Here is a 42,743-nt window from a genome sequence, read left to right on the forward strand (position 1 = left end):
AAGGACCTCGACAATCCTCATTCTTGCTGGTCAGAGGCACTTTCTGCTTTCCTGACCACCTGCCGGACAGCCCGCTTCATGAAAGCGCGAGGTTAGCCCCACCAGCGAGAAGACCCCCAGCCGGATCCGGCTGGGGGTCTTCGTCATGGCTGGGGTGAGGCGAAGCGGCAGGTGGAACGGCGGATGAAAACGCCCGACCGCTGGCGACGGGGGATGCGCCAGCGGTCGGGCTGTGGCCAAGGCTAACAAGGCCGGGTGCGTGGCGGGGGACATTCACTGATCGCACGGGGGTTCGTACGAGAGGCGCGGCAGGTACTCGTGCCACTTCTCCTCGGTCAGTACGCCCCTCGTGGCCGAGCAGATGCGGTCGATGGCGTCGTCCACACCCAGGTCCCACAGCCTGACGGTGTCCGTGCCGCTGGACACCCCGAGCATGTGACTCACAGGGCTGAAGGACAGGAAGCTGCCGGTCTTGGCGTTGGGGCTCATCGACTCCCCGACGGCAGCCGCGTCGGCGGGCGTGTGGACGTCCCAGAGCCGGACCGTGTTGTCGTTGGCGCCGCTGGCCAGGGTGGCGCCGTCCTGGCGGTACGACAGTGACACCACCGAGTCGGTGTGGCCCGTGAGGGTGGCGACCGGCCGGGCCGTACCGTCGCCGACGTCCCAGAGCCGTACCGTGCCGTCGTCGCTGCCGCTGGCCAGCGTCTGGCCGTCCGGGCTGAAGGCGAGCGCGTTGACGGGTCCCAGGTGCCCTGTACGGGGCGTGCCGAGGGGGGAGGCGTGGTTGGGGTCGGTCACGTCCCAGAGCCGCACGGTGTCGTCCGCGCTGCCGCTGGCCAGCGTCTGGCCGTCCGGGCTGAAGGCGAGGGTGTTGACGTATCCCGTGTGGCCGGTGAGGGGCTCGCCGAGGGGGCGGGGGCGGGACGGGTCGGTGGTGTTCCACAGCTGGACGGTGCGGTCGTCGTAGGCCGTGGCAAGCGTGCGGCCGTCCGGGCCGAACGCCAGGGTGCCGGGGCCCGCGTAGCGGGTGCGCAGTGCCACGGGGGGCCCGTGGGCGGTGGGCAGGGCCGGGTCCGTGACGTTCCACAGCTGGACCGCGCGGCTTCCCGTCAGCACGGCGAGGGTGTCGCCGTCCGGGGAGAACACGAGCGACCGGACGTCGCCCTCCCCCGGTCTGAACGGTGCGCCCAGTGACACGGGCCGGCCGGGTTCGGTCACGTCCCACAGCCGGACCCTTCCGTCGCGCGCCGCCGTGGCCAGTACCTGCCCGTCCGGGCGGAACGCTCCGGTGCGGCCGTTCATGTCCGACGTCGGTATCGACCACAGGCGGACCTTGCTGTCTCCGCTGCCGGTGGCGAGGGTACGGCCGTCGGGGCTGAAACCCAGGGCGTACATCTCCCCGCTGCTTCCGGCGAGGGGCACACCGATCTCCGACGGGTGGGCGGGATCGTCGACGTTCCACAGGCTCGCCGTGCTGTCCGCGCTGGCCGCGGCGAGCATGTCTCCGTCGGGGCTGAAGGCCACCGACCAGATGGGGCCGGTGTGACCGGTCAGCGGTGAGCCGATCCGTGTCGCGCGGCCCGTGTCGGCCACGTTCCAGAGCCGGACGGTGTCGTCCGCGCTGCCACTGGCGAGCGTGCGTCCGTCGGGGCTGAAGGCCACGGAGTGCACCAGGCCGGTGTGACCGGTCAGCGGCGCGCCGGTCCGCTCCGGGCGACGCGGATCGGCCACGTCCCAGAGCCGGACCGTGTCGTCGTCGCCGCCGGCCGCCAGCGTGCGTCCGTCGGGGCTGAACGCCACCGAGCGCACCGCCGCGGTGGCGCCCGTCAGGGCGTCGAGCGCCTCCGGACGGCGCGGCTCGGTGACGTCCCACAGCCGTACGGCACGGTCGTCGTGGGCGGAGGCCAGGGTGCGGCCGTCCGGACTGAAGGCGAGCAGGTAGACGGTGCCGCCCCGGCCGGCCAGGGGAGCGCCGAGCGGGCGCGGGCGGCTGGGGTCGCCGATGTCCCAGAGCCGGATCGTGCCGTCGTCCGAGGCGCTGGCCAGGGTGCGGCCGTCCGGGCTGAACACCGCTGAGCTCACCCAGCTCGTGTGCCCGGTGAGGGTCTTGCCCAGCTGTGCCGGACGGGCGGGGTCCGACACGTCCCACAGCCGTACGGTCCGGTCGTAACTGGCCGTCGCCAGGATCCGTCCGTCGGGGCTGAAGGAGGTGAGGTACACGGCGCCCGTGTGGCCGAGCAGGGGCGTGGCCAGCGGCGCGTTCACGATCGAGAGCAGCCGGTTCCGCACGCCGTCGTCGTCCGGCCGCAGGCGGTGCGCCGCCAGGTCGAGCTGGGCCGACAGCGACGGGTCCGTGTACTGGACGCGGTCCGCCTCGGCGACCACCTGCTCGAACACCGCGTCGTTGCGCTGCTGCCACGCGATCACCGCGGAGCCGACCGCCAAGAGCGCCAGCACGACCAGCGCCGACACCGCGGCACGGCTGATCAGGACGGTGCGCCTGCGCAGCCTGACCGCGGCGGCCAGGAACTCCACCGCGCTCCGGGTCAGGAAGGTGCCGTCGTCCGACTCCGACCAGCCGCGGGCCTGCTCCAGGCGGGAGCCGCGGTAGAGCAGCGCGGCGTCCCGGTTCGACTCCTCCCAGGCCCGGCCGTCCTCCTCCAGCCGCTGGCGCAGCAGGTTGCCGGTGCGGTCCCGGTCGATCCACTCGCGCAGGCGGGGCCAGGCGTGGAGCAGCGCCTCGTGAGTGATCTCCACGGTGTCCGCGTCGAGTGTCACCAGCCGGGCGCGCACCAGTGCCTCCAGCGACTCCTCCGTCTTGCCGGGATCCCTCGACTCCTCCGCCAGCCGGCGCAGGGTGCCTCGCCGACGGGTGGCCTGGGTGTCCTCGCTCAGTCTGACGAGCCTGAGCAGGAGCAGCCGCGCGGCCGTGCGTGCCGCCGGGTCGAGTCCCGACCAGGCCCGCTCGGCGGTCGCCGCCACCGCTCCCTGGATCCCGCCGGCCGCGCGGTAGCCGGCCAGCGTCAGCCGGCCCGCCTTGCGGCGCTGCCAGGTGGCGAGCAGGGCGTGGGACAGGAGCGGCAGCACGCCCGCGTCGTGCGCTCCCCGCGGGCCGTCGGTGCTCACCTCCCGGATGATCAGCTCCGCCAGTCCCGGCTCGAGTTCCATGCCCACGGCCCTGGCCGGTCCGGTCAGCGCTTCGCGCAGCTCCGCGGTGGTCAGCGGCCCGAGCACCATGTGCCGGTGCTGCAGGGCGTCGGCCAGCTCGGGGTGGCGCAGGCACTGCTCGTAGAAGTCGGCGCGTATTCCGAGGGCGACGAGTACGGGCGCCGGTTCTCCCTGATCGCCGGGTACGCAGGCGGCCTGGAGGAGCCGGACGAAGGCGCGGCGGTCCGACTCGTCGGGACAGAGGGTGAAGATCTCCTCGAACTGGTCCACGATGACGACCGGACGGGCCGCCGGTGCCTGGTCTGTCGCCGGTACTCGGTCTGCCGCTGGTGCCTGGTCTGCCGTCGACACGTCGTTCGCTGCCGGCGTGTCGTTCGCTGCCGGCGTGTCGTCCGCTGCCGGCGTGTCGTCCGCCGTCGGCCGCTCGGTCGTCGACGCGTGTGCCCTGCCGAGGGCCCATGCCGTGAAGGCCTTCCTGGCCGCACGCGCGACTTCCGCAGCGCCCGGCTCCTCCTCCGTCGTCGCGTCCTTCGCCGCGGCGGAGGTGGATCCGGTGGATCCGGTGGCGCTGGTGGAGGCCGTGGACACGGTGGCGACGACGGGCGCGAGCTCGGGGATCCGGCGGGCCAGCTCGCCGAGCGGGTCGCCTCCCGGTACGAGCTGGAGTACTTTCCTCGGCCGGCCGGTCCCGTCGCCCTCGTTGTCTTTGTTGTCTTTGTTGCTCTCGTTGTCCCCGTCGTCCCCGTCGTCCAGCGCGCCGTGTCGCAGGGCAGGCACCAGACCGGCGTTCAGCAGAGACGATTTTCCAGCCCCCGAGGCGCCTACGAGCATGACCAGCCCGCCCGTGTCCCGCGCGGCGCGGAGCTGGTCGACGAGGGCGTCCGTGCTCCGCTTCCGCCCGAAGAACCAGCCGGCGTCCTGCTGGCGGTACGCGGCCAGCCCGCGGTAGGGGCAGACCCCGCCGGGCTCGGCCGGGGACTCGGCCGGGAGGCGTTCCTCGTCCGCGGCGGGCGGCACCGGGCGTTCGCCGGTCGGGTCGGCCACCGCGCGCTCCCACAGGCGCTGCCACTGGACCAGGTCGTACAGGCCCGCCGAGACCGGTACGGGGCGCGCGCGCCGGGCCTGGGGGACGAGGACGTGCAGCACCGCCGCGAGGGCGGGGAACTGGGCGGGTACGTTCCTGGCCCGCCGCCAGTCGCTGATCCGCTGTGCGGAGACCCGTACGGGCCGGCCTCGTTCGTCGACCCGCTGGAGCCGGGCGACCGCCTCGGACACGCGTTTGAGGGGAGGGTTGCCGGCCTCCCTGTACAGCAGTGCGAGACGTTCCGCGAAGGCCGTGCGTGCCCCTGAGTCGAAACCCAAGGTCTCCACTCCTTACTTCCCCCGCACCTGGACGTCCGGACCGGAAAACTCACTCTATATGCCTGACCTGCGGCTACGTCATGGTCGCGATGCCGGAACCTCCTCGGCGGCGACCGCAGATGGCAGGATCACGTCGCAGTCGCGAGTCGGCCGCCCGACACCCGGACAGGTCAGCGGCCCAGCGCCCGCGGGGCCACCCCGTGAGGCCGCACGTTCTCGGTCAGCTTTCGCCGGCACAGCCCTCACCGACCCGGTCCGGTACCGCGTACGACACGCCGCCGGCATGGTTCGGCAGCGGTCCCCACGAGGGGAGGGACCGGTGCCGGACCATGCCGGCGCGGACCGGTCCCCGAACCGTCGCCGGTCACCGGACCGCGAGACGCTGGACGATCTTCCGGCCGGCGGGCCGACAGGCGGGCCGACGGGACGGATTCAGCGCACCGGTCCGCGGGCAGGCAGGTCGTGATGGTTTCGAACCGACCGCCGCTGGAGTGCGTATGAGGATCTCCGTCGACCCCGAGCAGTGCTACGGCTCCGGTGACTGTGTCCACCGGGCCCCGTCCGTCTTCACCAAGGTGGACGGCCTCGGCGCCGTGATACCCGGACGTGAGAACGACGTCGACGTGCCACGGGTGCGCGAGGCGGCCGAGGGGTGCCCCTCCGCCGCGATCACCATCACGGGGGAGCACTGAGCATCCGAGGGGAATCGAGGACGTCAGCGCCTTCCGAACTGCTCGTCACGCTTGCCCGCGGATACGTGAGAAAGGCTCCGGGCTCGCTGCTCAAGGGTGCGGTCGCCGCGCGGTACCTGAGCCCGCGCCTGCGCGACCACCCCCGTCGACGGGTGGTCGACGCCAGGTTCGAGGTCGGGGCCGGGGCCGGGGGCGGGGCCGGGGCGGAGTTCGGAGCCAGGTTCGCCGTCGACACCCAGGACCTGATCCAGCGGTACATCTACATGTACGGCGTGTGGGAGCCGCACCTGATGCGATGGCTCGCGAGCCGGCTCCGGGCCGGCGACGTCCTCGTCGACGTCGGTGCGAACGTCGGCTTTCTGAGCGTCTACGGCTCCCGGCTGGTGGGGGCGACGGGCCGGGTGGTGGCGATCGAAGCGTCCCCCGCCTTCCACCGGCGGGTGCTCCAGCACGCCGGGATCAACGGGTGCGACAACATCCGTGCGGTCAACGCCGCGGTCTCGGACAGCCGCAGGACGCTCACCTTCGTCCTCGCGAGCTCACGGAACATGGGCGCGAACAGCATCGTGCCCTGGGACGGACCGGCGGAGTCCACCTTCGAGACGCAGGCGCGTCCGCTGCCCGAGATCCTCCAGCCGGACGAGATCGCGCGAGCGCGTGTGATCAAGATCGATGTGGAGGGCGCGGAAGGCGGTGTCGTGCGCGGGCTCGCCCCGATGCTCGACGAGCTCCGTCCCGACGCGGAGATCGCTGTGGAGGTGACGCCGGGGCGCATGGAGCGACTGGGCGATTCCGTCGACGAGCTGCTGGAGACGATGCGCGAGCACGGCTTCCACACCTACCGCCTGGCCAACGACTACGCGCCGCGCAGCTATCCCAGTGCCCTCCGCCGTCCCGAGCCCCCGGTGCGATGGCGCGGGCCGGTCACCACCGAGAGCGACCTGGTCTTCTCCCGGGTCGACGCCGAGACACTGATCTGACTCCGCCTGGCCGCCCGGCTCAGGGCCGGGGCCGGCGCCGCGAGCCTCACGCCCCGGCCGGGAAACGCCACCCGAGACAGGCCAGCGACCGTACCCTTGCCTCCACCACCGCCATCCGGGCGTCCCGTTCGGCGGGGTCCACATGGGCGGCCTGGCCGGTCACCTGACCGTCCCACTTGCGGTAGAGAAGGCCCACCGCTTCGGAGAACCAGCCCCGGCTCACGCAGTTGAGCGCCAGCAGCAGGCCGGTGTCCTCGGACGCGGGAAGGGCCATCCAGCCGCCGAGCGCGAGCAGCAGGTCGCGCCGGACCAGGAGGGTCGCCGGGTGGACCTGGGCGCGGAAGGAGTTCGCCCTCCAGAAGTCGAGCACCTGCCCGCGTTCGATCGGCCCGTGGTCCGGGTCGCCCGGAAAACCGGCCGTCGAACCGTCCGGCAGGAGGTCCAGTGCCCGGGACGTCGCCCATCCGAGCGTGGCGTCGGCCTCGAGGGCGGCCAGGTCGCGGGCCAGGGTGCCCGGCGGGAGCTGGTCGTCGGCGTCCAGGGTCTTCACGTACTCGCCGTCCGCGTGGGGCAGGGCCATCGTGCGGGTCACCCCGGGGCCGCCCCGCTGTCCCCGCCGTCCCTGCCGGAAGACGACGCGTGGGTCCTCGGGCACGTGCAGCAGCACGTCGTCCGTCCGCCCGTCCTCCTGGATCACCCAGCGCCACTCCCACCCGTCGGGCAGCTCCTGCGCGCACAACGAGGCGTGGGCCTCCGGCAGGAAGCGGGCCGAGGGGCCGTGGACGGCGGTGATGACGACGATGCGCCGGCTCACGGCAGCATTCCCACCTTTCCGGACGAGTGGTCCAGCGCGGCGGCCTCCGCCGGCTCACCGGTTCCGGGCCAGGCTACGGCTCTCGAAGAGGTCCGGAGGAGCGGGGTCGTCGCCGGCATGGCGGCGGCCCGGCTGCTCTGTCGAGCGGCCGGGCCGTTTCTCGCGTGTGGTGCTGTACGCAGATCGCCGTGACGTCGGGACCGGGCGCGGGCGGCGCGGCGGGTGCCGTGCGCGCGCCGGGCCGCTCAGCGCTGGAGAGGCGCCGTGTGCTGTGCGGCGGCGTGCTGGGCCGGGGACTCGGCGGGGTCGTCGCACAGGAGATCGGTGGCCGCGGGGGCGTCGGCGAGCGGGCGGTTGCGGCAGCTGGGGGCCTTGCCGTGGGCCTCGGCGCGGATGCGCTGTTTCATCGTGGGAGGCAGGGAGCCGGTACGTGACCAGGACCAGGGGACCGCCGTCGCGGGCGCCGCCTCGGATGAGGCGCTCTCGGCGTTGCTGTGCGTTCCGCTCTGCGGTACGGCCGCCGAGGCGGTCGTCGTGACGAGTCCGAGCGCCGTGCACAGCGCGAGGAAGGCGGTGACGATGGTGGTCCACAGCGTCAGGACCTTGTTCCGGGCCATGACCCCTCACTTTCGGGTTGGGCGATTTGCGTACTTTCCTCATGATGTGTATGAGCGCCGCGAAGTGGTGGACCAACGCTCGCGGCGCGTGGATGTTCAGATGAACACCACCCGGATGGGCGCAAGGAGTCGGAAAAGGTGCCCAGACGGGAGAGAGGCGGCCAAAGTGACCGTCCGTGGAGATGTGATCACCGTCCGATCAGAACGGCTTCGTCCGCTCTTATCGGGTTCTGGCGACGGTCAGTTGGCCGCCGACACAGGTAACCGATCGGTATCGGCCGGTGTGTATAGTCGGGCGCCAGAGGTCCCCTACGTCAAGGAAAGACGAGGTCGCGCGGTGAAGAAGCTTCTCCTGGTCGCACTGGCCGCCATCGGCGGGCTCCTCGTGTACCGCCAGATCCAGGCGGATCGCGCCGAGCAGGATCTGTGGACGGAGGCGACTGACTCCGTGCCCACGGGTTCGTGAGTACGACCGACATCCGGTCCTGAGCAGACCCCGGCCGTCATACGGTCGGGGTTTTGTGTTGCCCGGGTTCTGTTGCCGAGGTTGCGTCGCCGCGGTATCGCTGCCCGGATTCCACGCGGGGGCGCGGGAGTGCGGGGGCGCGCGGCAGGATGGGCCGCGGTCGGTCCGGGTGGCGGCGACAGCGCCGGTGAGCGCGAGGGGTGGCGGGTGATGGGTCGGTGGTGTACGGCTTGGGGGCGTGCCGGGTGGGGGCGTGCCGGGTGGGGGCGTGACCGGGCGTCGGTGTACGCGCGGATCGCATCCGCGCCCGCATCAGTGCCCGCGCCGCGCGCGCCCCTGCGTGGGACGCCCGTCCGGCTGCGTGGGACGCCCGCGCGGCTGGCCGTCGTGACAGCCGTGCTGGCCACGACCGCCGCTCTGCCCGGCGGCGGTGCGGCTCTCGCGGCCGATGAGTCCGTCGGCTACTCCTTCGCCGAGAACGCGCGGCGGATCGAGGGCGCGAGCGGCGCCTCGGACGCCGCACCGCTGCGACCCGGCGCCACGTACCGCAGCTCCCTGCCGAGAAACGGCACCCTCTACTACCGCCTCGAACTCGGCGCCGCCGCCCTGGACACCCACGTCTCCGTCACCGCCGTACCCGGCCCCGGCGGCGAGGTCACCGCGGTCGACGGCATCCGGGTCTCCTTACAGGACGCCGACGGCGGATCCTGCACCTCGGACAGCGCGACCTTCGGCGCCGCCCACAGCGCACGCCCGGTCACGGCCTGGGTCACGCGCGAGACCACCCCCGGCGGGACCCGGTGCCAGGACCCCGGCACCTACTACGTCACGGTCGAGCGCTCCCGGCCCCAGGACTCCCCGCCGAAGGCCTGGGACCTGGAACTCACCGCCGTCACCGAGCCCCATCCGAAGCAGCCCGGCGCCACCACCGCACCCGAGGCCTGGAACTCCGCGTCGCCCGAGCCTCCCACCGGCGAGCCGGAACGCCGCCCGGGCGGCGGCGGATTCGCCCACGCCACCACCGTCGGACAGGGTGCCTGGCGCGACGACATCCGGCCCGGACAGACCCTCTTCTACAAGGTGCCGGTCGACTGGGGCCGCCAGCTGTACGCGACCGCCGAACTCGGCGGCTCCGGCGACGCGTCCGGCTACGCCACCAGCGCCCTGCACCTGGCCCTCCACAACCCCGCGCGCGGCGAGGTCGACGACGCGGCCAAGGGCTACACCGGCCGCCAGACGACGGCCGGCCTGGCCCCCCTGCCGCCGGTCGCCTACGCCAACCGGTACGCCACCGACCGGCAGACCGGGGCGATGCGGTTCGCCGGCGACCACTACCTCGTGGTGCACCTCGCGGCCCAGGTGGCCGACGACTTCGGCGAGGGCCCTTTCGAGCTGACGCTGCGCGTACGGCTCGGGGGAACGGCGCAGGACGGCCCCGGGTACGCCGGGGAGTCCGAGCCGAAGGGCGTCTTCGAGGTCACGGCCCAGGAACGGGCGGCCGCGCCGGAAGAGGGCGGAGCCGCAGGTGACGACCTCGCGATGAAGGCGGTCGCCGTGGGCGGGATCGGTACCGGCAGCCTGCTGCTCGTGGGCCTGGGCGTGTGGACGGTGGCGGCACGACGCCGGCCCGGCAGGACGAGCTGACAAAGGCCCGGCCCGGTCGCCCCGGCGCAGCCGCGGATCAGATCCGGGTCAGGGCCCAGAAGCCCACGGCGTAGCAGGCCAGCGCGAGGAGCAGGAGCGGTACGGCCACCCTGGCCGGAGGCCCGGGACGGCGCCGTCGCCGTGCCGCGCGGTGCTGCCGGTACGCCTGGGCAGGAGGGGCCGTTCGCGGGCTCCGCGCGGTGTACGAGGCGGTGGGCACGTCGACGCGCTGCTGCGGGGGCGGCGACGTCAGGGCCTGAGCGGGAGGCGGGGGGTACGGGGGCTGGTACTGCGGGCCTCCTTGGAAGGCCGGGGCCTGTGCGTGCGGTTGCGCACCGGATACCGGCGGGGAGGCGACGTCCACCTGCGGGGGCGGCAGGTGGAAACTGCCGGTCTCCGACATGCCGGCCGGCCGAGCGGACCCGGGGAACGACGCCGCCGGCGCACCGTCCGGGGCGGGCGAGGCCCCGCCCGGCCTCGACGGAACCCCGGCCGGGCCGGGCGGCGTGCCCGCGGGGGCGTGCGGAGTCGGGTGCGGAACGGACGGTGTGGGCGCAGGGGCGGGCGGGGCCCCGTCCGCGCCGGCAGGGCTGGGCGGCGTACTGCCCGGGAACGACGGCGTGCCGTCCGGGAACGACGGCGTGCCGTCCGGAAGCGACGGCGTACCGTCCGATGACGACTGCGCGCCACGCGGGAACGAAAGCGCGCCGCCCGGGAGCGATGACGTACCGCCCGGGACCGCTGACGGCCGCCGCGAGGTCGGCGGCGTGCCGCCCGGGGGCGCTTCCGGACCGGACGAGCCGGACGGCGCGGTCGAACTGGATGAGCCGGACGGACCGGACCAGCCGGAAGAGGCGGACGGGCCGGAAGAGGCGAACGGGCCGGAAGAAGCAGAGGAGGCGGACGGGCCGGACCAGCCGGACGGCCGGCGTGGGTCTGTCGGGGCGTCGTCCACCCCCGACGCCCGCTTGAGGGGCCCGTCGGGTCCGAATCCCGAGGGCAACGGGCCGATCTGGTCGAAGATCTCGATCAGTTCGTCGTCGGGCCCGGGCTCCGGCAAAAGCTCCACCGCCGAGGCCAGCGCCTTGCGTGCCCCCGTCGCCGTGCGGAACCTCGCGGGCGGGTCCGGCTGAACCAACGTCGCCACGACCTGCCACAGCGGCTCGGGAACCCCCTGCGGAGCGGGCGGCGTCCCGTGCTCGGCGAAGTACCGCACCAGCGCCTTGGCGTCCGGCTTGGCCCCCTCCAGCAGGTACAGGGCGACCAGGCCCGTCGCGAAGAGGTCCGCGGGGAAGTCCGGTTCCGCGCCCATCATCTGCTCCGGCGCCAGGTAACCCGGCGTCCCCACCACGAGGTTGGTCTCCGTCAGCCGGGGCTCACCCAGCCGCATCGCGATGCCGAAGTCGGACAGCCGCAGCCGGGGCCGGCCCGTCCCGGTCGCCTCGAGCAGCAGGTTGGCGGGCTTGATGTCACGGTGTACGACCCCCTCGGCATGCACCGCGGCCAGGCCCGACAGCAGCTGGTCGAGGAGTGTGCAGACGAAGGCGGGCGGCAGGGGGCCGTAGTCCCCGACCAGGTGGACGAGCGAACCGCCCGCGACCAGGTCCATGGTGAACAGGACCTTGTCGTCGTCGGCGGCCCAGCTCGCGGGCGCGAGCACATGGGGGTGATCGATCCGCATCGCCTGCTCACGCACGAACCGCAGCAGCGAGTGCGCGTCCCGCTGCTGGAGCACCTTGGCGGCCACATACCGCCGGCGGCGGTGGTCCCAGGCACGCCAGACGGCACCGACTCCGCCGCGGCCGATCGGGTCGACCAGCTCGTACCTGCCCGCGAACACCTCACCCATGGCTGTGCGCCGCTCCTCCCCTGGAACCTGTCGCGCCACTTGCGAGGTCCGGCCGCCGCCCCTCCCGGCGACCGGACCCGGGATCAGTTCTGGTGGGACTGGTAGTGCGCCACCGCGTCCGAGGTGCGGCCCGCGCCGTACACCCGCAGGAACTCAGCCAGTTCCGGGTGGGAGGGCGACAGGGCGTCCGCCGCGTCGATGATGTCCCCGGCGGCGGCCACCGAGCGCAGCAGCGACTGGATCTCGCGGACCACCCGCTTGACCGTGGGCGCCCCCGAACTGCTCGTGGTCGTCGTGGTGTTGCTGAGTACCGAGCCCCCCTGCGACTTCTTGATCTCGTCCATGCGCTCCGTCGCCTCGGCCGCGCTCACGCTGCCGTCCGCGACCTGCCCCGCCAGGTCCTGCAGCAGCTGCACCCGCTGCACCACCGCGGGATTGCCGATCTTCGCCCGCTGGCCGCTCATCAGCTGCGACAGCATCGGCGCGGACAGCCCCAGCACCCCTGCGAGACGAGCCTGGTTGAGACCAAGATCGTCGATGAGCCTACGGAAGAGCGCCCCCAGCGGCTCCCCGTACCAGTTCCGCTGCAGTTCCCGCGCTCTTGCGGTGGCTTCCTGCTGTGCGGCGTCCATTGCGTCTCCCCATCGCTTCCCCAAAAACCGCAGTTCGCTCCAGCGAACCACGCCGAGCATCTTACGGAGCGTGGTGTTTCCCCGGGACCCCCAATCATTTGTGAGATACGGGGGGCGACCCGGTACTCTTGTCTGCGGCACCCGTCGGTACGCGGTATACCGGTCGGATGCCTCTCAAGGGGCCTTAGCTCAGTTGGTAGAGCGCTGTCTTTGCATGGCAGATGTCAGGGGTTCGACTCCCCTAGGCTCCACCGCAGGTCAGACGCCCTCCGGGACACTTCCCGGAGGGCGTCCGCGCGTTTCGGCGCAGCCCGGAACACGGCACCCGCCGCCACCCCGCGGCCCGGTCACCGGTCACAGACCGGGCCCGAGAAGTGACGGGTGACACCCGGCCGTCCGCCTCGGACGACACACGCCGGCATGATCGGCAACCGCCTCAGCAGGGAAGGAAGTTGATGCGACCGCGTCCCCGGACACCGTCTCCGGACCGCACGACCCGAGCAGCCGCGGCCCCACGGCGTGCACCGACCCCCCAGGGCCCCGTCGAGCACCCCGGGGGAGCTGTCTGCTCTTGATATCGTCACCCAACAGGGCACCAGCGCCACACCCCTGCGGGGCGGTGCCACGTGGCACATCGCCGTCGCAGCCGACCGGCCGCTGCCGACGAGGTGGAAGGGGTAGACCATGCGGGCGAAGGTACGGGCCGCTCTCGACGCGATCTATATGAAGCGCCTGGTCAGAGAGTTGGAGGGCCGCCAGCGCCCACAGCACATCGGCATCATGCTCGACGGCAACCGCCGGTGGGCCAAGATGTCGGGCATCGACGACCCCCGAGAGGGCTACCGGGCCGGCGGGGCGAAGGTGCAGGACTTCCTGCGCTGGTGCGACTCCGCGCGGATCGAGCACGTCACCCTGTTCATGCTCTCCGACGACAACCTCCGTCGCCCCGAGGAACAGCTGACCCCTCTCATCGACATCATCGCCGAGGTCGTCGAACAACTGGCCGCACCGGGCAACCCCTGGCCCGTCGAAGCCGTCGGCGCACTGGACCTGCTGCCCGCCGAGTCCGCGAGCCGCCTCAAGACCGCCACCGCCGCCACCCAGGGCCGCCAAGGCGGCACCAAGGTCGACGTCGCCGTCGGCTACGGAGGCCGCCGGGAGATCGTCGACGCCGTACGGTCCGCCCTGACCGAGCACAGCTCACAGGGCGGCGACATCGACGAGTTCATCGAGACCTTCACCATGGAGCACATCTCCAAGCACCTGTACTCCAAGACCCGGTCCGAGTCCGACCTCATCATCCGCACCTCCGGCGAACAGCGGCTCTCCGGATTCCTCCTCTGGCAGTCCGCCTACGCCGAGGTCCACTTCTGCGAGACCTACTGGCCGGACTTCCGCGAGATCGACTTCCTGCGCGCCCTGCGCTCCTACTCCCTGCGCGAACGCCGCTACGGCCGCTGAGCCAAGTTTCACGTGAAACATCGCCGCGGGGCGGAAGACCCTCAAGTCTTCCGCCCCGCGGCGATGTGAATTCCGGCCTGCGCCGACGAAGCTCAGCGGGGCTCCTCGCCCTCCGCCTCCTCCTGCGCCTGCTTGGCCTGCACCTCCGGGTCGAGAAGCGCCTCACCTGTGCCGTCCACCGACGTCAGCCGCCCCGACTCGGCAACCTCCGTCGCCTCCGGAGGCTCCACCAACCAGTCCGGGTTCGCCTGCTTGTCCCACCACTTCCAGGCAGCGAACGCACCACCCGCGACCACCCCCGCCACCGCCAGCACCCTGGCGATACGTCCAGCCCTCGCCCGACGCCGATGCCGGCGCGTAAGCCGCTCGATCTCCTTGGCCGTCACCTGACCCCGCAGCGCGGCCAACGCGGCAGCACCCCGGGCAGCGGCCTCGTCCCTGACGGGTCCGGCCGCGGCCACCGCCTGCTCGATCCTCGGCCGGGAGTAGTCGGCCGCCTGCCGGGCAGCCAGTCGCGCACGGACGGCCGCCTCCTGAGCGGCCGCGTCCATCTTCGGCGGCACATGCGTACGGGCCTGATCCAGCCGCGGCGCGACATGCACCCCGTACTGGAGACGGGCCTGGCACGCGGCCTGCGACACCTTGGGCGCCAGCCGTCCGCGCGCCTCCTGTGCATAGTGAGCGGCCCTGTCCTTGGCCGTGTCGGCGTAGGGCGCCACCACTTCCGCGGCGTGCAGCACGCTGTCCTTCGCCGAACCGGTCGCGGCGCGCACGCTGTCGATGCGGGTCACGGGTTCCTCCTCCTCGGTGGCGTACGGTAATTCGACTTTCCACCCTTTTACGGATCATGCCTGCGGACGTGCTGCCAGGCATGTGAGGGCGGGCATCCGGGTCACCGAAGGTGTCTTCGGGACCTCTGGGGCAAGCGATGACGAAGTTGCGAACAAGAGCAGATCAACATCGATAACGGATGAATACCGGGCAACGAGAGCTCGTCGACGACAATGCCACGGATCGCCGCCCCGCGCTCGTGACCCAGCGGCATGAGCGACCTGCGCACCCCCGACCGTGCGAGGATCGAAGCGCACGAAAAGACGACGGAAGGCACACCGTGGCCGAGCAGCTCTACGCCACCCTGAAGACCAGCCAAGGCCACATCGAGATCCGGCTGCTGCCGAACCACGCCCCCAAGACGGTCAGGAACTTCGTCGAACTCGCCCAGGGCGAGCGGGAGTGGACCCACCCCGCCACCGGCGAGAAGTCCACCGGCAGGCTCTACGACGGCACGGTCTTCCACCGGGTCCTCAGCGGCTTCATGATCCAGGGCGGCGACCCCCTGGGCAACGGCACCGGCGACCCCGGCTACCAGTTCGAGGACGAGTTCCACCCCGACCTCGCCTTCGACAAGCCCTACCTGCTGGCCATGGCCAACGCCGGCCCCGGCACCAACGGCTCGCAGTTCTTCATCACCGTCTCCCCGACGACATGGCTGAACCGCAAGCACACGATCTTCGGTGAGGTGACCGACGCGGCCAGCCAGAAGGTCGTCGACACCATCGCCACCACCCAGACCAACCCCCGCACCGACCGCCCCGTCAACGACGTCGTCATCGAATTCGTCGCCGTCGAGACCCGCGACGACTGACCCGTCCGCCCACAGGGCAGGAACCAAACGCCCCGCCCATCCGTAAAGACGGGCGGGGCGGTGCATTTGCCCACACCGCTCGCAGGACGACCGAGGGGACGCCATGGACCACGCGGCAGCCGGCTCACCGGACGCCCAGAAACCGCCCGGCTGCTACCGCCACCCCGACCGCGAGACGGGCATCAGCTGCACCCGCTGCGAACGCCCCATCTGCCCCGACTGCATGGTCAACGCCTCCGTCGGCTTCCACTGCCCCGACTGCGCCACCGGCCGCACCGGCATCGGAACCGGGCCCGCCCCCGCCGCCTCCAGACCCCGCACCCTCGCGGGCGGGACCATCGCCGCCGACCCCCACCTCCTCACCAAGATCCTCATCGGGATCAACGCGGCGGTCTTCATCGCCGTCCACGCCCTGTCGTCGTCGTTCCTCGGTGACATGGTCCTCATCGGGCGATGGCCCCCCGTCCCCTTCGTCGCCACCGAAGGCGTCGCCGAGGGCGAGTGGTACCGCCTGGTGACCACGATGTTCACCCACCAGGAAATCTGGCACATCGGCTTCAACATGCTCAGCCTCTGGTTCCTCGGCGGCCCCCTGGAAGCGGCCCTCGGCAGAGCCCGCTACCTCACGCTCTACCTCGTCTCCGGCCTGGCCGGCAGCGCCCTCACCTACCTGCTGGCCTCACCCACCACGGCCACCCTCGGCGCCTCGGGCGCGGTCTTCGGCCTCTTCGGCGCCACCGCGGCCCTCGTCCGCCGCCTCAACGCGGACATGCGGCCGATCGTCATCCTGCTGGCGATCAACCTGGTCTTCACCTTCACCTGGGCCAACATCGCCTGGCAGGCCCACGTCGGCGGCCTCGTCGCGGGCGCCGCGATCGGCTACGCGATGCTCCACGCCCCGCGCGATCGGCGGACGCTCGTGCAGTACGGCACCTGCGCGCTGGTCCTCGTGGCCGTCGTCGGGCTGACCCTGCTGAGGACCGCCCAGCTCACCTGAGCACCCGTTGTCCACAGTAGGTGCCCGATCTTGTGCACAGTGTGCGGGAACAGATGTGCCCCCTGTCACTGACCTTCGTTTCCGCAGGTCAGGCAGGGGGCGAACATGTTTTCGAGTACCGGTACTTCCGTCACACCGGCGTCAACCGCCGACGGGTTATCCACAGATCGTCTTTCTTTTCCCCATGTGGATAACTCCTGTGGATAACCCAGTGGATAGCCCTGGGCAGAGCTACCGCCGAGTTACCGCGGAGCTACTTCCACTGCGTCGAGACACCGAATCCGGCCGCGATGAAACCGAAGCCCACCACGATGTTCCAGTTGCCCAGCGCGTCGATGGGAAGTGAACCGTCGGTGACGTAGAAGACGACGATCCAGGCGAGACCGATGACGAACATGGCCAGCATGACGGGCGCGACCCAGCTGCGGCTGGTCAGCTTGATGCTGGTCGCCTGCTTCGAGGGCGGCGGCGTGTAGTCGGCCTTCTTGCGGATACGTGACTTCGGCACGAGGGTCTCTCCTGTCGATGCGCTGCGTGGCCGCGCAGGGAACGGGGTCGGGGACTTGAAGCGCTCCCCCGGGCGTCCGTTAGCGTAGTGCTTCCGTGGCGCCGAAGGAGATAAGGGTACGTTGAGCAATTCTGCCGACTCCTCCGGGACCGAATCCAGTCCTGTCCACAAACGCCGTTTTCGGCCGGTGCGGGTACTCACGGCAGCCGTCTTCGCGCTCGCGGGCCTCATTTTCTTCACCAGCTTCAATACCGCCAAGGGCACCAATATCCGCACGGATGCCTCTTTGCTCAAGTTGTCCGATCTCATCCACGAGCGGAGCCGGGAGAACGGTCAGCTGGAGGAGTCCAACGCGGCCCTGAGGGACGACGTCGACGCGCTCGCCGAGCGCGACAACGGGAGTACGAAGGCGGAGGCGGACAGACTCGCCGGGCTGGAGAAGAAGGCGGGCACGCAGAAGCTGAAGGGCGAGTCGATCTCGGTCACGCTCGACGACGCCCCGCCGGACGCCACCGCCAAGCTCCCCGGCTACCCGGAGCCCGAGCCCGACTACCTGGTGATCCACCAGCAGGATCTGCAGGCCGTGGTGAACGCGCTGTGGCAGGGCGGGGCGGAGGGGATCAAGGTCATGGACCAGCGGCTGATCTCCACCAGCGCGGTGCGCTGCGTGGGCAACACGCTGATCCTGCAGGGACGGGTCTACTCGCCGCCGTACAAGATCCAGGCGGTCGGTGATCCGGAGCGGCTGAAGGAGGCGCTGGCGGCGTCGCCGACGATCCAGAACTACATGGTGTACGTCAACGTCTACGGGCTCGGCTGGAAGGTCGAGGACGAGGGGCGGGTGACGCTGCCGGGCTACTCGGGAACCGCGGACCTGCACTATGCCCGGCCTGTGGATTGACGCCGTTGTGGAGGGCCCCGCGCCGTTAGTCTGGTGCCGTACGGCGTGATTCCGGCGCCGTGGTGCGACGGAAGGGACGGCATGTACGGCTGGATCTGGCGGCATCTGCCGGGGAACGCGTGGGTGAAGGCGCTGCTCTCCCTCGTGCTGGCGGTGGCCGTGGTCTACGTCCTGTTCCAGTACGTCTTCCCGTGGGCCGAACCGCTGCTTCCCTTCAACGATGTGACGGTGGACAACCAGTGAGCGCGCGCATCCTCGTCGTCGACAACTACGACAGCTTCGTCTTCAACCTGGTGCAGTACCTGTACCAGCTGGGCGCCGAGTGCGAGGTGCTGCGCAACGACGAGGTGTCGACGGCGCACGCCCAGGACGGTTTCGACGGCGTACTGCTCTCTCCGGGGCCGGGTACGCCGGAGCAGGCGGGCGTGTGCGTCGAGATGGTGCGGCACTGCGCGGCGACCGGGGTGCCGGTCTTCGGGGTCTGCCTCGGTATGCAGTCGATGCAGGTGGCGTACGGGGGTGTGGTGGACCGGGCGCCGGAGCTGCTGCACGGCAAGACCTCGCCGGTCGAGCACGGGGGGAAGGGCGTCTTCGCGGGTCTGCCCTCGCCCTTCACGGCGACGCGGTACCACTCGCTGGCGGCGGAGCCGGCCACGGTTCCGGCGGAGCTGGAGGTGACGGCCCGTACCCCGGACGGGATCGTGATGGGGCTGCGCCACCGGGAACTGCCGGTCGAGGGTGTGCAGTTCCATCCGGAGTCGGTGCTGACCGAGCACGGGCACCGGATGCTGGCCAACTGGCTGGTGGAGTGCGGCGACCAGGGCGCGGTGGCGAGGTCGGCGGGGCTCGCCCCGGTGGTGGGCAGGGCCACGGCGTGACCGCACTGCGCCCCGAGCGCGATTCCGGCGCGGCCGGTGACCAGGGATCCTCGTACGGGCAGCCGTACGGGGATTCCGGTGCGTTCGGGGACGGTTGGTACGAGGACTTCGCCTCCGGGGACCTCTCTTCCGGCGACTTCGCTTCTGGCGACTTCGCTTCGGAGGGGGCGTACCGGCCGGTCGTCGAGGACGACGAGACGGTGGCGCTGCGGGTTCCGGAGCCGCCGCGGGAGCGAGTGGGGCCCGCCGCTTCTGCGGACGTGCCCGTCGGTGGGGGGCGCGCGGCCCGCAGGAAGGCCGCGAAACGGCGTCATGGGCGCCGTGGGGCCTCGCGGGGGCCGTCGGCGGTGCCGGAGCCGGAGGAGGAGCCGAAAGCGCCTCTGTCGCGCGTCGAGGCGCGTCGGCAGGCTCGTGCGCGCAAGCCGGGGGCGGCCGTGATCGCGAGCCGGGCGATCGGTGAGGTCTTCATCACGTCCGGTGTGCTGATGCTGCTGTTCGTCACGTACCAGTTGTGGTGGACGAACGTGCGGGCGCAGGCGCAGGCGGACAAGGCGGCGAGCAGCCTCCAGGAGGACTGGGCGAACGGCAAGCGGAATCCGGGGGTCTTCGAGCCGGGGCAGGGTTTCGCGCTGCTGCACATTCCCGAGCTGGACGTGGTGGTGCCGATCGCGGAGGGCATCGACGACGAGAAGGTGCTGGACCGGGGGATGGTCGGGCACTATGCCGAGGGCGCGCTGAAGACGGCGATGCCGGACGCGGAGACGGGCAACTTCGGGCTGGCGGGGCATCGCAACACGCATGGGGAGCCGTTCCGGTACATCAACAAGCTGAGTCCGGGCGATCCGATCGTCGTGGAGACTCAGGACAGGTACTTCGTGTACAAGATGGCGTCGATCCTGCCGGTGACGTCGCCGAGCAACATCAGCGTTCTCGATCCGGTGCCGAAGCAGTCGGGGTTCAAGGAGTCGGGCCGGTACATCACGCTCACCACCTGCACGCCGGAGTTCACCAGTAAGTACCGGATGATCGTCTGGGGCAAGATGGTCGAGGAACGGCCGCGCAGCAAGGGCAAGCCGGATGCGCTCGTCAGTTAAGGGCGGATGACCAGTGGCAGCGACCACCGACACGGAGCACGAAGAGCGGACCGGCGCGGACGGTTCACCGGGTCCCGCGGCACGCCGCCGCGGCCCGGGGCGGATCGTCGCGCAGGCCGTCAGTGTTTTCGGCGAGCTCCTCATCACCGCGGGCCTGGTGCTGGGTCTGTTCGTCGTCTACTCGCTGTGGTGGACGAACGTGGTCGCCGACCGCGCGGCGGACCAGCAGGCCGACCAGGTCCGTGACGACTGGGCGCAGGACCGGGTCGGCCCGGACGGTCCGGGTGCGCTGGACACGAAGGCGGGCATCGGGTTCCTGCACGTGCCGGCGATGGGGAACGGCGACATCCTGGTGGAGAAGGGCACGTCGATGAAGGTCCTCAACGACGGCGTGGCCGGCTATTACACGGACCCGGTGAAGTCGGCGCTGCCGACGTCGGGCAAGGAGGGCAACTTCTCGCTGGCGGCGCACCGGGACGGGCACGGGGCGAAGTTCCACAACATCGACAAGATCGAGGAGGGGGACCCGATCGTCTTCGAGACGAAGGACAAGTGGTACGTCTACAAGACCTACGCGGTCCTCCCCGAGACGTCGAAGTACAACGTCGACGTCCTCGACGCGGTCCCCAAGGAGTCCGGCAAGAAGAAGGCCGGCCACTACATCACGCTGACGACCTGCACGCCGCTGTACACGAGCAGGTACCGGTACGTGGTGTGGGGGGAGCTGGTGCGGACGGAGAAGGTGGACGGGGAGCGGACTCCGCCGAAGGAGCTGCGGTGAGGTGAGCCTAGGATGACGGAGGCCCGAAGCCGCAACTTACCCTTGCGGCTTCGGGCCTCTTCGTTCATCTCACTGCAGGACAGTCAGTGGTGCACCGGCGCTCCATTCCTCCAGGAGCCCGCGGTGCACCGCGGTGATGCCGCCCTCGGCGGCGATGTTCCGGGCGTCCCGCGTGAAGGGGCACGTCGCCACGAACAGGGCTACCTCGGAGCTGTGCAGGACTTTCGCTCCGACGAACTTCCGGACCTCGGGGCTGGTGATGGAGAGATGAGGCGCGAACCTCTTGCACTGGACGGCGAGGGTTCGCCCGTCGGCAGTGCGCGCGGTGATGTCGATGCCTCGGTCCCTGTTGCCACCACGCACGATGACGTTGGTGCAGCCGTCGAGGCGGAGCAGTGTGGCGACGTGCTCCTCGAACTCACGGCCGTTCATGGCGTCCATGGAGGCCATGACGCCGACCAGCGGACGGTCCTCTCGTGGGCTTTCCAGCCGCTGCAGTCGAGCGTGGTGCTGTCGGAGCCGCTTCTCGATGCGCTGGACGCCTGTGCGGAGAGCGATGAGCTCTTGTCGGTGATCGCTCGATGTCTCGATCAGCGCGTTGAACATCGGCACGACGGTCCTGCCGAGGATGTGGGTGATGCGCTCGTCGATGCGGGCGTCGAGGGCGGGGGAGGCTGCCGCGGGAGGATTGTCCACAGGCTGTGTGCGGGCCTGGTACTCCATGTCGAGCAGATACACACGGACCTGACGCGCGACGTCGCTGTCCCGGAGGAGCATGGCGACGTTGAGGACGGCGCGCCTGGAGTAAATGGTGAGGCTTCGGCGGGCCTGTGGATAACTGGCCAGCGAGAGTGACATGTTGTCACTCTCGAATTGCCGCAGGTCAGCGCCTCGGAGCACGGTCATTCCGTTGACTGTGAGTTCCTCCCGGTGGCGCTTGGCCAGCTGCCGGACGGCTTCGGCGGTGACCTCGAAGTACGAGGCCAACATCGCCGTCGTCACGTGCATACCGTCCGGTAGCAGTGACAGTGCTTTCACCTTGTCGAGTACGTCCGTGCGTTGGAGCACGCTGCCGCGTAGGGCCGGTGATTCCAGTAGGGCGGTTTCGCTGATCATGCTGTGTCCCTCGGAAGGATCGTGTGGTCACCCTGAGTCAACGAGTCATGACATACGAAGACACGATCGATTACCGGTGACGCGCACGACGGAGCCCCGGTCCCTCCGCTGAGGGGCCGGGGCTCTGGCCGTTCGACGTTGTGCGGCGTGTCAGTCGTCGCCGCGCAGGCCGCCGATGAAGCCGCCGCCGTTGTCACCGCCGTTGCCGTTGCCGTTGCCGCCCATGGTGGTGAGGGTGATGGGCGTGGCGGCCGGGTCGTCGACCTCGGTGCCGGGCTGGGGGTCGATGGCGATCACCGTGGCGTTGTCGTCGCCCGGGGCGCCGGGGGCGACCTGGACGTTGGTGAAGCCGCTCTGCTGGAGGATCTGCCGTGCCTGCGCGAGGCTCTGGGTGCGGACCTCCGGCACCTTGGTCTTCTCGGCGACCTTGCCGATGGCGATGGTCACCTGCGAGCCCTTGTCGACCTGCTGGCCGGACTGCGGTGTGGTGGAGACGACCTTGCCGTTCTGGTTCGGGTCGGTCGTGGGCTGCTCGGTGCAGACGGCCGTGAGGTCGCCGCCGCTCTCCACCTGGGCCTTGGCCTCGTCACAGGTACGGCCGACGACGTCGGGCACCGTGGCCTTCTCCGCGGCCTTGGCGACCTCCAGGGTCACCGTGGAGCCCTTCTCCAGCTCGTTGCCCGGGTCGGGGTTCTGGCTGAGGACGGTGCCCTCGTCCTGGGAGGACTCGGTCTGCTTCTGATCGACCACGAAGCCCTTGTCCTCGAGCTGCTGGGTGGCCTCGTCGATGTTCTTGTCGATCACGTTCGGCACGGCGACCTTGGGCGCGCCGGTGGAGACGACCAGGTTGACGGTGGACTTCTTCTCGACCTCGGTGCCCTGTTTGGGGTCCTGGTCGCAGATGTTGCCCTTCTTCTGGTCCTCGCAGGGCTTCTGCGTGAAGGCCAGTTCCAGGTCGGCGTTGGTCGCCAGTTGCTGGGCGTCGTCCTTGGTCTGGCCGATGAAGGCGGGTACCGGGACCTTGTCGTTGCCGGGTCCGCCGCCGCCTCCGATGGCGTACTTGCCGATGAGGATGGCGCCGACGAGGACGAGGACGCCGGCCAGGACCAGGAAGATCGTGGAGGTGTGGGACTTGCGGGGCTGCTGGCGGCGCCGGTCGGGGCGGTCGTCGTAGCCGTAGCCGCCGTCGTCCGCGTTCATGGGCGGCAGCATGGTCGTGGCGCCCGCTCCGGCGTCGGAGCGCAGGGCGGTGGTCGGCTGGTCGTCGGGGTAGGCGCCGTAGCCGCCCGCGGTCATGGCGCCCAGCGCGGCGGTGGCGCCGACCGGCTGGCCGTCGAGGCAGGCCTCGATGTCGGCGCGCATCTCGTCGGCCGACTGGTAGCGGTAGTCGGGGTCCTTGACCAGGGCCTTCAGCACGATCGCGTCCATCTCGGGCGTGATCTCGGGGTCGAAGACGCTGGGCGCCTGCGGTTCCTCGCGGACGTGCTGGTAGGCGACCGCGACCGGGGAGTCGCCGACGAAGGGCGGGCGGACCGTGAGCAGCTCGTAGAGCAGGCAGCCGGTGGAGTACAGGTCGGAGCGGGCGTCGACCTGTTCGCCCTTGGCCTGTTCCGGGGAGAGGTACTGGGCGGTGCCGATGACGGCCGCGGTCTGGGTCATGGTCATGCCGGAGTCGCCCATGGCGCGGGCGATGCCGAAGTCCATGACCTTGACCTGGCCGCCCCGCGTCAGCATGACGTTGGCCGGTTTGATGTCGCGGTGGACGATGCCGGCGCGGTGCGAGTACTCCAGGGCCTGGAGGATGCCGATGGTCATCTCCAGGGTCCGCTCGGGCAGCAGTTTGCGGCCGGAGTGGAGCAGCTCGCGGAGTGTGGAGCCGTCGACGTATTCCATGACGATGTACGGGATCGACACGTTGTCGATGTAGTCCTCGCCCGTGTCGTAGACCGCCACGATCGCGGGGTGGTTGAGCGAGGCGGCCGACTGGGCCTCCCGGCGGAAGCGGGCCTGGAAGGACGGGTCGCGCGCGAGGTCCGCGCGCAGCGTCTTCACCGCTACCTGGCGTCCGAGCCGGGTGTCATGTGCGTGGTAAACCTCCGCCATGCCACCACGGCCGAGCACCGGGCCCAGCTCGTACCGGCCGCCGAGGCGACGCGGCTCTTCCATAGCTACCTACCAGCCCTCTCCGTCGGTCCCGACCGGCATGCTTGTACGGTCGGAGGCTGCCGTCCGGCCTACGGTACCCGGCTTGCTTTGTGAGACTTGGCCAAGCCGGGCAGCCGATACAGGACCGGTATCGCAACGTGCGCCGATGTGAAGGGGACGTGAGCGGAGTCACGTCCCGTTCGTGGCGCGGTTACTTCTTGCTTTCGATGACGGCCTCCATGACGTTCTTCGCGATCGGTGCCGCGAGGCCGCCGCCGGAGATGTCGTCACGGTTGGCGTTCTCGTCCTCGATCACCACGGCCACGGCGACGGGTGAGCTGTCGTCGTCGCCCTTGGCGTACGAGATGAACCAGGCGTAGGGGTTCTCGCTGTTGTCGACGCCGTGCTGTGCGGTGCCGGTCTTGCCGCCCACGGTGACGCCGTCGATCCGCGCGTTGGTTCCCGTGCCGTCCTTGACGACGGTTTCCATCATGGACTGGAGGATCTGGGCGTTGTCCGCGGAGAGCGGCTTGCTCATCTCCTCGGGGTCCGTCTTCTCGATGGTGTCGAGGCCCGGGTCCTGGAGTTCGTCGACCATGTACGGCTTCATCAGGGTGCCGTTGTTGGCGATGGCCGAGGTGACCATGGCCATCTGCAGGGGGGTGGCGGCGGTGTTGTACTGGCCGATGGCGGAGAGCGCGGTCTGCGACGCGTTCATGTCGTCGGAGAAGACGGAGGCGTTGGAGCGGACGGGGACGAACTGTTCCTCGTTGAAGCCGAACTTCTTGGCGGTCTCGAGCATCTTGTCGTTGCCGAGGTCGGCGCCGATCTTGCCGAAGACGGTGTTGCAGGACACGCGGAGTGCCTCGCGGAGGGTGGCGTCCTCGCAGGGGAGGTCGCCCTCGTTGGGCAGTTCGGTGGTGGTGCCGGGCATCGTCCAGGGAAGGGGGGAGTCGGTCTTCTCGTCCGCCGAGTCGTACGTGCCGTGTTCGAGGGCGGCCGCGGCGGTGAGGACCTTGAAGGTGGAGCCGGGCGGGTAGACCTCGCGCAGGGCGCGGTTGAGCATCGGGTCGTCGGGGTTGTTCTTCTTCTGGAGTCTGTTCCAGGCCTGGCCGTCGGCGGCGCCGTCACCGGCGATCGAGGTGGGGTCGTACGACGGGTAGGAGGCCATCGAGAGGATCTTGCCGGTGGACGGTTCGAGGGCGACGACGGCTCCCTTGGCGCCCTGCTTCCTCAGGCCGTCGTAGGCGGCCTTCTGGGCGGCGCTGTTGAGGGTGGTGACGACGTTGCCGCCTTCGCGCTTCCTGCCGGTGATCATGTCGAGGGTGTTGCGGAAGAAGAGCCGGTCGTCGTTGCCGGTGAGGATGCCGTCGTCGATGGCCTCGAGCTGGGTGGCGCCGTAGGCCTGGGAGACGTATCCGGTCACCGGCGCCCACATGGCGCCGTCCTCGTAGGTGCGCTTGTACTTGAAGTCGCCGTCGGTGGTGGCGTGGCCGGTGATGGCCTGGCCGTCGACGATGATGTCGCCGCGCGGGCTGGCGTACCGCTCGATGGCGACGCGGCGGTTGTGCTCGTCCTCCTTGAGTTCGTCCGCCTGGACGTACTGGAGCCAGTTGTCGCGGATGAGCAGGGTGAGGACGAGGAGGCCGCAGAAGATCGCGATGCGGCGCAGTGGTTTGTTCACGGGCGGACCACCTGGGTCATTTCGGCGTCCGGGCTGGCGGGTGCGGCGGGTGCCGGTCTGCGGGCGGTGTCGCTGATGCGCAGGAGGATGCCGATCAGGGCCCAGTTGGCGATGACGGAGGAGCCTCCGTAGGCCAGGAAGGGCATGGTCATGCCGGTGAGCGGGATGAGGCCCATGACGCCGCCGGCGACGACGAAGACCTGGAGGGCGAAGGCGCCGGAGAGGCCGATGGCGAGGAGCTTGCCGAACGGGTCGCGGGCGGCGAGGGCGGTGCGGACGCCGCGTTCCACGATCAGCGCGTAGAGCAGGAGGAGTGCCATGAGGCCGGCGAGGCCGAGTTCCTCGCCGAAGGTGGCGAGGATGAAGTCGGAGTTGGAGGCGAAGCGGATGAGGTCGGAGTGGCCCTGGCCCCAGCCGGTGCCGAGGGTGCCGCCGGAGCCGAAGGCCCACAGGGCCTGCATGGCCTGTTCGGAGTGGCCGACCTGGCCGGCGCGGGAGAGCGTGTACTCGCGCATCGGGTCGAGCCAGGCGTCGACGCGCTGCTGGATGTGGGGTTCGAAGCTGGCCACGCCGACGGCGCCGGCGGCGGACATCAGCATGCCGAAGACGATCCAGCTGGTCCGCTCGGTGGCGACGTACAGCATGATCACGAACATGCCGAAGAAGAGCAGCGAGGTGCCGAGGTCGGTCTCGAAGACGAGGATGAGGATCGAGATCGCCCAGACGACGAGGATCGGGCCGAGGTCGCGGCCGCGGGGCAGGTAGAGGCCCATGAAGCGGCGGCTGGCCAGGGCGAGGGCGTCGCGTTTCACCATGAGGTAGCCGGCGAAGAAGATCGCGAGGACGATCTTGGCGAATTCGCCGGGCTGGATGGAGAAGGAGCCGATCTGGATCCAGATGCGGGCGCCGAAGACGTTCTTGCCGAGGCCCGGCACCAGCGGGAGCAGCAGCAGGACCAGGGCGCCGACCATGGAGATGTAGGTGTAGCGCTGCAGGACGCGGTGGTCCTTGAGGAAGATCATCACGGCGACGAACAGGGCGATGCCCATCGCGGTGTACATCAGCTGGCGGGGTGCGGCGTTGCCTGCCTGGTCGATGCTCTGGAGTAGTTCGGACTGGTCGAGGCGCCAGATGGCGACGAGTCCGAGTCCGTTGAGCAGGGTGGCCAGGGGCAGCATCAGCGGGTCCGCGTACGGGGCGAACTTGCGGACGACGAGGTGGCCGACGGCGGCCAGGAGACCGAGGCCGAGGCCGTAGCTCAGCAGGCCGGCGGGCACCTCGTCGTTGATGGCCAGTCCTACGTTGGCGTAGGCGAAGACCGGGATGACGACGGCGAACACGAGCAGAGCCAGCTCGGTGTTGCGCCGGCTCGGGGCGCCGATGGCGCCGATCGTGGACGTGTGGTGTGTCGGCGAGTTGGTGGAACTGCTCATCGTGTGACGGGGCCTCTCACGGCTTGCCTACTGCTTACCGCACAGCGAGACGACCTTCTGCTCTTCCTCCGAGAGGGTCGGGCCGGGGCCTGGAGTGGGTGCGGTCGTGGACGGGGACTCGGACGATTCGGGTGCCTTCGGTGATCCCGACGGGTTCGGGGTCGGTGAGGCCTTGGACGGGAAGGAGGCGGGGGTGGTTCCCGTGGTGCCTCCGGCCTCGCCCTCGCCCGTCTTGGCGTTCTTCTCGGTGGCCGCGGTGCGCTGGTCGGCCTGCTTCTGGCAGGCGGAGGCCTGTACCGCCAGTTCCTCGATCTTCGCCCGGGCGTCGGCCAGGTCGCCTTCGGCGATCGTGGACTCGACGAGTTTCTGCTGGTACGGCGGCAGGTACTTGAGTTCGATCTCGGGGTGGTCCTTCTGGACCTTCGACAGGGAGACCCAGGCGAGGTCCTGGCTGATGCCCCGGTACAGGGCGACGTGGTCGTCCTTGGTGCCGACGTAGTACTGGGTCTGGGTCCAGCGCCAGCCGCCGTACGTGCCGCCGCCGATGACGGCGAGGGCGAGCACGGTGTAGAGGGATCTCTTCAGCCACTTGCGGTTCTTGCGGGGTTTGACGAAGTCGTCGGGCCCGTAGTCGTCGAAGTCGCCGGCGGGGATGTAGCCGGTGGTGTCGCCGCTGCCGGGCGGGCCGAACTCGCCGCCTTGGCCGCGCTGTCCGCCCTGGCGGCCGAGGCCGGCGGCGCGGCCGGCCGGGGTCTGCATGATGCCGTTGTCGCCGAACTGGGCCTGGTTCTCGGCGACGGCGCCGACCACGATCGGGGTGTCGGAGAGCTGGCCGGCGAGGGTGTCGCCGGTGTCGAGGTCGAGGACGTCGGCGATGATGACGGTGATGTTGTCGGGGCCGCCGCCGCGCAGGGCGAGCTGGATCAGCTCCTGCACGGTCTCCTGGGGGCCCTGGTAGCTGGCGAGGGTGTCTTCCATCGTCTGGTGGGAGACGACGCCGGAGAGCCCGTCGGAGCAGATCAGGTAGCGGTCGCCGGCCCGTACCTCGCGGATGGACAGGTCGGGTTCGACGTGGTCGCCGCTGCCGAGGGCGCGCATCAGCAGGGAGCGCTGCGGGTGGGTGCCCGCCTCCTCCTCGGTGATGCGTCCTTCGTCGACGAGTCGCTGCACCCAGGTGTGGTCCTGCGTGATCTGGGTGAGGACGCCGTCGCGCAGGAGGTAGGCGCGGGAGTCGCCGACGTGGACGAGGCCGAGGCGCTGGCCGGTCCAGAGCAGGGCGGTGAGGGTGGTGCCCATGCCTTCGAGGGCGGGGTCCTCCTCGACCATCTGGCGGAGCTGGTCGTTGGCGCGCTGCACGGCGGTGCCGAGGGAGGTGAGGATGTCCGAGCCGGGCACGTCGTCGTCGAGGGCGACGATGGTGGAGATCACCTCGGAGGAGGCGACCTCACCGGCGGCCTGGCCGCCCATGCCGTCGGCGATGGCGAGCAGGCGGGGACCGGCGTAGCCGGAGTCCTCGTTGCCCTCCCGGATCATGCCCTTGTGCGATCCGGCGGCGAAGCGCAGTGACAGACTCATGCGCACCTCGCCTGTCGGCTCCGACTGCAGCCGGTCGTGTCGAGCCACACTGCCCACCCTCCGGTCGGGAGCGCGCCGTGGCCCGGGGTGCCGGCCGCCGCTGCGTGCTCGCTCCGCTCGCGCTCTTTCATTGGTGTAGCACTACTTCCGCAGCTCGATGACGGTCTTGCCGATGCGGATCGGCGAACCCGGCCCGATCGGTGTGGGGGTCGTCAGCCGGGACCGGTCCAGGTAGGTGCCGTTGGTGGAGCCCAGGTCCTCGACGATCCACTGGCCGTTCTGGTCCGGGTAGATCCTGGCATGGCGGCTGGAGGCGTAGTCGTCGTCCAGCACGATGGTCGAGTCGTGTGCCCGGCCGAGCGTGATGGTCTGGCCCTGGAGGGCAACGGTGGTGCCGGTGAGGGTGCCCTCCGTGACGACGAGTTTGGTGGGCGCGCCTCGGCGGCCCCGGCCGCCGCTGGGCTGCTGGCGCTGCGGTGGAGGCGCCTGGCCCTGGCGCGTGGCGGCCTGCTGCGGTCGGGCGGCGTCGCGCCGCGCTCCGCGCTGGGTGACCCGCGTACCGAACAGGTCGCTGCGGATGACCTGCACGGCCACGATCACGAACAGCCACAGTACGGCGAGAAAACCCAGCCGCATGACCGTGAGGGTCAGCTCTGACATTGCCCCCGGTTCACCCTTCGGCTTGCCTATAGAGAATGGTGGTGCTGCCCACGACGATCCGCGAGCCGTCGCGGAGCGTAGCGCGGGTGGTGTGCTGCCCGTCCACCACGATGCCGTTGGTGGACCCGAGATCCTGGATCGTCGAGGGCGTTCCGGTCCGGATTTCGCAGTGCCGGCGGGAGACGCCGGGGTCGTCGATCCGCACGTCGGCCTCGGTGCTGCGTCCGAGTACGAGCGTCGCGCGGGAGATCTGGTGGCGGGTGCCGTTGATCTCGATCCAGTGGCGGGTGCGTCCGCCGGACGCGGGTGCGGCCGGGGGTTGCTGGGCGCCCGCGGCCGGCGGGTAGCCGTAGCCGCCGGGGCGCCCGCCGGGTGGCGGCGCGGCCGGCATCGGCGGTGCGCCGGCGGGCGGGGCGGCCGGCGGGTAGCCGTAGCCGCCGCCCGGGCCGCCGGGTGTGCCGGGCCGTCCGGTGGGGGCGGCGGGTGCGGCGGGGCCGCTCGCGGGTGCCGGGCCGCCCTGGTGGCTGCTGGAGGAGGCGAGCGTGCGGCTGCGCACCCGGTACAGGCCGGTGTCGAGGTCGTCCGCCTTCTCCAGGTGGACCTTGATCGGTCCCATGAAGGTGTAGCGCTGCTGCTTGGCGTAGTCGCGGACCATGCCGGCGAGCTCGTCGCCGAGCTGGCCGGAGTAGGGGCTGAGGCGCTCGAAGTCGGGCGTGCTCAGTTCCACGATGAAGTCATTGGGTACGACGGTGCGGTCGCGGTTCCAGATGGTCGCGTTGTTGTCGCATTCGCGCTGGAGCGCTCCCGCGATCTCCACGGGCTGCACCTCGGACTTGAACACCTTCGCGAAGGTGCCGTTGACCAGACCTTCGAGGCGCTGCTCGAACTTCTTCAGGACTCCCATGGGGCACCTCCTCCGTCGCTGCCGTCCTGTCCACTGCCTTGCGTGCTGCTGCCTTGCCTGCTGCCGACTCGCGTACGGCCGCCTCGCGTACTGCCGACGAGCGAACCGCTCACCCGTGCACTGCCTACCTGGTACTGCTTACTGATCGTATCCACGCGCCGGTCGATCGGCTGGTTCCCCCTGTCGGCCCGGTCGACGGGTGTCGACGCCTCTCGGAGTTCCCGCCGGAGCTCCCTTTCGAACTCCCGGGGCCCTTCGGGATGCGCTCCCGCAGGTACTCATGCCCAGGATCGTAGAGCCGGCCGCAGACCAGTGTCCCGCACCTGGCTGCGGACCCCTACCTGCTCCTCGTGAGACGGCCCGGACCGGTACGAGGTTGATACGTGAACGGCCAGGGGCGGGGACGAGTGCCCGAAGGCGGTGGGAGCCCAGGTCCGCCCGTCGACAAGGGATGTGAATCCACCCGTTCCAGCGTGCTAATCTTCTCGTGTCGGAAGGCGCCGCACCGCAAGGGCGGAGCCCGAGGACACACCCAATGCGCGGGTGGCGGAATAGGCAGACGCGCTGGATTCAGGTTCCAGTGCCCGAAAGGGCGTGGGGGTTCAACTCCCCCCTCGCGCACCAGTCGAAAGCCCCCCAGGTCTCGGACCTGGGGGGCTTTCGCATGCCCGGACACCGTGTCAGGTGCGGTGCCCGAGGGCGTGATGTGCTGTGAGGAAGGTCTCAGGACCCGGCGCGCCACAGGGCGGGCACGTTGGGCGGCTCCCAGCCGGTCATCGACGTGTGGGCCTGGAGGCAGCGGTAGGCGCCGCCGCCGTACGTCACCCGGTCGCCGGCCGCGTAGGAGCGGCCCGCCGCCCAGGTGCCGCCAGGCGGGTCGGTGGGAGGGTCGGTCGGCGGGTCCGTGGGGCCCTCGTCGCCGTCCACGTTCAGTACGAAGTCGAAGCTCCCCTCCCTGCCGCCGCCGGCGTCGCGGACGTTCATCAGCAGCGCCGGGTCGAAGAGGGCGTCCGTGCTGTTGCGGGGTTCGCCGGGGAAGTAGAGCTGGGTGGTGAGTACGGGTTGACCGGGTGCCTGCGCCTTGACGTGGATGTGCCGGGTGCGGCCCGGGTAGAGGCCGGGGACGACGGTACGGAGCGTGAACGCGCCGGTGGCGTCGGTGAACTGGTGGCCGCGGAAGGTGTACCCGGCCATGTCGTAGGCGCCGGCGTTGTCCGCCTGCCAGAAGTCGAGGAGTACGCCGGACAGCGGTACGCAGTTCCGGCCGAAGACGTAGCCGGTGACGGTCAGCCGGGTGCCGGCGGTGCCGGGTGTGACCAGGTTCGTGCGCAGCGGGGAGTTGGGCTTGAAGTAGGGGCCCTCCATCTGGTCGGGCGTCGGGTCGTCGCCGTCGTCGCAGAAGGGGGTCGGCGACAGGGCCCGTCCGGTGGAGGAGCGGGCGGTGTCCCGGGCGAGCGCGATGGAGCCGGTGGCGAGCAGCGGCACGGCGGCGCCGGCGGCGACGGCCGCCCTGAGCAGGGTCTTGCGGCTGATGCCGGGGCCGGGTTCGTCGGGGGTGGTGGGGGTGTCGGAGGTCATGGGGGTCCTCGGTCTCTTCGGTCTCTTCGGTGGGTGGTCCCTGGGGAGGTGGACGGGACGTGCGGCATCCGGGACGTCGGGGACAGGGAACGCGCCCGCCGGCGCGGGGCAGGCTGCTGTCGTTGCTTCGGCGGGCGCGTTCCGTGGTGATCGCTGGAACCGTAGGCCCGCCGATGGGGGCCCGGGCACCTCCTGTTCCGCCCCCTGCCCGGCGTTATGCGGGCGGCGGGGGCGGGCCGTACGGGGCTGTGCGGGGCCCGTGTACGGGCGGTTCGCCCGGGGGTACGGTCGTGGCGCGCCGACGCCGACGGACGGGCGCGGTGCGTGCGGACGGGTGCGGCTCAGGGACGAGTACGAGTGACGGGAACGGGGAGGGCGGCCGGTATGGGCGAGGCGATGACGGGGGCGCGTGGGGGTACGGACGCGGGTACGGGTGCGGGCGCGGAGGGCTCGGTGGGCGGGGTGCGGGTGCCGGTCGTGCCGGGGTTCGCGCGGTGGCCCGTGGGTGGCTCGCCGAAGGCGGAGGGCAAGGCGCTGCGCACGCGGGTGCCGAGGTCCGCGCACGCCGCCCTCGACCCGGACCCCTCCCGGCCGGACGCGGTGAGCGCGGTCGAGGAGTCCAACCGAGGCCGGATACCCGGGCTCACCCCGATAAGGGCCGGGCGGATGGCGGCCACGCCGTTCGCCTTCCTGCGCGGATCGGCGGGCCTGATGGCGTACGACCTGGCGCGTACGCCGGCGACGGGGATCGGTGCCCAGATCTGCGGTGACGCGCACGCCGCCAACTTCGGCCTCTACGGCGACGCCCGCGGCGGCCTGGTCATCGACCTCAACGACTTCGACGAGACGGTCCACGGGCCCTGGGAGTGGGACCTCAAGCGGCTCACCGCCTCGCTCGTCCTCGCGGGCCGGGAGGCCGGCGCGGACGAGGAGACCTGCCGCGAGGCGGCCCACGACGCGGCGGGCGCCTACCGGCGCACCATGCGGCTGCTGGCCAGGCTCCCCGCGCTGGACGCCTGGAACGCCATCGCGGACGAGGAGCTCGTCTCCCACACCGACGCGCACGACCTGCTCGGCACGCTGGAGCGGGTCTCCGAGAAGGCGCGGGCCAACACCAGCGGGCGGTTCGCCGCCAGGTCGACCGAGCCCACCGAGGACGGCGGACGGCGCTTCGTCGACGCCCCGCCGGTGCTGCGGCGCGTACCGGCCGGGGAGGCGGCGGCGGTCGCGGGCGCCCTGGAGCCGTACCTGGCCACGCTCTCCGAGGACCGGCTGCCGCTGCTGGCCCGGTACGCGGTGCACGACGTCGCCTTCCGGGTCGTGGGCACCGGCAGCGTGGGCACGCGGTCGTACGTCGTGCTGCTCCTGGACCACCGCGGCGAGCCGCTCGTGCTCCAGGTGAAGGAGGCCCGCGCCTCCGCGCTCCTGCCGCACCTGGCGACCGCCGGCTTCGACGCCCCCGACGTCGCTCACGAGGGCCGCCGGGTGGTCATGGGACAGAAGCGGATGCAGGTGGTCAGCGACATCCTGCTGGGCTGGACCTCGGTCGACGGGCGTCCGTTCCAGGTGCGGCAGTTCCGCAACCGGAAGGGCAGCGTCGACCCGGCGGCCCTGGCCGCCGACCAGATGGACGACTACGGCCGCATGACCGGCGCCCTGCTGGCCCGCGCCCACGCGCACAGCGCCGACCCGCGCCTCATCGCCGGCTACTGCGGCAAGAACGACGAGCTGGACGAGGCGGTGGCCGCCTTCGCCGTGGCCTACGCCGACCGCACGGAGGCCGACCACACGGGGCTGCTGGCCGCGGTGCGGTCGGGCCGGGTCGCGGCGGAGCTCGGCGTGTGACGGCTCCGGGACCCGGCGGGGCGGGCGGAATCGTGGCCTAGGCTGGACGGGTGACGACGCCGGAAGCTGAGCCCGAGCAGGGGGGTGCGCCGCGTCCCGAGGAACGGCTGGAACAGGCCGTACGGGCCGCCGAGCAGGCACTCATCGAGTACGAGATCGCGCTGGAGACCTTCCGCGTGGAGGTCGAGAACTTCTCCCGCCTGCACGAACAGCGGCTCGGCCCGGTGTACGCGCGGCTCGAGGAGCTTGAGGCGCAGATCCTGGAGGCCAAGGCGGCCCGCACCGGCGACGCCGGGGACCGGACCCGGGCCGACGAGGCGCGGGCCCGGCTGATGCCGATCCCCGGGGTCGAGGAGCTGCTGCACGGCTGGATGGACGGGGACGGGCTGTTCCCGGAGGCCTCGGCGATGCTCACGGACCAGGCGGTACGCCCCCCGCAGCGGGTGCGGCCCGGCGAGGAGGCCCGCAAGCTCTACCGTGAGCTGGTCCGCAAGGCGCACCCCGACCTGGCGCAGGAGGACGCGGAGCGGACCCGGCGCGAGGAGTTCATCACCCGGGTCAACGCCGCCTACGCCCGTGGTGACGCGGACCTGCTGCGGGAGCTGGCCGAGGAGTGGGCCGCCGGTCCGGCGACCCGGCGGCGCCCGAGCCGTGGTGAGGAGCTGTACGTCCGCCTGGAGTGGCTCGACCGGCGCAAGGAGATGCTCACGCTGCTCGCCAAGGAGCTGGAGGAGAGCGCGATCGGCGCCATGCTCCGGCTGGCCCCGGACGATCCCGACCGCCTGCTGGAGGAGATCGCCGAGCAGCTGGCGGCCCAGGTGGGCGAGCGGGAGGCCGAGCTGGCGGGGCTGCTGGCGCAGTAGCCCCCGCCGTCGGCGCGCTCTTCGTTCCGGTGGCCTGCGGCTGTCCCCGTCCGCTTCAGAGCCAGCCGCGTTCCTGGGCGAGCAGGGCGGCCTGGAAGCGATTGGTGGCCTGCAGACGGGTCATGAGGGACGCCACGTGCTTGCGATAGGTGCGTACCGAGATGCCCAGGTCCCGGGCGCCGCTCTCGTCCTTGTCGGCGGTGTAGAGCGTCTTGAGGATTCTGCGCTCGATCTCCGTGGGCGGCTCGTCGTCCGGGGTGGGCAGTTCCTGCGCCATGGCCCACATGCGGTCGAACAGGGCGACCAGGGTGGCCACGAGGCCGGGCTCCCGGATCAGCAGGGCGCCCTTGGCGGTGTGCGCCGGATCGAGCGGTGTGAGCGCCGCGGACCTGTCGCAGATGATCATGCGTTCCAGGGGCTGGTGCGAGATCCGTATCTCCGCTCCCTTGCCCGCCAGTTCGTGCAGGTACGACATGGTGGCCCGGTCGTCCAGGGCCGGGGCGGCCATCAGGGTGCGCATGCGCACGCCGCGGCGCAGGATGCGCAGATCGATGGGGCGTGAGAAGTCGGCCGACTCGCGGCTGATGATGCCCGTGGGGTTGGTGGTGAGGCTCTCGCTGCGGGCGAAGAAGGTCAGTTCGTCGATGACGGCGCGTACGGCGTCCACGCCCTCGATCTGCTGGATGACGGGGGCTTCCTCCGGCGGGCGCCGTACCGGGGCGGTCGTGCGTTCCTGCTGCAGCGACTCGACCACACCGCTCGTGCGGACGGCCTGCTCCAGCTCCTCCTGCAGGGCGTCGAGCCGGTTGTCGATGAGGTGCTCGACCGCCCGGGCGGGTGCGACCGGGCGCAGGACGCCGGTGTGGCTGCGGGTGGCCAGGCCCAGTTCGACGAGGCGGTCGGCGGTCTGGTCGGCGGTTTCGTCCCCGGTCCTGGCTTCGGCCCCGTCGGTCCCGTCGGCGGTGTCGGCGTCGTCGTCGGCGACCTGGTCGTGGTCGTCGCTCACGCCCCGGCGCAGCAGCCGGCGGTAGAGAGCCTCCTCGTCCCCGGTGACTCCGAGAAACTCCAGACATGGTTGCGACACGGTTCCCCCCATGTGTGCATGACCTGTGCCGATCTTTGTGATCTTTCCCCAAGACATACATCGGGTGACACCTGTGGCGCTATCCGCAGGACGCCCCCACGGATGTGGCCGGTGCAGGAAACGGCACCGGGGCGGCGCAGCAAGTTGCACGCCGATCATCTCGTTCGAGGGTGGCCCGAACGGCAGAGTTGTCCTCGCCAGAAGGAAGCACCGCAAAGAGACAGCACCACACCGAGACCACTGGGGGACCCTCGTGAACCGCTCTGTCGCAGACACCCGGACCGGCTTCGTGCGCAACGGCATCCGCGCCGCCGCGACCCTGCTGGGCGGCGGACTGCTGGTACTCGGGGCTCAGGGCACGGCCCAGGCCGCCGAGGCGCCGGCCGCCGGGGCGCCGGCTGTCACCGTGTCGGTCGGCCTGGCCGGGGCGGTCGTGAACGGCAACCACGACTGGGGTGTTCCGCCGATGGACTCGGTGAACGGCAACCACGACTGGGGTGTTCCGCCGATGGACTCGGTGAACGGCAACCACGACTGGGGTGTTCCGCCGATGGACTCGGTGAACGGCAACCACGACTGGGGTGTTCCGCCGATGGACTCGGTCAACGACAACCACGACTGGGGTTAGAACCCCTCGCGCCCTCCAGGCGCACCCTCCTCCGTCGCTCCCTCCCTCCCGTTCCCCGCCGTCGTGCACAGCGCATGGGGCAACGGCTGATCCCCCCTTGCCTCTACGAGAGAGAAATGTGTCGTCATGACGGATTATTCGGTTCTGATCCCGTTCGTGCCGCGTCGGCTGGAACAGACGCTGCAGTTCGCGGGCCTGGTGAACTGGACGCCCGCCGTGCGGTTGTGGCAGGGGCAGTCGATGATCCTGGAGCCCCACCAGACGTTCGTGGGGGCGGCCGGGGCGGGATTCCGGGTTCCGGTCGGGTTCGGGGTGACGCTGATGCCGCTGCGGCATCCCTTCGAGGCCGCCAACCAGGCGCGCTCGGTGGCCCTGGCCACCGGTCACCCGGTGATCGCGGGCTTCGGGCCCGGCGCACCGGCCTTCCAGCAGAACCTCCTCGGAGCCCCGTACGCCAAACCCCTCGCGGTCGCCCGCCAGTACCTGACGGCCGTGCGCCGGCTGCTCGACGGGGAGGTCGTGGAGACGGACGGTCCCGAGTACACCTTCCGGGCCCAGCTCGCGCCGGCCGCCGCACCCCGTGTCGACGTGGGGCTGGGAGTCCTGCGGCCGGGCATGGCGCGGCTCGCCGGTGAGGTCGCCGACACGGTCATCACCTGGCTGACGCCTCCCTCCTACCTGCGCGAGGTGATCGTGCCCGCGGTCGAGGAGGGCATGGCGCGGGCCGGCCGGACCGAACGGCCCCGCATCGTCGCCATGGTGCCCGTGGGCCTGGAACGGGAGGGCACGGCGCCCGAACGGCTCGCCCTGGCCAGCAACATCGCCCACTTCCAGGCACCGCACTACCTGGACATGCTCCGGCGGGCCGGTGTCGACACGGAGGACAAGGACGTGCACGAGGTCGCCCGGGGGGCGGTCGACGTGGGTGCCTTCGTCACGGGCGACCTGGACACGGTCGTCAAACGGCTCGACGAGTACCGGCAGGCGGGCGCCGACGAGATCGTCCTCAACACCACCGGTGTCAACAAGATGTTCGGCACCCAGGAGGCGATCGGCGACCTCACGGAGATCCTCCGTACCGCCGTCTGAACCCCGGCCCTCGCCGGCTCCGCCCCGCCCCGCCCCTCGCCGAGCGGCAATCGGCGCATCAGCGGAACAGCGGGCCCGGGCAGGCCCAGCAGGACAGCAGGACAGCAGGCCCAGCCACCAGCAATCAGGCAACGAAGGACCAGACTGCCATGGACACGGAAGCGCGCAGACGCGCGAAGGAACACATCATGTCGTGGGGATCGGGCGGCCGCCGGCCGTCCGGCGCCCCCGGAACCACGGTCGCCACCGTCGTCCTCGCCGACGCCCGCCACCTCGACGCCGTGCTCGCATCGGGCCTCACCCACCCCGGCACACTCGTCTTCACGCCGGGACCGGGTGACCTCGCGTCCGGCATCGTGCCGTACGGCGGTTCGCTGAGCGATCCGGGTGAGGACTTCGCCCTCGGCGAGGACTTCTACCTGCAGACCCAGGACTACGCCTCCAGCGCCTTCATGTCGGTGCTCGGCCCGACCGTGCTCCGTGTCTTCGGCCCCGCCGACTTCTCCGCCTTCCTCGCCGACGCCGACCGGGCGTTCACCGAGGGCGTCTTCCCCGAATACCTGATCACGCCCGCCGTGCTGCTCGCCGACACCGCCGCCCTCGGCGGACCGCGCGGCAACGACGGCCCCGCCCTGCGCCTGTACGTCGACGCCGAGGGACGGATCTCCCTCTCGCCCACCGGCTCCCCGCTGGGCACGGTCGGCGACGACCTGCCGGCCCTCCTCGCCCGATACGAGCACGTCAACGCGGCCAGTGAGGCGCCCTGCGCGGTGAGCCTGGGAGCCGCGGTGCCCGAGGAGGCGCGGACCGCCGCACTCCAGGTACGGCCCTTCCTCGGCCGCTACCACGCCGCCGTCAAGGCGCTGCGGGCCCTCACCGCCCAGGACATCGGCGGCCTGAAGGTCTCCGGCTTCGGCCACCGCCTCACCCCCGGCCTCGCCGCGGGCACCGGTGACGACCTGACCGGCCCCGGCCTGCCGCTGGTGCTGTGGAACGCCGAGCAGTGCTACGTCGTGGCCGGCGGACGGGTCTTCGCCGTCGACCGCGCCTTCGCCGGTGCCGTGGAGTGCCTGCTCGCCGGCCCCGTCGCCGACGGTCTCACCCCGGGCCACGTCCTCGACCAGGTGCGCGCCTTCTTCACCGAGCGCGGCCTCTCCCTCCAGACCCGTACCCCGGTAGGTGCCCGATGACCGCACTCGCCCCGACGACCACCCTCCCCCGCCCGCCCGGCCTCGGCGGCGAGCGGATCGCCCGGCTCGGCGACCGCGCCCGGCTCTGCGGCCTCTACGACCGGCAGGGCGCCCCCCTCTACGACGACCTCGCCGCCGCCGACGGCTTCGAGATCAGGGACATCGTGGGCGCCGTGCGCGCCGCCGGTGACGGACCGGTCCTGGACCTGGCCGCCGGAGCGGGCCGCTTCACCCTCCCGCTGCTGGCCACCGGACGCGAGGTGACCGCGCTCGACCTGTCGGACCACATGCTCGAGCTGCTCAGGTCCCGTCTGGCCCGTGCCCCGAAGGCACTGCGCGAGCGGTGCACGGTGGTCCAGGGCGACATGGCCGCCTTCGACCTGCGCCGGGAGTACGCGCACATCGTCCTCGGCACCACCTCCCTCTCCCTGCTCGACGAGGCCGGCCGGGCCGGGCTCTACCGTTCGGTGGCCGCGCATCTCGCGCCCGGCGGACAGTTCCTGCTCTCCGTGATGGAACGCGCCGACGACGAGGCGCCCACCGAGGTGCACGCCCAGGTCAAGGGCGCCGGCGGAACGACGTACGACCTGTACGAGTACTGGCCGGCCGGTGCCGCCTTCCGCTACGTCACCATCGCGCCGTCCGCACCCGCCGAGGGCCCGGTCACCGTGTGCGTGGACGAGGTCGGCACGATGAGCATCGCCGCGATCGAGGCCGAACTCGCCGAGGCGGGGCTCGTGATCGCCGGACGCCGGCCGCTGAGCGGGCCCGGCGACCGTCACCGGGTGTCGCTGCTGAAGGCGGTGTCCGCCCGATGAGCGCCCTGTGGCCCTACCTGATCGCCCCGAGCACCCACGGCGCCGACGCCCAGTGCGCGGTGAGCGCGCGCGGACACCGCATCACCTTCGCCGACGGCGGCGAGGCCCTGGACGCCGACAGCGGTCTGTGGAACGTCAACCTCGGCTACGGCAACGAGGCCATCGCCGCCGCCGTCGCCGAGGCCGCCGCCAACGGTTCCTACCTGCACTCCTTCCGGTTCGAGAACACCTACGCCCGCAAGGCCGCCGACGACCTGCTCGCGGTGTGCGGCACCGAGCACTACGCCCGGGTCCTGTTCTCCTCCGGCGGCGGTGTGGCCAACGACGCCGCGATGAAGCTCGTACGTCACTACCACGCCCTGCGCGGCAGGCCCGAGCGCAATCTGGTCGTCGCCCTGCGCGGCAGCTTCCACGGCCTGACCTTCGGCGGTTTCGCCCTGACCGGCGAGGACCTGGGCCAGCGCGCCTACGGCGTCGACCAGCGGCTGATCCGGCACGTCGCCCCCAACGACGTCGAGGAACTGCGGACGCTGGTCGCCCGCAGCGGCCGTCAGATCGCGGCGGTGGTGGTGGAGCCGGTGCTCGGCACCGGGACCGTGCCGCTCACCGACGAGTACCTCGCCGAGCTCGTACGGCTGCGCGACGAGAGCGGCTACCTGCTGGTGGCCGACGAGGTCGCCACCGGCTTCGGCCGCACCGGCACCTTCTTCGCCTCGCAGACCTGGCCGGGCCAGCCCGACGTGCTGCTGTCCTCCAAGGGCCTGACCAACGGCGTCTGTCCCGCCTCCGCGGTCGTCTTCTCGCACGAGATCGCCGACGCCTTCACCGGGCAGGACGCGATCCTCACCCACGCCGAGACCCAGGGCGGCAGCTCCGTGCCCTGCGCGGCGGTCAGCGCGGCCATCGCCGAGATGCACCGCCTGGACGCGGTGGTCTCCGGCCGCCGGGTGGCCGCCCGCCTGGACGCCGCCATCACCGACCTGGTCGACCGGCATCCGCTGGTGACCGGTGCCACCGGCCGGGGCTGCTTCCGCACCCTGCTCATCGGAGGGCCCGGCGGGCACCGCCTGTCGCCTCCGGGCGTGGCCCATCTGGTCGGCGCGGTGCGCGCGGCCGGCGCCATCGTCCACCCGGGACCCGCCGGCGTCCAGCTGGTGCCGTCCCTCACCTACACCGACGCGGAGGTCGACGAGCTGATGGCCTGCGTCGAGGCGGGGATCGACGCCCTGCTGCCCGCGGCCCGGCCCACCGCCCGCGGCTGACCACCGGCCGAGGACCCTGCCACCCGTACCGCCCGCACCACCCCGACCAGCCCGCCCGCTCCCGCGACCCGAAGGAATGACACCCATGAACGAGCAGACGCCCCAGGCCGAGGAGTTCACGACCGAGGTCACCGAGCTGGAGATGCAGGAACTCGAGGCCCTGGAGTCCCCGGGCTTCTGGACCGGCGTGTCGATCGGTACCGCCGTCAGCGTCTCGGTCGTGGTCGCGACCTGACCGCCGCACGAGCCGAGAGGCCCCGCGGTCCGAACCGCCCCCGGCGACCCGGGGGACGAACACCGGCCGCAGGACCTGCCTCGGCCCCGCTTCCGGCAAAGGAATGAGCTGGGCCGAGGCAGGTTCCCCACCGTATCCGATCCGACGAGTCCGACACAGAGCACGAATTGACGTGGTCAGGAGCCCGCTGTGACAACCGCTGTGAGTACCGACACCGCCGCCGCCGGCGGCGCCGGGCACCGCGTCCGGCGGCCGGCGAAAGTCCGTAAGGGGGCCGTCCGGCCCGAGTTCATCCCGCCCGCCCCGCCACTGCGCGGCATCGACCGGCTCGCCGACTGGCTGCTCCGGGACGGTGCGCGTGCCGTCACCGTCATCGCGGACCCCGCGGTCGCCGACCGGCCCGTCACCACCGGCGTGCTGAACCAGGTGGAGCGGGCGGGACGGACACCGCGCCTGATCGTCCTGGACGGCCCCACCGGCCTCGACGCCGTGGCGGAGACCGCCGCCGGACTCGACCCGGAGGGGATCGTCATCGCCGTCGGCGGCGGCACCACCCTCGACTTCGCCAAGCTCACCGCCCTGTCCGCCCGCCACCCGCACTTCCACCGGTACCTCACCGCTCCGCAGCGCAGCGGCTTCCTGGTGCTGCCGCCCGCCCTCGGGCCGCATGTCCGGGTGCTCGCGGTGCCCACCACCCTGGGCACCGGCAGCGAACTGGGCACCGTGGCCTGCTTCTCCCGCGACGGGGGCAAGTTCCTGGCCACCGGATCCTGTCTGAGGCCCGTCGCCGCCCTCTGGGCGGCCGAGGCCACCGACACCCTGCCTCCCGGACTCGTCGCCGACGGGGCCCTGGAAGCGCTGTTCCGCACGGTCAGCCCGTACACCGGGGACGCCACGGAACTGCCCGAGCAGGACGCCGCCGTGGAGGCGCTGGCCGCCCGGATCCTGGTGGCGGGCTACGAGGTCGCCGCGCTCCGGGCCGAGGGGCGTGCCCTGCCGGCCGAACTGCGGCTGCGTATCGCCGAGTCGAGCGGGGAGAGCCAGATCGGCCGGATCAACATCGGCCGCAGCCCGTACGCCGTGAAGTGCTGGGCGATGGCCAACGAGCTCTCCACCACGCTGGATCTGGCCAAGATGCGTACGGTCGCCGCCCTGTGGCCGGTGCTGTGGCGCCGCACTCTCGACGGGGACACCCGCCTGGGCAGCCCGGACCGCATCCACCGCCTGTGGCGGGTACTGCGCGCCGGCGCCCCCTGGCTGCCCGACGACCCGGCGGCCGGTCTGCTCCGGCTGATGGGCGACTGGCACATCGACCGCACCGTGCGCGCCGACACCGGCCAACTCGCCCGCGCCACCACGCGCATCATGCGCGGCTGGGGCGCAGGCCTTCCCATCCTCGACGAGTTGAGCGCCGCCGACGTGCGCGCGCTCCTGGCCGAGGCCACCGAGCCGGCCCCGGGCGGATCCCCCGCCGCCCGGGGCTCACAGAGCCACCACGGCACCCGGCCGACGGCCGGACGACCGTGATGGAACCACCGACCCGTCCCGGACCCCCGGTGCACGACAGCCGGGAGCCCTCCGGGGCACGACAGCCGGAATCCCTCCGGCACACGACAGAAGGAGCACACCGTGAGCGAGAACAACATCGTCGAGACCGAGCTGCAGGACCTGGCCGTCTCCGAGCTGGAGATGCAGGAGCTGGAGGCGCTGGAGGCGCCGGGCTGGGCGACCTCCGCGGGCGTCAGCGTCGGCATCTCGCTGGTCTCCGTCGCCTGGAGCCTCACCTGAGCGACCACCGGCCGGTCCTCTCCGGGCCGGCAGTGCACCACCCGAACGGCAACTCATCAGCAACGAACCGAGGGAGCACACCGTGAGCGAGAACAACATCGTCGAGACCGAGCTGCAGGACCTGGCCGCCACCGAGCTGGAGATGCAGGAGCTGGAGGCGCTGGAGGCGCCGGGCTGGGCGACCTCCGCGGGCGTCAGCGTCGGCATCTCCCTGGTCTCCGTCGCCTTCAGCCTCACCTGATCCGTCCCGCGTCCATCGTCCGATCCGCGCGGTGTTTCACGTGAAACAGCCGCTCCTGGTGAGAGGGACTCACCGGGCCTTACGAAAGGGAAATGTCATGGCCGAGATCAAGAACG

39 protein-coding genes and 2 tRNA genes are annotated in these 42,743 nt (G+C 71.3%); 25 read left to right on the plus strand and 16 right to left on the minus strand.

The window, feature by feature from the left end; genetic code table 11:
* Window positions 1-273: 273 nt before the first annotated feature.
* Complete coding sequence (locus ACH4NX_RS24520; RefSeq protein ID WP_398128784.1) at window positions 274-4,539, minus strand: hypothetical protein; 4,266 nt, start codon at window positions 4,537-4,539, stop codon at window positions 274-276.
* A 488-nt stretch (window positions 4,540-5,027) separates the two neighbouring features.
* Here ACH4NX_RS24520 and ACH4NX_RS24525 point away from each other — a divergent pair, with 488 nt between their 5' ends.
* On the plus strand, window positions 5,028-5,222 hold the full coding sequence (locus tag ACH4NX_RS24525) for a ferredoxin (RefSeq protein ID WP_351387575.1): 195 nt from the start codon (window positions 5,028-5,030) through the stop codon (window positions 5,220-5,222).
* A gap of 65 nt (window positions 5,223-5,287) precedes the next feature.
* Entirely contained in the window at window positions 5,288-6,202 is a 915-nt protein-coding gene (locus ACH4NX_RS24530; protein ID WP_398128783.1) for an FkbM family methyltransferase, read from the plus strand.
* Window positions 6,203-6,248: 46 nt separating this feature from the next.
* On the opposite strand, the gene ACH4NX_RS24535 is transcribed toward ACH4NX_RS24530, so the two are convergent.
* Together ACH4NX_RS24535 and ACH4NX_RS24540 are read right to left on the minus strand one after the other, a co-directional pair.
* Window positions 6,249-7,016 (minus strand): glycosyltransferase family 2 protein, encoded by a 768-nt coding sequence (locus ACH4NX_RS24535; RefSeq protein ID WP_398128782.1) that lies wholly within the window; start codon window positions 7,014-7,016, stop codon window positions 6,249-6,251.
* Window positions 7,017-7,261: 245 nt separating this feature from the next.
* On the minus strand, window positions 7,262-7,633 hold the full coding sequence (locus tag ACH4NX_RS24540; RefSeq protein ID WP_351387567.1) for a DUF6344 domain-containing protein: 372 nt from the start codon (window positions 7,631-7,633) through the stop codon (window positions 7,262-7,264).
* Between the two features lie 337 nt (window positions 7,634-7,970).
* On the opposite strand from ACH4NX_RS24540, the gene ACH4NX_RS24545 reads away from it, so the two are divergent.
* Together ACH4NX_RS24545 and ACH4NX_RS24550 are read left to right on the plus strand one after the other, a co-directional pair.
* Window positions 7,971-8,099, plus strand: a complete 129-nt coding sequence (locus tag ACH4NX_RS24545) for a DLW-39 family protein (protein WP_003999697.1) — start codon at window positions 7,971-7,973, stop codon at window positions 8,097-8,099.
* 210 nt (window positions 8,100-8,309) lie between these two features.
* Entirely contained in the window at window positions 8,310-9,743 is a 1,434-nt protein-coding gene (locus ACH4NX_RS24550) for a hypothetical protein (protein ID WP_398128781.1), read from the plus strand.
* A 37-nt stretch (window positions 9,744-9,780) separates the two neighbouring features.
* Here the strand turns inward: ACH4NX_RS24550 and ACH4NX_RS24555 are convergent, their stop codons facing one another.
* Together ACH4NX_RS24555 and ACH4NX_RS24560 are read right to left on the minus strand one after the other, a co-directional pair.
* Window positions 9,781-11,592, minus strand: a complete 1,812-nt coding sequence (locus ACH4NX_RS24555; protein WP_398128780.1) for a protein kinase — start codon at window positions 11,590-11,592, stop codon at window positions 9,781-9,783.
* Window positions 11,593-11,675: 83 nt separating this feature from the next.
* On the minus strand, window positions 11,676-12,224 hold the full coding sequence (locus ACH4NX_RS24560; RefSeq protein ID WP_279564427.1) for a DNA-binding protein: 549 nt from the start codon (window positions 12,222-12,224) through the stop codon (window positions 11,676-11,678).
* 178 nt (window positions 12,225-12,402) lie between these two features.
* Between ACH4NX_RS24560 and ACH4NX_RS24565 the strand changes: the two genes are divergently transcribed.
* Both ACH4NX_RS24565 and ACH4NX_RS24570 read left to right on the plus strand, forming a co-directional pair.
* Window positions 12,403-12,475: transfer RNA gene (locus ACH4NX_RS24565), tRNA-Ala, on the plus strand.
* Between the two features lie 433 nt (window positions 12,476-12,908).
* Entirely contained in the window at window positions 12,909-13,685 is a 777-nt protein-coding gene (locus tag ACH4NX_RS24570) for an isoprenyl transferase (RefSeq protein WP_351387561.1), read from the plus strand.
* Between the two features lie 92 nt (window positions 13,686-13,777).
* On the opposite strand, the gene ACH4NX_RS24575 is transcribed toward ACH4NX_RS24570, so the two are convergent.
* The gene (locus ACH4NX_RS24575; protein ID WP_351387558.1) at window positions 13,778-14,476 is read right to left on the minus strand and encodes a DUF5324 family protein; all 699 of its coding nucleotides are present in this window, start codon (window positions 14,474-14,476) and stop codon (window positions 13,778-13,780) included.
* 320 nt (window positions 14,477-14,796) lie between these two features.
* Here ACH4NX_RS24575 and ACH4NX_RS24580 point away from each other — a divergent pair, with 320 nt between their 5' ends.
* On the plus strand, window positions 14,797-15,330 hold the full coding sequence (locus ACH4NX_RS24580) for a peptidylprolyl isomerase (RefSeq protein WP_398128779.1): 534 nt from the start codon (window positions 14,797-14,799) through the stop codon (window positions 15,328-15,330).
* Between the two features lie 103 nt (window positions 15,331-15,433).
* Entirely contained in the window at window positions 15,434-16,327 is an 894-nt protein-coding gene (locus ACH4NX_RS24585; RefSeq protein ID WP_351387553.1) for a rhomboid family intramembrane serine protease, read from the plus strand.
* 253 nt (window positions 16,328-16,580) lie between these two features.
* Here the strand turns inward: ACH4NX_RS24585 and crgA are convergent, their stop codons facing one another.
* Window positions 16,581-16,835: a cell division protein CrgA gene (gene crgA / locus ACH4NX_RS24590; RefSeq protein WP_121748040.1), complete on the minus strand. Its 255-nt coding sequence runs from the start codon at window positions 16,833-16,835 to the stop codon at window positions 16,581-16,583.
* A gap of 121 nt (window positions 16,836-16,956) precedes the next feature.
* On the opposite strand from crgA, the gene ACH4NX_RS24595 reads away from it, so the two are divergent.
* The 5 genes from ACH4NX_RS24595 to ACH4NX_RS24615 all read left to right on the plus strand — a co-directional run bounded on the left by ACH4NX_RS24595 (window position 16,957) and on the right by ACH4NX_RS24615 (window position 20,489).
* The gene (locus ACH4NX_RS24595) at window positions 16,957-17,736 is read left to right on the plus strand and encodes a DUF881 domain-containing protein (RefSeq protein WP_351387550.1); all 780 of its coding nucleotides are present in this window, start codon (window positions 16,957-16,959) and stop codon (window positions 17,734-17,736) included.
* An 81-nt stretch (window positions 17,737-17,817) separates the two neighbouring features.
* A complete protein-coding gene (locus ACH4NX_RS24600) occupies window positions 17,818-17,979 on the plus strand; it encodes a hypothetical protein (RefSeq protein WP_043382636.1) in 162 nt (53 codons plus the stop codon).
* A complete protein-coding gene (locus tag ACH4NX_RS24605) occupies window positions 17,976-18,614 on the plus strand; it encodes an aminodeoxychorismate/anthranilate synthase component II (protein WP_351387545.1) in 639 nt (212 codons plus the stop codon). The genes ACH4NX_RS24600 and ACH4NX_RS24605 overlap by 4 nt, the downstream gene beginning before the upstream one ends.
* Window positions 18,611-19,708: a class E sortase gene (locus tag ACH4NX_RS24610; protein WP_398128778.1), complete on the plus strand. Its 1,098-nt coding sequence runs from the start codon at window positions 18,611-18,613 to the stop codon at window positions 19,706-19,708. The genes ACH4NX_RS24605 and ACH4NX_RS24610 overlap by 4 nt, the downstream gene beginning before the upstream one ends.
* Before the next feature lie 13 nt (window positions 19,709-19,721).
* Window positions 19,722-20,489: a class E sortase gene (locus ACH4NX_RS24615; RefSeq protein WP_351387540.1), complete on the plus strand. Its 768-nt coding sequence runs from the start codon at window positions 19,722-19,724 to the stop codon at window positions 20,487-20,489.
* 69 nt (window positions 20,490-20,558) lie between these two features.
* Here the strand turns inward: ACH4NX_RS24615 and ACH4NX_RS24620 are convergent, their stop codons facing one another.
* From ACH4NX_RS24620 to ACH4NX_RS24650, 7 genes are all read right to left on the minus strand, one after another.
* Window positions 20,559-21,605: a restriction endonuclease gene (locus tag ACH4NX_RS24620; protein WP_398128777.1), complete on the minus strand. Its 1,047-nt coding sequence runs from the start codon at window positions 21,603-21,605 to the stop codon at window positions 20,559-20,561.
* A gap of 150 nt (window positions 21,606-21,755) precedes the next feature.
* Window positions 21,756-23,771 (minus strand): Stk1 family PASTA domain-containing Ser/Thr kinase, encoded by a 2,016-nt coding sequence (pknB, locus tag ACH4NX_RS24625; RefSeq protein ID WP_398128776.1) that lies wholly within the window; start codon window positions 23,769-23,771, stop codon window positions 21,756-21,758.
* Window positions 23,772-23,961: 190 nt separating this feature from the next.
* Window positions 23,962-25,434: a peptidoglycan D,D-transpeptidase FtsI family protein gene (locus ACH4NX_RS24630; RefSeq protein WP_398128775.1), complete on the minus strand. Its 1,473-nt coding sequence runs from the start codon at window positions 25,432-25,434 to the stop codon at window positions 23,962-23,964.
* A complete protein-coding gene (locus ACH4NX_RS24635; protein ID WP_351387530.1) occupies window positions 25,431-26,867 on the minus strand; it encodes an FtsW/RodA/SpoVE family cell cycle protein in 1,437 nt (478 codons plus the stop codon). The genes ACH4NX_RS24630 and ACH4NX_RS24635 overlap by 4 nt, the downstream gene beginning before the upstream one ends.
* A gap of 27 nt (window positions 26,868-26,894) precedes the next feature.
* Entirely contained in the window at window positions 26,895-28,442 is a 1,548-nt protein-coding gene (locus tag ACH4NX_RS24640; protein WP_398128774.1) for a Stp1/IreP family PP2C-type Ser/Thr phosphatase, read from the minus strand.
* A gap of 141 nt (window positions 28,443-28,583) precedes the next feature.
* Window positions 28,584-29,102, minus strand: coding sequence for an antibiotic biosynthesis regulator FhaB (gene fhaB, locus ACH4NX_RS24645; protein WP_279564413.1), 519 nt, complete (start codon window positions 29,100-29,102; stop codon window positions 28,584-28,586).
* Window positions 29,103-29,112: 10 nt separating this feature from the next.
* Complete coding sequence (locus ACH4NX_RS24650; RefSeq protein ID WP_351387525.1) at window positions 29,113-30,006, minus strand: DUF3662 and FHA domain-containing protein; 894 nt, start codon at window positions 30,004-30,006, stop codon at window positions 29,113-29,115.
* Window positions 30,007-30,543: 537 nt separating this feature from the next.
* Between ACH4NX_RS24650 and ACH4NX_RS24655 the strand changes: the two genes are divergently transcribed.
* A tRNA-Leu gene (locus ACH4NX_RS24655) sits at window positions 30,544-30,630 on the plus strand.
* Window positions 30,631-30,729: 99 nt separating this feature from the next.
* Here ACH4NX_RS24655 and ACH4NX_RS24660 read toward each other — a convergent pair.
* Window positions 30,730-31,584: a carbohydrate-binding protein gene (locus ACH4NX_RS24660; RefSeq protein WP_398128773.1), complete on the minus strand. Its 855-nt coding sequence runs from the start codon at window positions 31,582-31,584 to the stop codon at window positions 30,730-30,732.
* 384 nt (window positions 31,585-31,968) lie between these two features.
* On the opposite strand from ACH4NX_RS24660, the gene ACH4NX_RS24665 reads away from it, so the two are divergent.
* On the plus strand, window positions 31,969-33,429 hold the full coding sequence (locus tag ACH4NX_RS24665) for a DUF2252 domain-containing protein (protein WP_398128772.1): 1,461 nt from the start codon (window positions 31,969-31,971) through the stop codon (window positions 33,427-33,429).
* A 50-nt stretch (window positions 33,430-33,479) separates the two neighbouring features.
* Complete coding sequence (locus ACH4NX_RS24670) at window positions 33,480-34,292, plus strand: J domain-containing protein (RefSeq protein ID WP_398128771.1); 813 nt, start codon at window positions 33,480-33,482, stop codon at window positions 34,290-34,292.
* A 55-nt stretch (window positions 34,293-34,347) separates the two neighbouring features.
* Here the strand turns inward: ACH4NX_RS24670 and ACH4NX_RS24675 are convergent, their stop codons facing one another.
* Window positions 34,348-35,376, minus strand: a complete 1,029-nt coding sequence (locus tag ACH4NX_RS24675) for a LuxR C-terminal-related transcriptional regulator (RefSeq protein ID WP_351387515.1) — start codon at window positions 35,374-35,376, stop codon at window positions 34,348-34,350.
* Between the two features lie 253 nt (window positions 35,377-35,629).
* Here ACH4NX_RS24675 and ACH4NX_RS24680 point away from each other — a divergent pair, with 253 nt between their 5' ends.
* The 9 genes from ACH4NX_RS24680 to ACH4NX_RS24720 all read left to right on the plus strand — a co-directional run bounded on the left by ACH4NX_RS24680 (window position 35,630) and on the right by ACH4NX_RS24720 (window position 42,627).
* Complete coding sequence (locus ACH4NX_RS24680; RefSeq protein WP_398128770.1) at window positions 35,630-36,004, plus strand: hypothetical protein; 375 nt, start codon at window positions 35,630-35,632, stop codon at window positions 36,002-36,004.
* A 126-nt stretch (window positions 36,005-36,130) separates the two neighbouring features.
* Window positions 36,131-37,093 (plus strand): LLM class flavin-dependent oxidoreductase, encoded by a 963-nt coding sequence (locus ACH4NX_RS24685; protein ID WP_398128769.1) that lies wholly within the window; start codon window positions 36,131-36,133, stop codon window positions 37,091-37,093.
* A gap of 149 nt (window positions 37,094-37,242) precedes the next feature.
* Entirely contained in the window at window positions 37,243-38,283 is a 1,041-nt protein-coding gene (mpaB, locus tag ACH4NX_RS24690; protein ID WP_398128768.1) for a daptide biosynthesis RiPP recognition protein, read from the plus strand.
* Window positions 38,280-39,101, plus strand: a complete 822-nt coding sequence (mpaM, locus tag ACH4NX_RS24695) for a daptide-type RiPP biosynthesis methyltransferase (RefSeq protein WP_351387504.1) — start codon at window positions 38,280-38,282, stop codon at window positions 39,099-39,101. The genes mpaB and mpaM overlap by 4 nt, the downstream gene beginning before the upstream one ends.
* Window positions 39,098-40,363 (plus strand): daptide-type RiPP biosynthesis aminotransferase, encoded by a 1,266-nt coding sequence (gene mpaD, locus ACH4NX_RS24700; protein ID WP_351387502.1) that lies wholly within the window; start codon window positions 39,098-39,100, stop codon window positions 40,361-40,363. The genes mpaM and mpaD overlap by 4 nt, the downstream gene beginning before the upstream one ends.
* 85 nt (window positions 40,364-40,448) lie before the next feature.
* Window positions 40,449-40,598: a daptide-type RiPP gene (locus ACH4NX_RS24705; protein ID WP_225634761.1), complete on the plus strand. Its 150-nt coding sequence runs from the start codon at window positions 40,449-40,451 to the stop codon at window positions 40,596-40,598.
* Between the two features lie 189 nt (window positions 40,599-40,787).
* Entirely contained in the window at window positions 40,788-42,125 is a 1,338-nt protein-coding gene (gene mpaC / locus ACH4NX_RS24710) for a daptide-type RiPP biosynthesis dehydogenase (RefSeq protein ID WP_398128767.1), read from the plus strand.
* A 102-nt stretch (window positions 42,126-42,227) separates the two neighbouring features.
* Window positions 42,228-42,386 (plus strand): daptide-type RiPP, encoded by a 159-nt coding sequence (locus ACH4NX_RS24715; RefSeq protein WP_279564402.1) that lies wholly within the window; start codon window positions 42,228-42,230, stop codon window positions 42,384-42,386.
* An 82-nt stretch (window positions 42,387-42,468) separates the two neighbouring features.
* Entirely contained in the window at window positions 42,469-42,627 is a 159-nt protein-coding gene (locus tag ACH4NX_RS24720) for a daptide-type RiPP (RefSeq protein ID WP_351387495.1), read from the plus strand.
* The last annotated feature ends 116 nt before the right edge of the window (window positions 42,628-42,743 follow it).

It is taken from the genome of Streptomyces sp. NPDC017225 (assembly GCF_044331465.1).
Classification (GTDB): domain Bacteria; phylum Actinomycetota; class Actinomycetes; order Streptomycetales; family Streptomycetaceae; genus Streptomyces.

Coding starts and splice junctions, on each gene's coding strand:
- ACH4NX_RS24650 (WP_351387525.1), bottom strand. CDS start 30,006: ATGGGAGTCCTGAAGAAGTTCGAGCAGCGCCTCGAAGGTCTGGTCAAC.
- ACH4NX_RS24635 (WP_351387530.1), bottom strand. CDS start 26,867: ATGAGCAGTTCCACCAACTCGCCGACACACCACACGTCCACGATCGGC.
- ACH4NX_RS24685 (WP_398128769.1), top strand. CDS start 36,131: ATGACGGATTATTCGGTTCTGATCCCGTTCGTGCCGCGTCGGCTGGAA.
- ACH4NX_RS24550 (WP_398128781.1), top strand. CDS start 8,310: ATGGGTCGGTGGTGTACGGCTTGGGGGCGTGCCGGGTGGGGGCGTGCC.
- ACH4NX_RS24660 (WP_398128773.1), bottom strand. CDS start 31,584: ATGACCTCCGACACCCCCACCACCCCCGACGAACCCGGCCCCGGCATC.
- mpaD (WP_351387502.1), top strand. CDS start 39,098: ATGAGCGCCCTGTGGCCCTACCTGATCGCCCCGAGCACCCACGGCGCC.
- ACH4NX_RS24665 (WP_398128772.1), top strand. CDS start 31,969: ATGGGCGAGGCGATGACGGGGGCGCGTGGGGGTACGGACGCGGGTACG.
- ACH4NX_RS24570 (WP_351387561.1), top strand. CDS start 12,909: ATGCGGGCGAAGGTACGGGCCGCTCTCGACGCGATCTATATGAAGCGC.
- mpaM (WP_351387504.1), top strand. CDS start 38,280: ATGACCGCACTCGCCCCGACGACCACCCTCCCCCGCCCGCCCGGCCTC.
- ACH4NX_RS24555 (WP_398128780.1), bottom strand. CDS start 11,592: ATGGGTGAGGTGTTCGCGGGCAGGTACGAGCTGGTCGACCCGATCGGC.
- fhaB (WP_279564413.1), bottom strand. CDS start 29,102: ATGTCAGAGCTGACCCTCACGGTCATGCGGCTGGGTTTTCTCGCCGTA.
- pknB (WP_398128776.1), bottom strand. CDS start 23,771: ATGGAAGAGCCGCGTCGCCTCGGCGGCCGGTACGAGCTGGGCCCGGTG.
- ACH4NX_RS24560 (WP_279564427.1), bottom strand. CDS start 12,224: ATGGACGCCGCACAGCAGGAAGCCACCGCAAGAGCGCGGGAACTGCAG.
- ACH4NX_RS24705 (WP_225634761.1), top strand. CDS start 40,449: ATGAACGAGCAGACGCCCCAGGCCGAGGAGTTCACGACCGAGGTCACC.
- ACH4NX_RS24640 (WP_398128774.1), bottom strand. CDS start 28,442: ATGAGTCTGTCACTGCGCTTCGCCGCCGGATCGCACAAGGGCATGATC.
- mpaB (WP_398128768.1), top strand. CDS start 37,243: ATGGACACGGAAGCGCGCAGACGCGCGAAGGAACACATCATGTCGTGG.
- ACH4NX_RS24540 (WP_351387567.1), bottom strand. CDS start 7,633: ATGGCCCGGAACAAGGTCCTGACGCTGTGGACCACCATCGTCACCGCC.
- ACH4NX_RS24525 (WP_351387575.1), top strand. CDS start 5,028: ATGAGGATCTCCGTCGACCCCGAGCAGTGCTACGGCTCCGGTGACTGT.
- ACH4NX_RS24620 (WP_398128777.1), bottom strand. CDS start 21,605: ATGATCAGCGAAACCGCCCTACTGGAATCACCGGCCCTACGCGGCAGC.
- ACH4NX_RS24600 (WP_043382636.1), top strand. CDS start 17,818: ATGTACGGCTGGATCTGGCGGCATCTGCCGGGGAACGCGTGGGTGAAG.
- ACH4NX_RS24585 (WP_351387553.1), top strand. CDS start 15,434: ATGGACCACGCGGCAGCCGGCTCACCGGACGCCCAGAAACCGCCCGGC.